Annotated in this window: 61 protein-coding genes and 2 pseudogenes (1 of these 63 running past the window's edge); 15 read left to right on the forward strand and 48 right to left on the reverse strand. The window is 38.5% G+C overall.

The window, feature by feature from the left end; all coding sequences use genetic code 11:
- Positions 1 to 474 precede the first annotated feature (474 nt).
- The 3 genes from H0185_RS14110 to H0185_RS14120 are packed head-to-tail and all read right to left on the reverse strand — an operon-like array spanning position 475 to position 5,462.
- Complete coding sequence (locus H0185_RS14110; protein WP_221874154.1) at positions 475 to 978, reverse strand: acetone carboxylase subunit gamma; 504 nt, start codon at positions 976 to 978, stop codon at positions 475 to 477.
- Between the two features lie 26 nt (positions 979 to 1,004).
- Complete coding sequence (locus H0185_RS14115; RefSeq protein WP_221874155.1) at positions 1,005 to 3,296, reverse strand: hydantoinase B/oxoprolinase family protein; 2,292 nt, start codon at positions 3,294 to 3,296, stop codon at positions 1,005 to 1,007.
- Positions 3,297 to 3,326: 30 nt separating this feature from the next.
- The gene (locus tag H0185_RS14120) at positions 3,327 to 5,462 is read right to left on the reverse strand and encodes a hydantoinase/oxoprolinase family protein (protein ID WP_221874156.1); all 2,136 of its coding nucleotides are present in this window, start codon (positions 5,460 to 5,462) and stop codon (positions 3,327 to 3,329) included.
- 384 nt (positions 5,463 to 5,846) lie between these two features.
- Here H0185_RS14120 and H0185_RS14125 point away from each other — a divergent pair, with 384 nt between their 5' ends.
- Together H0185_RS14125 and H0185_RS14130 are read left to right on the forward strand one after the other, a co-directional pair.
- Positions 5,847 to 7,799, forward strand: a complete 1,953-nt coding sequence (locus H0185_RS14125; RefSeq protein WP_221874157.1) for a sigma-54-dependent Fis family transcriptional regulator — start codon at positions 5,847 to 5,849, stop codon at positions 7,797 to 7,799.
- Between the two features lie 445 nt (positions 7,800 to 8,244).
- A complete protein-coding gene (locus H0185_RS14130; RefSeq protein WP_221874158.1) occupies positions 8,245 to 9,267 on the forward strand; it encodes an NADH:flavin oxidoreductase/NADH oxidase in 1,023 nt (340 codons plus the stop codon).
- Between the two features lie 155 nt (positions 9,268 to 9,422).
- Here the strand turns inward: H0185_RS14130 and H0185_RS14135 are convergent, their stop codons facing one another.
- The 7 genes from H0185_RS14135 to H0185_RS14160 form a co-directional block, all read right to left on the reverse strand.
- Positions 9,423 to 9,821, reverse strand: coding sequence for a cytidine deaminase (locus H0185_RS14135; RefSeq protein ID WP_221874159.1), 399 nt, complete (start codon positions 9,819 to 9,821; stop codon positions 9,423 to 9,425).
- Positions 9,822 to 9,995: 174 nt separating this feature from the next.
- Positions 9,996 to 10,526, reverse strand: coding sequence for a GNAT family N-acetyltransferase (locus H0185_RS14140; protein WP_221874216.1), 531 nt, complete (start codon positions 10,524 to 10,526; stop codon positions 9,996 to 9,998).
- Positions 10,527 to 10,569: 43 nt separating this feature from the next.
- Positions 10,570 to 10,770, reverse strand: a complete 201-nt coding sequence (locus H0185_RS24485) for a DUF6199 family natural product biosynthesis protein (protein WP_343223151.1) — start codon at positions 10,768 to 10,770, stop codon at positions 10,570 to 10,572.
- A 128-nt stretch (positions 10,771 to 10,898) separates the two neighbouring features.
- Entirely contained in the window at positions 10,899 to 11,438 is a 540-nt protein-coding gene (locus tag H0185_RS14145) for a histidine phosphatase family protein (RefSeq protein WP_221874160.1), read from the reverse strand.
- Positions 11,439 to 11,486: 48 nt separating this feature from the next.
- Positions 11,487 to 11,828, reverse strand: coding sequence for an HIT family protein (locus tag H0185_RS14150; protein WP_221874161.1), 342 nt, complete (start codon positions 11,826 to 11,828; stop codon positions 11,487 to 11,489).
- 34 nt (positions 11,829 to 11,862) lie between these two features.
- Positions 11,863 to 12,297, reverse strand: a complete 435-nt coding sequence (gene fosM, locus H0185_RS14155) for a FosM family fosfomycin resistance protein (RefSeq protein ID WP_221874162.1) — start codon at positions 12,295 to 12,297, stop codon at positions 11,863 to 11,865.
- A 91-nt stretch (positions 12,298 to 12,388) separates the two neighbouring features.
- Positions 12,389 to 12,895, reverse strand: a complete 507-nt coding sequence (locus H0185_RS14160) for a GNAT family N-acetyltransferase (protein WP_246629200.1) — start codon at positions 12,893 to 12,895, stop codon at positions 12,389 to 12,391.
- Between the two features lie 109 nt (positions 12,896 to 13,004).
- Here H0185_RS14160 and H0185_RS14165 point away from each other — a divergent pair, with 109 nt between their 5' ends.
- Entirely contained in the window at positions 13,005 to 13,238 is a 234-nt protein-coding gene (locus tag H0185_RS14165) for a hypothetical protein (protein ID WP_221874163.1), read from the forward strand.
- A 74-nt stretch (positions 13,239 to 13,312) separates the two neighbouring features.
- On the opposite strand, the gene H0185_RS14170 is transcribed toward H0185_RS14165, so the two are convergent.
- Both H0185_RS14170 and H0185_RS14175 read right to left on the reverse strand, forming a co-directional pair.
- Positions 13,313 to 13,516, reverse strand: a complete 204-nt coding sequence (locus H0185_RS14170; RefSeq protein ID WP_221874164.1) for a helix-turn-helix transcriptional regulator — start codon at positions 13,514 to 13,516, stop codon at positions 13,313 to 13,315.
- A 3-nt stretch (positions 13,517 to 13,519) separates the two neighbouring features.
- Positions 13,520 to 13,828, reverse strand: a complete 309-nt coding sequence (locus H0185_RS14175; RefSeq protein ID WP_221874165.1) for a hypothetical protein — start codon at positions 13,826 to 13,828, stop codon at positions 13,520 to 13,522.
- 357 nt (positions 13,829 to 14,185) lie between these two features.
- Between H0185_RS14175 and H0185_RS14180 the strand changes: the two genes are divergently transcribed.
- Positions 14,186 to 14,647 (forward strand): GNAT family N-acetyltransferase, encoded by a 462-nt coding sequence (locus H0185_RS14180; protein ID WP_221874166.1) that lies wholly within the window; start codon positions 14,186 to 14,188, stop codon positions 14,645 to 14,647.
- Between the two features lie 164 nt (positions 14,648 to 14,811).
- Here the strand turns inward: H0185_RS14180 and H0185_RS14185 are convergent, their stop codons facing one another.
- Together H0185_RS14185 and H0185_RS14190 are read right to left on the reverse strand one after the other, a co-directional pair.
- Positions 14,812 to 15,477 (reverse strand): hypothetical protein, encoded by a 666-nt coding sequence (locus H0185_RS14185; RefSeq protein WP_221874167.1) that lies wholly within the window; start codon positions 15,475 to 15,477, stop codon positions 14,812 to 14,814.
- Positions 15,478 to 15,560: 83 nt separating this feature from the next.
- Positions 15,561 to 15,926: a nuclear transport factor 2 family protein gene (locus tag H0185_RS14190; protein ID WP_221874168.1), complete on the reverse strand. Its 366-nt coding sequence runs from the start codon at positions 15,924 to 15,926 to the stop codon at positions 15,561 to 15,563.
- Between the two features lie 595 nt (positions 15,927 to 16,521).
- Between H0185_RS14190 and H0185_RS14195 the strand changes: the two genes are divergently transcribed.
- Positions 16,522 to 16,962, forward strand: a complete 441-nt coding sequence (locus H0185_RS14195) for a YfmQ family protein (protein ID WP_221874169.1) — start codon at positions 16,522 to 16,524, stop codon at positions 16,960 to 16,962.
- 66 nt (positions 16,963 to 17,028) lie between these two features.
- Positions 17,029 to 18,255 carry a benzoate/H(+) symporter BenE family transporter gene (locus H0185_RS14200; RefSeq protein WP_221874170.1) on the forward strand — a complete coding sequence of 409 codons (1,227 nt, stop codon included), beginning with the start codon at positions 17,029 to 17,031 and terminating at the stop codon, positions 18,253 to 18,255.
- A 198-nt stretch (positions 18,256 to 18,453) separates the two neighbouring features.
- Here the strand turns inward: H0185_RS14200 and pdxR are convergent, their stop codons facing one another.
- Both pdxR and H0185_RS14210 read right to left on the reverse strand, forming a co-directional pair.
- Positions 18,454 to 19,884, reverse strand: a complete 1,431-nt coding sequence (gene pdxR, locus H0185_RS14205; RefSeq protein WP_221874171.1) for a MocR-like pyridoxine biosynthesis transcription factor PdxR — start codon at positions 19,882 to 19,884, stop codon at positions 18,454 to 18,456.
- A 642-nt stretch (positions 19,885 to 20,526) separates the two neighbouring features.
- Positions 20,527 to 20,976 carry a DUF1569 domain-containing protein gene (locus H0185_RS14210; RefSeq protein WP_221874172.1) on the reverse strand — a complete coding sequence of 150 codons (450 nt, stop codon included), beginning with the start codon at positions 20,974 to 20,976 and terminating at the stop codon, positions 20,527 to 20,529.
- Between the two features lie 222 nt (positions 20,977 to 21,198).
- Here H0185_RS14210 and H0185_RS14215 point away from each other — a divergent pair, with 222 nt between their 5' ends.
- Entirely contained in the window at positions 21,199 to 21,438 is a 240-nt protein-coding gene (locus H0185_RS14215) for an Imm74 family immunity protein (RefSeq protein WP_221874173.1), read from the forward strand.
- Between the two features lie 4 nt (positions 21,439 to 21,442).
- Here the strand turns inward: H0185_RS14215 and H0185_RS14220 are convergent, their stop codons facing one another.
- The gene (locus H0185_RS14220; RefSeq protein ID WP_246629201.1) at positions 21,443 to 22,543 is read right to left on the reverse strand and encodes an SH3 domain-containing protein; all 1,101 of its coding nucleotides are present in this window, start codon (positions 22,541 to 22,543) and stop codon (positions 21,443 to 21,445) included.
- A 216-nt stretch (positions 22,544 to 22,759) separates the two neighbouring features.
- Between H0185_RS14220 and H0185_RS14225 the strand changes: the two genes are divergently transcribed.
- Positions 22,760 to 23,386, forward strand: coding sequence for a cupin domain-containing protein (locus H0185_RS14225; protein WP_221874174.1), 627 nt, complete (start codon positions 22,760 to 22,762; stop codon positions 23,384 to 23,386).
- A gap of 132 nt (positions 23,387 to 23,518) precedes the next feature.
- Here H0185_RS14225 and H0185_RS14230 read toward each other — a convergent pair whose 3' ends face one another.
- Entirely contained in the window at positions 23,519 to 23,923 is a 405-nt protein-coding gene (locus tag H0185_RS14230; protein WP_425515830.1) for a GNAT family N-acetyltransferase, read from the reverse strand.
- 429 nt (positions 23,924 to 24,352) lie between these two features.
- On the opposite strand from H0185_RS14230, the gene H0185_RS14235 reads away from it, so the two are divergent.
- Positions 24,353 to 25,069 (forward strand): hypothetical protein, encoded by a 717-nt coding sequence (locus tag H0185_RS14235; RefSeq protein ID WP_221874176.1) that lies wholly within the window; start codon positions 24,353 to 24,355, stop codon positions 25,067 to 25,069.
- Positions 25,070 to 25,311: 242 nt separating this feature from the next.
- Here H0185_RS14235 and H0185_RS24310 read toward each other — a convergent pair whose 3' ends face one another.
- From H0185_RS24310 to H0185_RS14275, 8 genes are all read right to left on the reverse strand, one after another.
- Positions 25,312 to 27,042, reverse strand: coding sequence for a glycine betaine ABC transporter substrate-binding protein (locus tag H0185_RS24310; protein ID WP_221874177.1), 1,731 nt, complete (start codon positions 27,040 to 27,042; stop codon positions 25,312 to 25,314).
- Between the two features lie 3 nt (positions 27,043 to 27,045).
- Positions 27,046 to 28,251: a quaternary amine ABC transporter ATP-binding protein gene (locus tag H0185_RS14245; protein WP_221874219.1), complete on the reverse strand. Its 1,206-nt coding sequence runs from the start codon at positions 28,249 to 28,251 to the stop codon at positions 27,046 to 27,048.
- A 463-nt stretch (positions 28,252 to 28,714) separates the two neighbouring features.
- Complete coding sequence (locus H0185_RS14250) at positions 28,715 to 29,275, reverse strand: sugar O-acetyltransferase (protein WP_221874178.1); 561 nt, start codon at positions 29,273 to 29,275, stop codon at positions 28,715 to 28,717.
- Positions 29,276 to 29,640: 365 nt separating this feature from the next.
- Positions 29,641 to 30,228: an ATP-dependent Clp endopeptidase proteolytic subunit ClpP gene (gene clpP / locus H0185_RS14255; protein WP_221874179.1), complete on the reverse strand. Its 588-nt coding sequence runs from the start codon at positions 30,226 to 30,228 to the stop codon at positions 29,641 to 29,643.
- Between the two features lie 15 nt (positions 30,229 to 30,243).
- On the reverse strand, positions 30,244 to 30,942 hold the full coding sequence (locus H0185_RS14260; RefSeq protein WP_221874180.1) for a sigma-70 family RNA polymerase sigma factor: 699 nt from the start codon (positions 30,940 to 30,942) through the stop codon (positions 30,244 to 30,246).
- A gap of 271 nt (positions 30,943 to 31,213) precedes the next feature.
- Positions 31,214 to 31,678 carry a hypothetical protein gene (locus H0185_RS14265; RefSeq protein WP_221874181.1) on the reverse strand — a complete coding sequence of 155 codons (465 nt, stop codon included), beginning with the start codon at positions 31,676 to 31,678 and terminating at the stop codon, positions 31,214 to 31,216.
- 180 nt (positions 31,679 to 31,858) lie between these two features.
- Positions 31,859 to 32,344 carry a GNAT family N-acetyltransferase gene (locus H0185_RS14270; protein ID WP_221874182.1) on the reverse strand — a complete coding sequence of 162 codons (486 nt, stop codon included), beginning with the start codon at positions 32,342 to 32,344 and terminating at the stop codon, positions 31,859 to 31,861.
- A 101-nt stretch (positions 32,345 to 32,445) separates the two neighbouring features.
- The gene (locus H0185_RS14275) at positions 32,446 to 33,390 is read right to left on the reverse strand and encodes a DMT family transporter (protein WP_221874183.1); all 945 of its coding nucleotides are present in this window, start codon (positions 33,388 to 33,390) and stop codon (positions 32,446 to 32,448) included.
- Positions 33,391 to 33,734: 344 nt separating this feature from the next.
- Between H0185_RS14275 and H0185_RS14280 the strand changes: the two genes are divergently transcribed.
- Complete coding sequence (locus H0185_RS14280; protein ID WP_221874184.1) at positions 33,735 to 34,511, forward strand: zeta toxin family protein; 777 nt, start codon at positions 33,735 to 33,737, stop codon at positions 34,509 to 34,511.
- Here the strand turns inward: H0185_RS14280 and H0185_RS14285 are convergent.
- The 8 genes from H0185_RS14285 to H0185_RS14320 form a co-directional block, all read right to left on the reverse strand.
- The gene (locus tag H0185_RS14285) at positions 34,508 to 35,314 is read right to left on the reverse strand and encodes a DUF3990 domain-containing protein (protein ID WP_221874185.1); all 807 of its coding nucleotides are present in this window, start codon (positions 35,312 to 35,314) and stop codon (positions 34,508 to 34,510) included. The two genes, H0185_RS14280 and H0185_RS14285, sit on opposite strands and share 4 nt — an antisense overlap.
- A 314-nt stretch (positions 35,315 to 35,628) precedes the next feature.
- Positions 35,629 to 36,267: a diguanylate cyclase gene (locus H0185_RS14290; protein WP_221874186.1), complete on the reverse strand. Its 639-nt coding sequence runs from the start codon at positions 36,265 to 36,267 to the stop codon at positions 35,629 to 35,631.
- A 31-nt stretch (positions 36,268 to 36,298) separates the two neighbouring features.
- Positions 36,299 to 37,279: an HD-GYP domain-containing protein gene (locus tag H0185_RS14295; RefSeq protein ID WP_343223152.1), complete on the reverse strand. Its 981-nt coding sequence runs from the start codon at positions 37,277 to 37,279 to the stop codon at positions 36,299 to 36,301.
- A gap of 323 nt (positions 37,280 to 37,602) precedes the next feature.
- Positions 37,603 to 38,253, reverse strand: coding sequence for a YkyA family protein (locus H0185_RS14300; protein ID WP_221874187.1), 651 nt, complete (start codon positions 38,251 to 38,253; stop codon positions 37,603 to 37,605).
- Between the two features lie 24 nt (positions 38,254 to 38,277).
- Positions 38,278 to 39,195 carry a polysaccharide deacetylase family protein gene (locus tag H0185_RS14305; RefSeq protein WP_343223153.1) on the reverse strand — a complete coding sequence of 306 codons (918 nt, stop codon included), beginning with the start codon at positions 39,193 to 39,195 and terminating at the stop codon, positions 38,278 to 38,280.
- Between the two features lie 450 nt (positions 39,196 to 39,645).
- Positions 39,646 to 39,882: a YczI family protein gene (locus tag H0185_RS14310; RefSeq protein ID WP_246629202.1), complete on the reverse strand. Its 237-nt coding sequence runs from the start codon at positions 39,880 to 39,882 to the stop codon at positions 39,646 to 39,648.
- Positions 39,883 to 40,332: 450 nt separating this feature from the next.
- Positions 40,333 to 40,839: a CLPTM1 family protein gene (locus tag H0185_RS14315; RefSeq protein WP_221874188.1), complete on the reverse strand. Its 507-nt coding sequence runs from the start codon at positions 40,837 to 40,839 to the stop codon at positions 40,333 to 40,335.
- Positions 40,840 to 40,904: 65 nt separating this feature from the next.
- Positions 40,905 to 42,101: a D-alanyl-D-alanine carboxypeptidase family protein gene (locus H0185_RS14320; protein WP_246629203.1), complete on the reverse strand. Its 1,197-nt coding sequence runs from the start codon at positions 42,099 to 42,101 to the stop codon at positions 40,905 to 40,907.
- A 416-nt stretch (positions 42,102 to 42,517) separates the two neighbouring features.
- On the opposite strand from H0185_RS14320, the gene H0185_RS14325 reads away from it, so the two are divergent.
- Entirely contained in the window at positions 42,518 to 42,769 is a 252-nt protein-coding gene (locus tag H0185_RS14325; RefSeq protein ID WP_221874189.1) for a hypothetical protein, read from the forward strand.
- Positions 42,770 to 42,878: 109 nt separating this feature from the next.
- On the opposite strand, the gene H0185_RS14330 is transcribed toward H0185_RS14325, so the two are convergent.
- Both H0185_RS14330 and H0185_RS14335 read right to left on the reverse strand, forming a co-directional pair.
- Positions 42,879 to 43,364, reverse strand: a complete 486-nt coding sequence (locus H0185_RS14330) for a hypothetical protein (protein ID WP_221874190.1) — start codon at positions 43,362 to 43,364, stop codon at positions 42,879 to 42,881.
- A gap of 222 nt (positions 43,365 to 43,586) precedes the next feature.
- Positions 43,587 to 43,883, reverse strand: a complete 297-nt coding sequence (locus H0185_RS14335) for a hypothetical protein (protein ID WP_221874191.1) — start codon at positions 43,881 to 43,883, stop codon at positions 43,587 to 43,589.
- Between the two features lie 397 nt (positions 43,884 to 44,280).
- On the opposite strand from H0185_RS14335, the gene H0185_RS14340 reads away from it, so the two are divergent.
- Entirely contained in the window at positions 44,281 to 45,876 is a 1,596-nt protein-coding gene (locus H0185_RS14340; protein WP_221874224.1) for a multicopper oxidase family protein, read from the forward strand.
- A 137-nt stretch (positions 45,877 to 46,013) separates the two neighbouring features.
- Here H0185_RS14340 and phoU read toward each other — a convergent pair whose 3' ends face one another.
- From phoU to H0185_RS14380, 8 genes are all read right to left on the reverse strand, one after another.
- Positions 46,014 to 46,673, reverse strand: a complete 660-nt coding sequence (gene phoU / locus H0185_RS14345) for a phosphate signaling complex protein PhoU (RefSeq protein ID WP_221874192.1) — start codon at positions 46,671 to 46,673, stop codon at positions 46,014 to 46,016.
- Positions 46,674 to 46,687: 14 nt separating this feature from the next.
- Complete coding sequence (pstB, locus tag H0185_RS14350) at positions 46,688 to 47,515, reverse strand: phosphate ABC transporter ATP-binding protein PstB (protein ID WP_221874193.1); 828 nt, start codon at positions 47,513 to 47,515, stop codon at positions 46,688 to 46,690.
- Positions 47,516 to 47,535: 20 nt separating this feature from the next.
- Positions 47,536 to 48,360 carry a phosphate ABC transporter permease PstA gene (pstA, locus tag H0185_RS14355; RefSeq protein ID WP_221874194.1) on the reverse strand — a complete coding sequence of 275 codons (825 nt, stop codon included), beginning with the start codon at positions 48,358 to 48,360 and terminating at the stop codon, positions 47,536 to 47,538.
- A 2-nt stretch (positions 48,361 to 48,362) separates the two neighbouring features.
- A complete protein-coding gene (pstC, locus tag H0185_RS14360) occupies positions 48,363 to 49,271 on the reverse strand; it encodes a phosphate ABC transporter permease subunit PstC (RefSeq protein WP_221874195.1) in 909 nt (302 codons plus the stop codon).
- A 56-nt stretch (positions 49,272 to 49,327) separates the two neighbouring features.
- Entirely contained in the window at positions 49,328 to 50,158 is an 831-nt protein-coding gene (locus H0185_RS14365) for a phosphate ABC transporter substrate-binding protein (protein WP_246629204.1), read from the reverse strand.
- A gap of 507 nt (positions 50,159 to 50,665) precedes the next feature.
- Positions 50,666 to 51,340 carry a DUF1129 family protein gene (locus H0185_RS14370; RefSeq protein WP_221874196.1) on the reverse strand — a complete coding sequence of 225 codons (675 nt, stop codon included), beginning with the start codon at positions 51,338 to 51,340 and terminating at the stop codon, positions 50,666 to 50,668.
- The gene (locus tag H0185_RS14375) at positions 51,337 to 51,669 is read right to left on the reverse strand and encodes a PadR family transcriptional regulator (RefSeq protein ID WP_221874226.1); all 333 of its coding nucleotides are present in this window, start codon (positions 51,667 to 51,669) and stop codon (positions 51,337 to 51,339) included. Before H0185_RS14375 ends, H0185_RS14370 begins: the two co-directional genes overlap by 4 nt.
- Positions 51,670 to 52,152: 483 nt before the next feature.
- Entirely contained in the window at positions 52,153 to 52,551 is a 399-nt protein-coding gene (locus H0185_RS14380) for a nuclear transport factor 2 family protein (protein ID WP_246629205.1), read from the reverse strand.
- A 165-nt stretch (positions 52,552 to 52,716) separates the two neighbouring features.
- Here H0185_RS14380 and H0185_RS24060 point away from each other — a divergent pair.
- Positions 52,717 to 52,995: pseudogene (locus H0185_RS24060) on the forward strand (TerC family protein); the annotation flags it as partial.
- On the opposite strand, the pseudogene H0185_RS14390 reads toward H0185_RS24060, so the two are convergent.
- Positions 52,990 to 53,151, reverse strand: a pseudogene (locus H0185_RS14390) (alanine:cation symporter family protein); the annotation flags it as partial. The pseudogenes H0185_RS24060 and H0185_RS14390 overlap by 6 nt on opposite strands.
- Positions 53,152 to 53,541: 390 nt before the next feature.
- On the opposite strand from H0185_RS14390, the gene H0185_RS14395 reads away from it, so the two are divergent.
- Positions 53,542 to 53,700 (forward strand): hypothetical protein, encoded by a 159-nt coding sequence (locus H0185_RS14395; protein ID WP_221874198.1) that lies wholly within the window; start codon positions 53,542 to 53,544, stop codon positions 53,698 to 53,700.
- A gap of 180 nt (positions 53,701 to 53,880) precedes the next feature.
- Here H0185_RS14395 and H0185_RS14400 read toward each other — a convergent pair whose 3' ends face one another.
- Genes H0185_RS14400 through H0185_RS14410 form a run of 3 tightly spaced genes read right to left on the reverse strand, consistent with a single transcriptional unit; the run spans position 53,881 to position 57,035 of the window.
- Positions 53,881 to 54,504 carry a class I SAM-dependent methyltransferase gene (locus H0185_RS14400; protein WP_221874199.1) on the reverse strand — a complete coding sequence of 208 codons (624 nt, stop codon included), beginning with the start codon at positions 54,502 to 54,504 and terminating at the stop codon, positions 53,881 to 53,883.
- Positions 54,505 to 54,550: 46 nt separating this feature from the next.
- Positions 54,551 to 56,674, reverse strand: coding sequence for a heavy metal translocating P-type ATPase (locus H0185_RS14405; protein ID WP_221874200.1), 2,124 nt, complete (start codon positions 56,672 to 56,674; stop codon positions 54,551 to 54,553).
- Positions 56,667 to 57,035: an ArsR/SmtB family transcription factor gene (locus H0185_RS14410; RefSeq protein ID WP_221874201.1), complete on the reverse strand. Its 369-nt coding sequence runs from the start codon at positions 57,033 to 57,035 to the stop codon at positions 56,667 to 56,669. The genes H0185_RS14405 and H0185_RS14410 overlap by 8 nt, the downstream gene beginning before the upstream one ends.
- A 231-nt stretch (positions 57,036 to 57,266) precedes the next feature.
- Here H0185_RS14410 and H0185_RS14415 point away from each other — a divergent pair, with 231 nt between their 5' ends.
- Positions 57,267 to 57,428: the 5' portion of a hypothetical protein gene (locus H0185_RS14415; protein ID WP_221874202.1), read on the forward strand. The gene runs 531 nt beyond the window's last position; only the first 162 of its 693 coding nucleotides appear in the window; it begins with the start codon at positions 57,267 to 57,269; its stop codon lies beyond the right edge, outside the window.

The following is a 57,428-nucleotide window of genomic DNA, read 5'->3' on the forward strand; positions in this document are numbered from 1 at the left end:
AACTCTCCAATAAAATGTAGAGTGATTAGCTCATAAAATAAAACGTTGGCTCATGTATTTCTATGATTAATAGAAGAAACATGAATAATTTATTATTTGTTGACGCTTGTTTGTTTAGTTTTCAAAGAACAATGTTTTCACCGTCACTCAGAAGCGACGTTTATTAATATCTCATATCCAACTCAATAAATCAAGTAAAATATTATTTCAAAATAACTTATTTCAATGAGTAGTTGCTGTATTTAACAGCGAAAACTAACTATATAACAGAATAATTAACTCGTCAACACTTTATTAAAAAAGTATTGATGAAGTGTTTTTTTGTTAGGCTGTCTGAAGCAGCTAAATAAGAATACCACCCCTCCTACCATCAAGCAATAGAAATATTTTACATTTAGAGGTTTCCTTCTTGTAGATCAAATAGTGTTTTCATAAAAAAAACGATGACCCCGAAGGATCATCGCTTAGGTTCATTTAAGCTTTTACCGTTGGCAGTGGTTTCTTCAACCATTCATTGTAGAAGGTATCAATATCTGGTTCGAAATCAAGCACAATTGGGTACCATGGTGGGACAGCTTCTACGTCTAACTGAGAGGCGCATCCTGGGCAATAGTATTCACGAATCACCTGCCACTCTGGATCTGGTGACATGAGTTTCGGATATATTTCGTTCATTTTCTCCTCGGTATCGCGAACATAAATTCTTGCGTGTAGCTTCCAATTGTCTTTATAACCACAGAACTCATGACCGCAGTCGCATTTGACGATCCGATCGCCGTTTGCTTTTTGAACAATATATAGATGCAATCCATATGGAAGCAAGATTGGATCATCCCAGCTTACACGATCTTGCAATACTTCGCGATACACTTCAAAACGTTCAGGGTCTTTATGGCTCGTCATCATATCTTTTAATTGATAGAATTCTAATGTCCCGTCAATTAATTCGTTTATCCTTCTTTTATCGTATTTGGCCAACGCCTTTCACCTCTTTGTCTAATTTTTTAGTTGGAGATTTTTTTTGATTGCTTAAAACGATTAATATGCGCCCCTAATGTTGGAACTCCCAAATCATCTTCATAAATCATCCATTCTTCAGGAATGTCCCAGAAGCCCTTGAACTCATCAGTGAACTTTTCACTTAAAGCAAAGCTTTGTGCGTACATATGTCTGACTTGCAATGCCGCATCTTCGTTTAGAATCTTGGTACGTTCACCTTTCATCCACTCTTTTGTTGGCACACTACGCTCCAAACGCTGCTTACGAATTTCCTTGCGTTTTTCTTGTGTCCCTTTTACATCCAATGTGTATACGCCTTTTTCTTCTGTAAAGACACAGCCAAAGACTTGCTCTGCATAGCGAAGCAGAATATATTTTTCATTCAAGTCGTTCTCAACAAGTTTCGGATCTCTTTCAAGTGGGTCTCCAAAGCCTGGGCCACCACGGAGATAGTTCATTATGACATCATAGTCACCGAACTGCTCTTGTGTTGACACCGCCTGTCTGTCACGGTGGATGACTTCTGCTTCCATATTGTCTTCAAAAGTTGGGTTATCTGGATCAACATCGCCACCTAATGGAATTGGCAAGCCTTTCTCAATTCGCTCTTTAATGTTTGTTTTGTTCGCTTGGAATCGGTAACCGGCTGCTGCCGGATATCCACCCATTAAACCGCCATCTGTTGCCATGACACCCGAGCCTGCAACGAACATCGTCCATTCTTGTGCACCCCAGCCCAAACGGAGAGATTGCCAGCCGTTTCCACCGCGATACTTCCCTGCTCCACCTGATCCAGGTAAAATTTGTCTGCCCAAGAAGATGAGTGGCTCAAGTAGCTCCCAAATTTCCATGTCTCCCATGTCACCTTCTGGATTCCAGAGCGCCGCTGAGTGACTGATACCATCTTGAACCGCACTTGCGCCGACTCCACAGGAGGAGGTTTCAAAGCTATTCATCGCCGATAATTGACCATATTGGTCGTATCCGCCACCCATCAGCCAGTTTGAGGTATGGGCATTCCCTGCGTTGACTTCCTCTAAATAGCCACGACTAAAATACGATCGACTCAAGCCACGCCATAATGGCGACCATGCAGCCACGAGCGCATGCCATGTATTAGAATGGGCTGAGCGAATATCATCTGGATTAAACCACGAACCATATGGAATGCCAAATTTACTCGCATAATAAGCACCATCATTAATCCGGTCATTTGGAACGAGGGTTTGTGACAGCATGACCCAAATACCACTCGTAATTGATACTGGTGTCGCATTAAACGGATGCCAGCCCCAACGGTTGGCGCCTTCAAAGTCAATTTCAAGCTGAGCATCTTTATGAACGGTAATCTCTGATGGTGTATGAATAATTGAATTTAGCTTTGCAAACGATGGCAAATCTAAGTCCTTAAATGGAACATCAACGAAACTAGATTGACGGTATTTTCCAGGAACTAACATCGTTTTTACCTGATTCACAAAACCACGGCGACCATCTTCGATAATTTCACGCATAAATTGTTTATACGCGTCCACGCCTTCTTCTTTGATTAAATCTAAAACCAAGTCACGAATCATATGACAACCGGCAATCCTTGTTTTTTCATCAAGTGTCCAATATTTAACCGCACGAACCGATCTTGTACTTTCTAAAATCCAGTCTTTCGAAAGCGTATCGTTTTGACCAATCTTTCGGCAGGTTACCTGGTAGCCGTCATCATATCTTTGAACAGGACCCATTGGCATACTTCCTGGTGCAGAGGCACCTGTATCGATAACATGTGTTACCCCGCCTGCCCAGCCAACGACTTCTCCTTCCCAGAAAATTGGAACAAGGGTATGAACATCACATGTATGAACATTTCCTACATGGTTGTCGTTATTACAGAAAATATCTTTATCCGCAATCCCTGGATTGTCTTCATAATCATTTTCAATCATAAATTTAATTGCGGCACCCATGGTTCCTACGTGGATTATGATGCCTGTCGAAGTAACAATGGAATCCGCTTCAGGTGTGTACAAACTAAAGCATAATTCACCTTCTTGCTCAACGATTGGCGATGCTGCTACTTTCTTGGCGGTTTCGCGTGCATGAACGACTCCACCACGTAGCTTTGAATATATTTTTTCAAAACGAATTGGATCAGTTTCCTTAAACGGAAGCGTCTTTAAGCCTGCATAGTGACCAGTTTCTCTACTAACTTCGTCCATTTCTTTACGCATTTGCTTTAACGTTTTTCCGTCCCAGCCAATCGGCTGTTTCGTTTGTTGAACGTCTGATAGAGTTTTAGCCAAATTCAATTCCTCCCTTAAAATAGATTAAGATTATTTTACTTCCTTTAAGTGGAAAATCCGGTGCTCATCTAGATAAGCTTCAAAGCCATTTGGAACAACCAAAGTCGTTGCGGTTGATTCTAAAATTGAAAACGCCGGGATTTTGTTACCAGGCATTAATTTTTCCATTTCGAAAATATTGGCTTGAAGATGCTCTCCATCCCAATAAATATTGCGGTGTCCAAGAAACGCATCTGCTGGAGGGGTCTCCCCATAGATTGGCTCCTCTGGAATTTGTGGTTTTGCTACATCGACGACGCCACGAACAATCGCACCCGTAATCGAGTAGCCAAGCTCCGGCGATAATGCAGCCTTTGCATAAACCCTTGCATAGGTTTCTTCAAAAGTCTCAATCAACGTTTGCCAATCATCCACAGAGGTAAAAGCAGAAATCGGCGCTTCAATTTCCAAATCGTTTAATTGCCCTTGATACTGCATACGGAAAAGAAGTTTAAAATCGACTTCTTCTGATGCATAATCATTTTTCTTAAATTCCTCTGTTACTTTTTCCTTTAGTTCATCCCATGCTGCTTGTAGTTCTCTACCAGCAAATAACACATCACTGTCTTCTGCATGTTCAGCAACATTGAGATCCAATGTTTTATCATAACGATATTCAAAGTCCGCAGCTCCACATCCAAACGCAGAGAATCCAGCCGCCCACGCAGGAATCAGAACATCTTCAAATCCTAGACCCTTCGTGTAACCAGCGGTATGCAACGGACCGCCGCCACCATAGGAGAAGCACACATACTGTGATGGGGAATAACCTTTTCCAAGAATCATCGATTCTAGATAGTTGCGTAACTGCGATTCTAGTAATTCGATGACCCCATATGCAGCATCTTCCACACTTAAACCAAGTGGGTCAGCAATTTGTTCTTTGACAGCTTGATAGGCTTTTTCTCTTGAAAGCTTAATAACACCGCCAATGAAGTTATCAGGGTTAATCAGCCCAAGCACAACGTGACAATCAGATACCGTGACAGTATCTAGACCACCCTGTGGATTACATACACCAACACGAGAACCGGCACTGTCTGGTCCAAGGGTAATGTTTCCATAGTTCGGATCAATCCGAACAAAACTTCCTGTTCCTGCCCCCGTTGTATCCATTGAAACAAGTGGCAATGACAAAACAAGACGTGCCATATCTGGGCTTGTATTAATCGACAACTCTCCTTGAGTAATCAGTCCGATATCAAAACTGGTTCCGCCAATATCTGAGCAGGCAACATTTTTCAAACCTAGTTTTTCAGCTAAATATTTAGCCCCAACCATTCCACCAATAGGTCCGGACACACATGTTCTCGCTAACTCGTTCGCTTTAATACTGATCGTTCCACCATGACTGGCCATAATCCGCAAGTCAAACTCGGTTCCTGCTTCTCTAAGGGCAGTATCAATGTTGGCTAAGGTTTGACGAGAAGGCTCGGCAGCATACGCTTCGACAATCGTTGTATTGGTCCGGTGTGATTCTTTTCGAACTGGATAATAATCAACCGTTGCAAAGACTTTAATGTCTTTATTGGATCTTTTAACCACTTGTTCAGCCATATCTCTTACTTTTCTTTCATGTGCTGGATATTTATATGAATGAAGCAAGCTAATCACGATTGCCTCAACATCTTCTTCGATTAATTTTTGTACCGCTGCTTCTACTTCATGCTCGTAAAGCGGAATGACAACGTTTCCAAAAAGGTCCACCCTCTCTGTTACCCCAACGGTCCATTTTCTTGGAACGAGCGGCGGGTCAAAATGGTGGGTATTAATATGAATTCGGTCAGAATAAGAGTAACCGAGGAAAGATTGAAGTCCACGGCCCATCCGGTGGTTATCTTCCATCCCTTTATTGACCACTAGACCGACACGACGTCCTACGCGAGAAACAAGACGATTGAGCATCGCGGTCCCAGAATAAACACCTGCTAGTAGATTCGGAAATTCTACTTCTGGTTTTGTCTCCCATTGGTCCAAGGCATCTCTCGCAGAGTTTAATAGTCCAATATGTTCGTCCATTGGAGTCGTTTGTGCCTTCCCTACAACAAAATCCCCTTTTTCATCAATAATGAATGTGTCTGTCATTGTTCCACCTGCATCAATGGCAAGAATTTGTGATTTGGCCAAATAAAACTCTCTCCCTTCGAATAAAAAGTCATTCTATTTTTACAGCAATACAATCTAGGCAGCTTATGTAGGCTATCGTTTTTGCTGTTACTTTTATAAATGCAAGTAGCGTGCCAACTTTAAAAAACTGCTAAATCTACTATTTATTAGAGGCTGAAAAATGATATTCCAATCAAACTGTAGTGTTTCGCTACACCTGTAGCGCTACAAGTGTTTTTGAATACAACAAAATACCCATTGATTTAACTGATGAGTTCCTGTAATATTTTAAATAGACTGAATATTCTACATAAAGTAATTACCCCACTCCTTAGAAGTTTGTCTTCACTCCTCTTAGACATGTTTTTGTAAAACTTTCGAATACATACCAGGAGGTTTTAGATAGTGGAAAACCCTTTTCTCTCCATCTTTTCCACTCAAGATTTGTTCAATAAAGCTGGAGAAATCAAATCGAAGTGGGAAAATTTTATCACTGATCCTGAAAAACGTGAAAGTCTGCAGCCCTTCATTCGGAATGATATACTCGATTCATGGAGCCGTTGCCAAACCATTGGTCTTAATCCAGAACAAAAACATGCTAGAACAGCTCTTACCTCCCATGAACTAAACAACCTCCTCACAGAATCGGCGCTTTATCGTGCCGCCAAACCGATCATCGATTATATTTACCATACATTAGTAGGAACAGGTTATTTGATTACTTTAAATGATGAAACAGGCAGAATGATATATTTAAAAGGTGAATCAGAGATGATGAGAAAAGTAGAAAAGGTGAATTTTTCACCCGGAATGGACTGGAGTGAAAGTGCCGCTGGAACCAATGCCATTGGGACAAGCATTGTTGCCCAAAAGCCTATTCAGGTTTTTTCTGCTGAACATTTTTGTGAAGGCTTTCATTCTATGACCTGTTCATCGGCACCGGTTTTTCACCCCTTTTCAAAACAAGTCATGGGTGCTATTGACTTTACTGGACTTTGGCCAAGCACCCAACCACACACGCTTGGTTTAGCTGTCTCCCTTGCGCAAATGATTGAACAACAACTCCTTGTGATGTACAAACAAAAATATACCCAACTAGAAGAGTACTATCGTGTTTGTACAGCAAAATGGAAGAATCAACCGATTCTTGTTTTTAGTAACGATTATGTACTGATTAATGGAAACCACCAATTACTTCATGCGTTAAACTTAACAGAACAAAGAACAAACGAATCTCATGTAAAAATAAAGAAGTTGCTCGAACATCCAGAAAAGTCGTTGAATAAAGTAGATGACTATCAATTCATTCAAATAAAGCCAATTATCATCAATCATGAAGAAATTGGATATGTCGTGATTTTCAATCACAAAAAAGGTCATTCACTTAGCTCTCTCTCTCCTAGCAAAACTCACCAGTTAATTGGGGAGTCAGCTGAAATAAAGCTGATTTTACAAAAAGGTCAGCAGCTTGCATCAATCGACACACCGATTCTGGTCACCGGTGAAACAGGAACAGGCAAAGAGCTCGTGGCCAGGTACCTTCATGAAGTGAGCTCAAGAAAGGATAAACCTTTCATTGCCATCAATTGTGGTGCCATTCAAAAGGATTTACTTGCTAGTGAACTATTTGGGTATGAAAGCGGAACCTTTACTGGCGGCAAAAAAGAAGGAAAACGCGGAAAGTTTGAAGAAGCAAATGGCGGCACCATCTTTTTGGACGAAATTGGCGAAATGCCATTGGACTCACAGGTGCATTTACTCCGGGTGTTACAGGAAAAAGAAATCACAAGATTAGGTTCTTCTAAAAATATTAAAATTGATGTAAAAATCATTGGTGCAACAAATCGAAACTTAGAAGAAATGATTGAGGAAGGAAAGTTTCGAAAAGATTTATATTTCCGCCTGAACGTGATTTCGTTTAAGGTTCCTTCGTTACGGGAAAGAAAAGAAGATATCCTCCCAATTTGTGAATACTATCTTTCTCTTTTTACAAAAAAGTACGATAAGACCTCTTATGTTCACTTGTCCGAGAAAACAAAAAGGTTCTTCTTAAGTTATTCATGGCCAGGGAATATCAGAGAGTTAAGAAATGCGATTGAACATGCGGTGATCTTCAGTGATTCCGTGGAAATTGACAGAAGCTACCTTCCAGATTATTTAGCTGATCTAAAGTCAAAAAATTCTCTTGATACCCAAACGCACTCAAACTTAAATGTTGTCGAAAATACGGAGAGGCAACAAATTCAAAATCTCCTTATTGAAACAGACTGGAATATTTCAGCAGTATCAAGAGAGTTAAACGTGGCCAGAACCACCTTATATCGGAAAATGAGAAAATATAAAATTAGGGAAAAATAGACTTGATTCCAAACAATCAATGAAAGCAATAAACAACAACTTAATACATTCATTATTAAATGAAATAGCAACTGCATGGTTCAGTTGCTATTTTTGTTCAATATATTTTGTCTTTAAAACACCAGACTTTCAATTTGTATTTCTAAATGCCATCCTTTAAGAAAAAAGCGATTGTTCTATTCTCCGGTAATCCCTTTCATTTTGAAGAAGAAATTCAATATTTTTCAGCATACCTGCACCTTTTAAGTGTGGAGATGCTACCATCCATACATTGAAACCCCAATCCCTAATTGATAATCATTCCTTACGTAAGCCAGAAAATTGAATTCTAAAAGTAAACGACCTATACTGTTACATTGTAAGAAACCTTAGGTTAGGCGACTTATAAACGAAAGTTGACTGTATGGGAAATACATATAAATTTATTTGCATAGGAGTTTTTAGAATGAATGATTTATTTAGTCCGTTTCAATTAAAAGGGCTGGAAGTGAAAAACCGTATAGTGATGCCTCCAATGTGTCAATATTCTGTTGAAAAGAAAGATGGCATTGCGAATGATTGGCATTATTTACACTATGTAAACCGCGCTATAGGTGGAGCTGGTTTTATTATCATTGAAATGACCGATGTCGAGCCGGATGGACGCATTACCGACTATGACTTGGGATTATGGTCAGACGAACAAATTCCTGCTTTAGCAAGAATCGTTGAAGCCTGCCATCAATACGGAGCAAAAGTTGGCATTCAAATCGCCCACGCTGGACGTAAAGCAGAAGATGCCGCTGTGCCAGTTGCACCTTCTGCGATTCCTTTTGATGAAAATTCAAAAACACCAAGAGCTCTTTCTACAGATGAAGTAAAGGAAATGGTAGAAAAATATCGTAAGGCTGTTAAGCGTGCTATTCAAGCAGGGGTAGACGCAATCGAAATTCATGGTGCTCATGGCTATTTAATTCATCAATTCCACTCCCCTTTAACAAACAAACGAGATGATGAATATGGCAAAGATTTAACGAAGTTTGGAAGAGAAATTATTCAAGCTGCTAAAAGCGAAATGCCAGAAGAGATGCCATTAATTATGCGTATTTCTGCTGCAGAGTATGTTGAAGGTGGATACGGAATTAAAGAGAGTATACTGTTTGCGAAAGAGTATCAACAAGCTGGTATTGATATGTTTCACATTTCTTCAGGCGGTGAAGGCCCTATTGGTGCGGCGGGCAAACCGGGTACCCATGCTGGGTATCAAGTTCCACTTGCTAGGGATATAAAAGAAGCACTTGATATTCCTGTGATTGCAGTTGGAAGATTAGACGACGCGATTTTAGCGAACTCTGTGATTGGAAATGAAGATGCGGATCTTGTGGCTGTTGGAAGGGGCATGTTACGAAATCCTCATTGGGCATTAGAAGCTGCAACTATCCTCAAAAAGAAAACAAATGTACCAAAACAATATGTCACTGGATTTTAACAGCTAGTAGAATCCATTCTATTTGAACATAATCACTTATTGGCAATCCTTAACTCCTTGGGATTGCCTTTTGTTTTGCCCAAAAGGTTTTAATGAATAAAAAAAGCTTGGATGGTCTCCAAGCTTTTTTGACTATTTGATTAAAGAATGTACAATTACATTTCTAATTCTGTAAAAGCATATGGCAATAATTCTCTTAACGTCAGTTCTAGTATTTCTTTTTTTCCATTCGTTAAATAAACAGGCATTTCTGGCGAACAGAATTCAGCTAAAACTTGTCTGCAAATACTACAAGGTGGTAGATAATCTTCTGTATCACCTGCTACCGCGATTGCCTGAAAATCACCTTTTTTGTAGCCGTTTGCGATTGCAGTAAAAATAGCTGTTCGTTCTGCACAATTCGTTGCGCCAAACGAAACATTTTCTACGTTTACACCATTAATTACAGTTCCATCTTTTAGCAATAAAGCGGCTCCAACTGGAAATTCGGAATAAGGCGCATAGGCGTTTTCTAGGGTTTTACGTGCTTGCTCCATTAATTGTTCTTTATTCATCTAATCCATCCCTTTCAAAGAAGAATGAACTTTTGACAGTCCCCTTAGCCAACTTAAAGTTGGCAGGACTTTCATTTTATAATTATCCAAAATCTATGTCAATCTCAAAAACAATTACTTTCCTATTATTTTCCCCATATCCACACTATTTCACAAATCTTTCACTTAACAGAGCTATTTGTTTCGAAAATATTCATCACGAAGCATTCCCATCAGGATTTCATCAGAATAGGTATTCTTCATAAAAAGGGATTGCCTCAATATACCTTCAATTTTAAAGCCTGCTTTTTCATAGGCCGTAATCCCTCGAATATTGTGTGAAAACACCTCTAACTCTAAACGATTAAGGTTCAGTTCTTCAAAAGTATATTTTTGTGCTAGTTTCGTTGCTTCTGTTCCGTATCCTTTATTAGTCATATTTTTATCATGAAGTGAGATTCTAAAACCTGCTTTTTGATTGTCATGGTCGATATCTAGTATCGCTAAATCACCTATGACTCGATGATTATGTATGAAACAAATAGCAAAATCGGAACGTGTTGGGTCTTCACGAAACTGATTATAACTGTTAATAATGCTATCCAAGGTAAATGAATTACGCGTTCCTGTCATATAGAGAAACTCTTCATCCTGACAGGATTGATAGATACTTTCCATATCTTCTTCTTTAATAGGTCTTATATATACTGAACGCCCCATCATCATCATTGGGATCACTCCTTTCCTAAGTTGAAGGTGTTGCTATTTCTCATCCAAAAAGATCGGCGAACCCAATAATCCCTAATAGTATAGAAAATCCTCCTAGAATTCTTGATGTAAGAATATAAAAGTTTGACGGTTCCCTAGCGTCCTTTGACTTCCAACTCTCTGTCAAATCCCAAAGCACCGCCGGAATTGTGATCATAAAGAACCCAATAAAAATCGACAAAACGCTAAATACAAACATCATATCCTCCTCTCACTTCCTATATCACATACGTTTTATCAATGATCACTTTTTATCTTTTAGCAACATCGTTTCTTTTCTTTCTACAAAGCTGCAATAACGACATCTTCAATTTTCAACAATCCACAATCTCATTCCCATATCCGCGCAAATCCCATTTTATTTTCTTCATATTTTATGAGATACACATCAGGGTTACGAAGGTTTTTCCACTCCTCGAAGCCAAAGTCAGCGTTAATATGCTTTAACAATAAGGACATGAGGTTTCCGTGGGTAACGATTATGGTGTTTTCATCACGGCTATGAAGGATTCCTTCTACTACTTCAACAATTCGGTTCATTGCTTCTAGGCTAGATTCTCCTCCCTCAAATTTAAGGTCCAAATCTTCAAAGGTATTTCTTAGTTTTTCAAACCAATCGGGCATAGGATGATCACTAAGGATACGTTCTGTTAATCGAGCATCAGCCTCTACTCTGACCCCTATGTTTTTGGCAAGAGGCTGAATGGAATCCATTGCTCGTTTATATGGACTTGAGATGATTCTATCTACCTCTATAGTAGAAAAAAATTCAGCTAACTCTAATGCCTGCTTCATCCCTTTAGCGGTTAGTGGTGCTTCAGGTGGTTGTCCTTCTGCCTCACAATGTCGAATGACATAAATTTGTTTCAAAAGTATCCACTCCATTTCCCCTTATGTATGATTCTATCTCGTCACTTTTTAATCTCTCAATCGCTTTCCATAGTGCACATGCCAGTGCATATGTTTCGTAGTTTGATATTCACCAATGTTAGTAGACACCTTACAGGCACCGAACTCTCGATTCATATCTTTCGCAACTTTTTGGATTACTTCAAAAATCTCCATCATTATATCCATCTCGTCATGTTGAACCGTAATAATCGATGGGATGTGCTTTTTCGGGATGACGACAATATGCTCTTCATAAAAAGGACGAGTATGATGAAAAGCCAGTACATGCTTTGTTTCCATCACCGTTTCGACAGGTGTTTTTCCATTAAGAACCTCATCACAGTAAAAGTCTTCTATGTTGGTAATCATTATGAATAAATCTTCCTCTCTTGTTGATTCTCTTTTAATCTTTTTGATGATAAAACTTCATATGTGGTTTTTCCTCTTTATAATAATCCAACCGATCTTGTAATGTCCCTGTGTGAAATTCAAACTTATGACCATCTGGGTCCAAGAAGTAAATCGATTTTTTATCCTTTTCATCTCTAGGTCGACCAGAAAGAATGGTTACATTCAATTCCTTGAGTTTGTTATACATAGAATCGAATTCTGCCTCTTCTATTGTGAAAGCAATATGCGTATAGGAATGGTTGATTTCATTCCGGGGAACATCTTTTTCTTCATTAAGAGCGAGCCATATTCCATTTAAATCGAAATAGGCGGTCGTCCTTCCTTTCACCAATAATATGGCATCGAACACATTTTGATAAAAGGAGACTGCTCTCTCTAAATCCGATACAGAAAATAAAAAATGATTAATTCCTTTAATAGTAGACATCCACTCACCTCTCGTTTTTGTATCAGGCTTGGCCGAGAACCTTCGTGACTTAAGTCATTAGATGTTTTCTTTGGGGAATCCCGTTCTCCCTTTATTTTAAAACCTTGCCCATAATGACATATGGAGTACCCTCGTTGCTTGGAAAAAATGGCTCTTTCACGTCAGCCCAGCCCAAACCTTGATACAACCTACGCGCAGAATGATTGCTGACTTGCGTAGTTAGGACCGTCGTTTTGTTTTGTACATCCTTTAACAATTCGGTAACTAGCCCTTTTGCGTAACCTTGGTTTCGATAAGATGGATGTACGACTAATTCAACCAACTCAAAGCAATCTTTTAGCCATAGTTCATACGCAGTTGAATCAAGTTCCTTAACAAGGATATCGTGATAATATTGTCCTGGTAAGGAGGAATACCCATAAGTGAACCCTAGAATATCTTCATTATCAGACAAACATACAAAGCCCCTAAAACCAGGATAGCTAGAGTGTTTGATTAACCGTTCTTTAATAGAATAATCCCAAACTTTTCTATATAGATTATCCATGGCATCAAGTCTATTTTGGTCTGTTATCTCTATTTTTACGATGCTTCCCATACAGTTCCCCCCTTGTTGAACAAATGGTTGTAGCTTTTATCTATTCGATAGAAGAAGGAGTTTTTCCTTTCTAATGCAAATTTCTTCTTAGGTAAAAATGATCGTTTTCTTGCTACGCCAAGAAGTGTTTGACCAATTTGATGATGGCGAAAAATATGTCATATTAAAAGGTTTATATAAATTACATTCTTTCATCATTTGGGGTCTGGTCCTTTTAGCATCTGCCCTCATGTTTTACTCTGCTTTCACAGGTCATTCTCAGGTCATCAGTATTATCGGAATTGGCATTTTGTTGCTGCTCATCCAAGTAATCTTTACAACTAGTTTAAAACCAACTAAATAGAAGTCATAACCTAACAAAGCAACTGGGACTCACACAGTTGCTTTGTTTAATTTGATTTGTATGGATCTTCTCCATTATTTAAGATCCGATTCGTTAATAAAAAGTTCATCCACTGTAGTGTTCAAGACAGCGGCAATGTTAAAAGCTAGCTGTAAAGTAGGGTCATACTTATTGTTTTCAATTGCGTTGATGGTCTGCCTTGACACGTGGCAAAGTTTCGCCAATTCGACTTGAGATAATTTTTCAGCTTTTCTTTTTTCTCTAATATGATTCTTCATCCTTTACCCACCATATTTCCGTTTAAAAAAGAGCAATGTAAACAAATACATAAGAGAAGTGGTAACAAGAAATGTAAATGGATTCATTCCCTCATAAGAACCTTCCGTCCACCCATTTATATATATCATTTCAACCATCTGAATGAAAACCGAACCGATAACAAAGGCAAAGGCGTAAGACTGTGCTTTCATTTTAATCAGATTTTTTCTCTCATCCCCCAATTGAGGCAATGAGGCAAGAGTCATAACGATGAGCAGTACACTTAAAGCTAAAGCACCAAAAAATATCGTGATAATCATCCAATCTTCCATTCTTCTAATCCCCCACCATTTACAAATGTAAAATTCTTTTGACACTTATGATTTTATCTGTTTCATTTAAAATGTCAAATTCTTTTTACATTTTTATCACAAGGTCTTGCCTTAAATAAATCTTGATTCAAAGAAATCCTCATGACTATCGTCACGGGTGTTCTGCTTTAATATCACCCTATTTATTGTTTAAAAATGGTATAATGTGGGCAAGGACGAGTAGTTTTTATTTTCATAACATCCGTTCTTAAAGGGGGCGTTCATGATGACAAACAAAATTAATGTTATTCGGAGCGAATTCAAGGGGATAACGACTAAATAATCTTAGCGTTTCCCCTAATTTGAAAGGGGAATATCATGGATACAGAGAATGTGAAAATCGTAGAATTAAATGAAGACAACTGGTATGAGTGTTGTCTATTAGAAGTTTCATCAGAACAAACGAAATACATTGAATCCAATGCGATTTCAATTGCTCAGTCCAAGTTTGAGCCTTCTTTAAAGCCCTACGCAATTTATGCTGGAGAAAAAGTAGTTGGCTTTTTGATGTACAATTCTGTTCAAGAAGAACTGGACGGTTATTGGATCTATCGAATCATGGTCGATAAGTCCTTTCAAGGCAAGGGGATTGCGAAAGCTGCAACAACGATAATGTTGGCAGAGATGGCTAAATTACCGCAGGCTGAAAAAATTATTGTGGGGTACCACCCTGATAATAAGGCAGCACATCATTTATACGCAAGTTTAGGGTTTATTGATAAAGGAGATCGATTCGGTAAGGAAATGGCTGTAATTAAAAAAATGACTAATCACTCATAAGTTGTTTCCTATAGAAAAGGACCATTCTTGGTCCTTTTTTCATGTTTAGATACTTTGGCAAAAAAAAGAAACCCCATTTTTCAGGTTTCTTCTTCCTACTATCCACCATAAAGCAGGTTAAATCAAACTAGATTTAAAAAAGATTGAATTCGAATTTCCTTGATTTATCTATTCTCTTCTTTATCATGTACCGTAATCCTTTTAATTAATGAGATGACGTCCTCATCCTCACTTGGTTCAATGCTAACCAACTTCGTCTGGTCAATCATTTCTTGATAAAATTCTTCGCCAGCTGGGTAAATCCCATCCCATCGTAACGGAACGTTGTAAACGTTAATACTCCCATCCCCATTTCCACTATAGGTAACAGATCCATCGATTAACCGAGAACCCGCTAGCTGGATAACATCCTCTGGATAGTTCAAACTTGTTTCATCATCAGGGTTAAGTGGTGTCCCAGCTGGAATCAAACGAACATACAATCCGTCGATTTCTTTATTCGGCCCAAGTTGTAGCCAAACCCTCGCATATTCTATTTCTTCACTAGAATATTGTGCTAAAGGGGTATCCTCTTTATTGCTATCATTTCCTTCACTATGTTCACTGATGTTATCATCGGTTTCTGAAGAGATCTCTGTTGCGTCATCAGTGTCTGATTGTTCTCCCCAATTGGATGAATCATTTTTATCTGTTGCTGCATCTACGGGAGTTTCCAAACCAGTGCTGTTTTCTGTAGAATCCGTTGTGGTTTCTTCGTTTGAATTGCCAGCACATCCTGCTAGCAACAATAAAGAAAAAGTAAAAGAAAAAATTATTAACCGCATTTTCATTTCTCAAACCATTCCTTTCAATAGTGGAAAAACAGTTGACGTTTTGCTTAAGGCATTCACTCTCTCCTGCCCTTTCGTTCATTTTATATCGAAGGATCCGTTTTGGTCCCTTGATGAAAAACCATCTTCCATACACCCTCATTCCGTTTCCATATTGAACTTCGCAACGAATGTTGATTATTCAGTTCATTAAAAATTCGGTAAGTAGCTAATACAAGATTTTCCGATAAAGTGTTAAGCTCGAAATCACTCAATTTCATTTTAACTACTCCTATTCCAGCTTCAGCAATCTCTTCATCCTTATACAAAACCTTACCAGAACTTCCGATTTCAAAGAAATCATCCGCCAATAATTTCTCTAATTCGCTTTTTGATGAACGTACTTCTGGGGTTAATAACTTCTCTTCTAACTGTCTAATATGATTTTTTAGTTCATCATTTGTTTTCATTATAGGTCTCCTTTACAACGGTTAATTAATATGAACAACTAATTTCACCATTTGTGTGTGGCCGAAACAAAATGGTCATGATGTAAGAGTGGCACAGTTTCAAAGAAAAATTAACCGACTACTATCCCTGAGGTCCGCTATAACCCTTATTGACGTAACCCACTTCCACTTACCCAAATGATTTCAGTGATTTTTTTCTTCTACACAAACTCTTTTTTGCTAATTCAAACACAATAAGTCTATTATATCGCACACGTTTAGTACAGGCAGCTTTCAACAATCATCTTTAGGCGTTGTCGCCATTAAGTTGTCCGTTAATGCCATTCGTAATAACTTGCTCTCGCTCTTTACTTTTTTATAATGCACACCAAACCCTTACTACGTACATATCTTAGCTGAATATGTTTCTAAGAGAATCTATGGAACTGTAGAATATAATGTGGTTGGTCAAAAATCTAGTGAAGTGGATGGTTCGTCCAAAGTAGCTATTAGCTTATAATATATTGTATGAATCATGACCTGCAAATTAATGCCTAAGCAAGTACCTACAGGTAGATTATAAATAAGTGATGATTGCTAAAGGAGTTGACTTGATATGACATGGACAGTTGCTATTACAATAGCTATTGGGGTTATTCTTAAAATGATTATGAGTCCACCAAGTTTGGTTGTAGACTGGCTTACTAGTAAATTTTCACTGCACCCAAAACTTAATTCAAAAGATGTGACGGTAACATTTAACGGAAATCTATTAGAAGAGAAAGCTAGCATGAGGATTACTGACTATTTTAATGAGGCTACCTTTCTAAAAAAGTATTACATATATCCAGGCAATGAAAATTTATTTTTACATCCTGGCACTAATGTTACCCCCATTGTCATCCACTCAAAAAATGGTAACAAAGATGTTAATTTCTTTGTTTTTAGTTACGATGATCATGTTGATGTGGTCAAGCAGCGCGGAAAAAAAGTGGTTGCTTATCGTCTTAGATCGGACCATCTACAAAATTACGCCACATCAGAGAAGGTAGTATAACTAGAATGAAGTATTAGAGTTTATGAGATAGACAGATCATTTCTTACTGATAAGGATGGGCGGAGTATGATGAATAAAAAAACATGGAATCTACATTTTCTAAAGGATTTAAATCATAGGAATAGTACATCAGGGCTGGTGGCTGCTATATTCGTTATATCAGGGCCATGCGCCCTCATATTAGAAGCGTCTTCAAATGGAAATTTCACTTTAACACAGACCATTATGTGGGTATTTTCAGTCTATGTTATTGGAGGTTTATTTGGTATTATACTTCCTCTTTATTACCGGATTCCCATCGTTGGCGGGCATACTCTTACCGGAGTTGCCTTCCTAGCTACAATGACAGCCCAATTCACTTTTAATGAATTAATTGGTTCCTATATTGTGTCAGGTATATTCGTATTGCTTATTGGATCATTGGGGGTATTCTCCCGTTTAATAAAATTGGTTCCAAAAGAAATTATTTCTGCCATGCTCTCTGGAATGATTACTCATTATATGATGAATTTCATATTATCAGTAACCGAACTATTGGTGGTTGGTACCATTTCATTACTTATGTATCTAATACTTACTAAGCGGAAAACAAAAATCCCCCCTGTTCTTGCAGCAATTTTAACAGGGTTTATTGTATTACTATTAATGGGGTTAGTAAATTCAAGTGATGCGTTGGTGTCACCCTTTTTCATGCCTGAAATGCAACTACCTGAAATCAATTTATTGAGCATCCTATCTGTCTCAATTCCTCTGGCAATTCTTATTTTAAGCAATGACATTGCCGTTGCGGTTAGTGCATTAGAACAAAATAAGTACCCTACACCTATAGGTCGAATATTGACCTCTAGCGGGTTATTTTCTATCATAACGAGCTTCTTTGGAGGACAATCAGCCAACATTGCCGGAATGGCAACCGTTATTTGTTCTGGTGAGGAAGCTGGACCAAAGGAAAAAAGGTATATGGGAGCAGTTGTTACAGGTGTTTTGCTTCTCATTTTCGGTTTGTTTTCTTGGAAGCTTATTCCTTTTATACAAGCTTTACCCTCTGAGTTTATTTCGATCATTGTTGGGTTCTCCCTTATAGGTGTATTTGGGAATAGCTTGTATCAGGGTTTTTCAAATCCATCGATGAAGATTAGTGCATCATTTGCCTTTATGATTGCCCTATCCAACATTTCCATTTTAAATATAAGTGCTCCTGTTTGGGCCTTATTAGTTGGTACGGTCATTGCTAATTATGTCGAAAATGACTCAAACAGAACATTAATGAAAGGTGAAAAGGAAACAGCCTAGTTTGATAGGATACGATATAACCTGGGGTTTTTGAAGAATTCAACCTAGAGCCCTTTCCTTATCCTACGGTCAATCGTGTCCCAATTTATAAAAAGGCTGCAAACATGTAAATAATCACAAATACAAAGCAAAAAGAAATCACACAAATTTCTTGGATGCTTTCTTTTTGCTTTATTAAGTCAATGATCCTTCACTGTATTAGATTGCATTAAATGCTTCGCTGAAAAGCAAAATCCCCTCATTTATATTTTCTTCATTTTCTCTTGAAAAGGTAAATCGTACATACCCCTCCTTGGAACCGAGAGTTGAACCTGGAACGTATATGACCCCTCTTTTTAAAGATTCTTCTAATAACTGCGCTTCATTATATTTCTTAAGTAGTCTACACCATAAGTGTATGCCTCCTTCAGGTACGTTAAATTCTACCTTTCCATTTAAATGAGAATGTAAACTTTTGACTATTTGGTCCCTTCTCTGTTCAAGACGTATGACCAAATTTTTAATATGAGCATCAAAATAGTTATGATCCAAGAAATCATTCGCTACCCATTGTGTAAAACTTGCATGTCCAAAATCCACTTGTTGCTTGGCATCGGATAGTCTTTCTATGACTGGCTTTGGACCGATAATCCACCCAATCCGTAATCCAGAGGCGACGATTTTGGATAATGAACTAATATATAAGACATTCCCGTGATGATCGATAGATTTTAGAGGAGAAGCATTTTCCCCCTTAAAAGAAGTTAAACTGTATGGATCATCCTCGACAACTGGAATCCCATGCTCCGATGAAATCTCCAATATTTTTTTTCGACGTTCTTTATGAAGAAATGCTCCAGTTGGATTCTGATAAGCAGGATTTAGAAAGATCATCTTTATTCGATGTTTTTTATGCAATGAAAGTAAATCATCTGGATTTATTCCATTTTTATCTATAGGAAGGAAATATGGCCTTATCCCAGCAGATTTGAACACCGGGAGACTATAATGGTAGGAAGGTTCTTCTAATGCAATCGAATCCCCGGGTTTTAAAAGACATTGAACGACAAGATGCAGAGCTTGTTGTGCACCGGAAGTAATCAGAATCGAAGATGGACTTGTCTCAATCCCTCGATACTTTCTAACATGCTCTGTGATTGTTTTCCTTAAAATCTCATTCCCCTGTGGATGGTCATACCCCAGGCTCCCTGTAAAGGATCTCGTTGATGTAATCTCTGAAAATGAATGCAATGGAAATAAATCCTCAGACAGTTCTCCGCTAGCCAAATTAATTAGTTTATGAGATTCCGTTTCTTTTCGAATTCTTTGCATGACCGGTAAATTTGGCAAGAAGGACCCCGCTTCAATATACCGATTCCAACTAGGAACACGCTTTCTAGTTATCCCCCATATATCCTTGCTAATAGTTGTTCCACTTCCTCTTTTTCTTTCGATAAGTCCATTTGATTCGAGTTCGTCATATGCCGCAACAACTGTACTCCGATTTATATTAAACTCATTTGCTAATTGCCTTTCAGAGGGCAATGGTTTATCTGGAGGAAATGTCCCATCCGCTATCCCGTTTTCTATGTATTCGGCAAGTTGCTTATAAATGGCTTTTTTGACTTTCCTTTCTGGTTTCCAATCCATGAAACTGCACCCTTTAATTTTTTATTTTGAGATATACTTCAAGTATAATCCATTTTAATTGATGAATATCTTTTTTAACGAAAATAACCTATCATCACAAATGACGATAGGTATATAGGATTAAGCAAACAATCTAATATATATTCCAACCGCAATAAGTGACAGGGTGATTACGATGAGATAAATGTAAGAGAGGTTCGTAACGTTTCGTTTTGTAGATTTACTATATCCGTCATCACCTTTACCCGATAGTAAAAGAGTAAATATAAATGCTATTACAATAATGATTAGAACTAAAATAATTGCTAGACTCATATGGGCACCTCTTGCTCTTTATATAGATAAACTTATTCATATCATTTGAGTGAAAACCTTTTTAACACATTTATTATATTATATAAGTCAGCTTCTTTACCCATCCACTTAACTCATTAAAAGACCATCCATTTTTTTATAATGCTTAAATAAATCAAAAAAAACTAGGCACGTGGAAAATACACTCTTTTTCCACATGCCTTGTTTAAGGCATATTCTAGAGATTTTCTAGTGATCCCCTTTCATCTAGTCATCATAAAAAATCATATTGCATTTAATACTTAAGTGTTTAAACGTTCTATTCAAGAATGATTTAAGGTGCGTTAACTAAACTCCAAACTGTTTTAGATGGTGGTCTAGATGCTTGTAGATTCCTTTCCCCCACTGTTCGGGGGTGAGTTTTCCGAAAAAAGGGTGTGGATGAACTGTACAAGAATCCGCTCCGTTTTTTTGAAAGGTTTTGATTTTTTTCTTCAGTTTTTCTCTTTCAATTTCAAAATCTCGTTTATCTGTTATTAAAATAGTTGGGATGGTGGACATATTATGTGCTAATGGCTTTTCATTAAAAAAAATGGATTTGGCAAATCTACCTACTAATATCCCTAACAAACTTCTACGGGGTGAAGAATATCCCATAGCAATATCTTGGAAAGATGAGCAATGAGCTAACATTTGACCGACACTCATTTTGCCCCATTTTGGTTGTGAATTTTCGGTTAAGTTTTCGATGCGTTTCAATATTTCCTCAGTATACATAATCTCAAAAATGTTATTCATTAGAATAACTCCCTCTTTTTTGATTTAGATCCACTAAATTACTTAGTTATTTACTATAATTCCACTGGACATTCAATTATCCTTTTTAGCTACGTTGAAACCGTCACTTATAACTAATCTGGAAAGGGAAATTTATGAAGGAAGGATTTTATTATCTAGAGGAAATTTCAATGGTAGACTACAGGAATACAGTAAAGGAAGCACTGAAAGTAGGATGAATCCATGAAAATAACTAAATTTGAAGGTACATCTAGTTACATAAAAGTTACTATTAATGATAATAGAATAGTAAAAATTCAAGGGGAATTTCTTGTGGGTGGTTTTTGCGCTTACAGGGATACAATCAACCATTGGGAACCACCTTATGATGATGTAGTAATGGATGACAAGATTAAGGATGAACAGAAAAACCCACACAAAAAGCCAACAGTTTTAGCACTGTTGACTCCTTATGATAGGTGAAAAATTAGTATTTACTTAATTCCTTCATTGGTGTTTGGATGATGACTGGGTTCTTCTTAGGATCAAGCCATCTCATTATTTTGAGAACATTCGCTTCGGATGTTCCTGTACATCCCAGCGTGTAACTACTAGAGATATGGAAGAAGATTGCACTTCCTTTACCTGGAACTCGTTTTGTGTTGTAGTTAATCACAAAGCCATATTTATATGCAGGAACATTCATGTTCTCCGCACTCTTCCATTGCCGTGCTGTTTTCCTTCTAGACTGCCAAGTGTTGTACAGCTTAGATGTTGAATCATCTACCCAAACATCATCACTGGTAATTTTTCGGTAGCTTAGTTTTGTACCAGGATTTGTTTTTGTTCCAAACGCTTGGCCAATGGAATATTTCCCTTGAGGTGACTTTTTGCCGCCTTCACTCATGTTCGAAGTAAGTCCGTACTTGCCTATATAACCTGGTACGGATAGAACAAGCTTCCACTTTCCTTTAGAATCTTTCTCATACGTTTGAATGGTTGCATTGCTTGTGCTTGTACCATTCGTTGTTACAAGAATTAGTTGTTTGTTATTTCCTACTGTTTTTAAGCCTTCTGCATAGTTTTTAGGAGCAGCAGGTTTGGTAGAAGTTAAATACTTACTAGAAACATAACCCGTCTTACTCCCATATTTCACTTTGTACCACGAATCTGATTTCGACACATACGTGACGGCTTTGCCTTTAGGAATCGTGGTTATGACTTTATGGTTCGCAGAGGCACCAGCCCTCATGTTCAACGCACTCGTTGTATAGTAAGTGGTAACCGAAGTAGCTTGCACTTTCTTCAAATATTTTGAACTAGCATAACCCGTTTTGCTACCATACTTTACTTTGTACCATGAACCAGACTTGGAAACATACGTAACGGTCTTCCCTTTAGGAATTGTAGTAATCGCTTTATGCTTTGTAGAAGCACCGGTCCTCAAGTTCAAAGTAGCACTTGTTTTGTATTGCGTGGTTGCTGCCTCAGCTTTTGGATCAGCGACTATTTCTTGACTCATACCAAGTGAAGCAATTAGGATTAAACACATTAAAACCTTTATAACTAGACTTTTTCCAATCTTCATTTTCTACCCTCACCCTGTTAAGTCATCGTGACCTAACTTATATATGTATATTTTTCCCATTATTCTATTAAAATTTTATACTACTATTTCCAATAGTCAACCGTTATTTGGAAATTGCGAATACATCTGCAAATTTTTTTCATGCTCACCAAACTCATTCTAGTTACATATTATGTGCCTAGAAGTTTAGTTTTTCACAATACGAGGTGAGCAAAAATGGTTTCGTACATGGATTATACATCTCCATCAACTCAATTCACGTTTGACTTGAATACCAGCACATTGTTCAAAAAAGACCAACAAAATTATATTAATGTACTAGGGATTAAACAATTGAATACACTTGAAAATGTGTCTTTGCTGGACATTTTTCTCAGTAGAAATAATGTGGTTGAACCGCATTATCACCAAAACGCTGCTGAACTTGTTTATTGTATTTCAGGTTCTGCTACCGTATCGATCCTAAATCCTTTTACAAAACAAATCCTGAATTACACAATTACCCCTGGGCAAGTGGCCAATGTTCCACAAGGTTGGTGGCATTATGAACTTGCTTTGGTCGACAACACTCATCTTTTGGCCATTTTTGATGCGCCAACTCCGCAAGTGATTTTAGGTTCTGATATTTTGAGATTCACCCCTACAAATATCATGGCACATACCTATTGTCTTGACGAAAATCAATGGAAGCAAGCTATAGCACCTGTTAAACCATCAACCTATATAGGTCCATACAAAGATTGTAACAAAACAAAGGAAAAGGCCACTTACCAACAACCGCTTAATGCCCCACACTCCTACCCCACTCCATACATTCATCGTTATCAGCATTATTGGGGCTAGAGATGAACAAACAATATTTCAAGACATGGTGAACCATGTCTGTTTTAATTTCATCGATTGACTATTATTCTCCTATTCCCCTACAAAATCTGTGCCTCTACCGAAGGGTTCCCGGTCACTGGAATAATTACACTAATAAAGGGTCATTTTTAGTCCCTCATGTGTCGCTTTAAAACCCAGACGCTCATAAAATCGCAAAGCATCTTTTCGTTTTTTATCTGTTGTAAGTTGAATTAAGTGACAACCACGCTTCTTTGCACGTTGGATTCCCCATTGTATTAGATCAGTTCCTACCCCTTTCCCACGTTCAGAGGATCTTGTTCTCACTCCTTCAATCGTAGCTCGCCAACCTCCTTGATATGTAAGATAAGGTGTATAAGTTATTTGTTGTACCCCAACAATGTCGTTTCCCTTGCAAGCCACGATTAACTCATTATTTGGGTCAGCAGTAATAGCCTGGAATGCTTTTCGATAGCTTACTGGTAGAGGTTGTTCGTATTTCTCTCTTTTACTACCTAAAGGATCATCAGCAATCATGGCTACAATCTTATCAAGATCTTGTTCTGTAGCGAGTCTAAAATTTAATTCTCTATCCAAAAAATCCCCCTCCTTGAAAACCGTAACTCAATTTATCACTTTTCTATTATAGTTCAAAAAATTTCATAAGTTGATTACCGATATATTATGAAAAAACATAAGTATTTCTTATAATTTACTATTTATGCCCTTTCGTCCACTATCCTGCATTGTTCTCCTAAGTATAGAACTGCAAGTTAAACACACGGGATACCGAACCTATATAGTAAATAATTTAGGGGATTAAAAGTGGTTTAGAAGCCGCTCTCCTACCTCCGAAAGACCGCAATTTTTCCATTTTTCCTCCTTTGATTTGTACCTTTTATTTCCACAAATCATATTATGGGTTGAAAACACAAAGATATTGAATTCTCCTGAGGAGGTAAGGGTATGTATTATTATGGCGAGCCCCATTATTACGCTAATCCGTATTATCAAGTAAATCCGTATCAACCAACAGAAATGTATGATCCCAATCTACAAAATTATTTTGATGCGCCCCTTGATTACAATATGCGTCAAGTTGACCTAGGGACACGTTGGGAAGTTGAAGAAGGTGGCTACAGAGGAGTTTGGACCCGGAGAGGAAACAGTAATGTCTTTGATGGGAGATGGACTCGGCAAGGAGCAACTCCGATTACGGCTGTGTTGAGAATGACCGTACAGGATAACTTTGTTTGTATTTCACGGCGCAACAGCAGTGACGGAAACAATTGTCAATATGTAGGTCGAGTTGTCGGGAATCGTGTAACAGGAACGAATGTTTGTGACCGTGGAGGCGGCCCTTGGAGTGCAACCATCCAAAGAGGGCCACAAGCTCCTGACTTAGGCAGACGTTGGGATGTTCAAGAAGGTGCTTGGCGCGGAGTCTGGACCCGAAGAGGAAACAGCAATACGTTTGACGGTAGGTGGACTAGACAAGGAGCTACTCCTATTACAGCTGTCTTAACGATGGAACAGAATGGAAATAATGTACGAATTCTCCGCAGAAACAGTAGCGACGGAAACAATTGTCAGTATACTGGAAGAATTCAAGGGAGAAATGCAAGCGGATCATTTACCTGTGATCAAGGTGGAGGGCAATGGTCAGCAAACATCCGTGGTTAACGAGCAAATTTACCATATGATTTAGCGAATGGACCTGTTTGGATGCTGAATTTGTCTCTAGGTGAAATAAACTTCATCCAATCGCTCATTTTCCAATTGTCCAACTAAAATTTGTAAAGCATGGTAAGACGCAAAATTTTCTATAACCCCAAAAGGCCTATCAAATTATTTACAATTTGATAGGCCTTTTTTTGTTGTGATCTTTATGGCTTATATGTTCATTCAAAATGAAACTTCTCTTTTCACTTCAAGTCTTCAATGGATTCAATCTCAACATACTTCGGTACAACCAATCCATTCTTCGTACCATGAAGGTTGCTTCCAAGGTCAACGACATCGGCCTTATAGGTATTAAAGTATTCCAAATGCGTCGTTGGAAGCCATGCGCCAACCATACCATCTGCACTCCCATTGGCTACACCAGCAAACATCGGCCCAACCTCAACTTGACTCAATGTCACTTTATATCCATTTTGCTCAAGCACCTTGCCAATAACATATGTGCTTGCAATTTCTGAATCCCATGCAACAAAAACAAGTTTAACTGCTTCGCCATTACCTGCTTGGGCCCCTTTTGTCCATTCTGAAACTAGATCTGAATTGGCGTTAATCCACTTTTCAGCCGCCTCTTCTGGATCCATTCCATTTGTGACATCGACCATCACGGCTTCCATATCACTTGGTTCCCAAGTAAACTGATCAAGGATGGTATAAGCGCCAGGTAGATCCTGTTCCAACCCTTTTCGTACGATCGTATGGATATCCTCAGCGCCGCCAAATGATTCTTTCGGGTCTTCGAGGTATTTCAAATCGTATTGGGAGAACATCCAATGTGGTGTCCAGCCTGTAATGATAATGGGTTCTTGATTTGTATAGGCTTTCTGCAGTTCTGCAACCATTGCAGCAGACGACCCCTCAAGTAATGTCCAATCATCTAATTCGTAATCCTCTATGGCTGTTTTTGTTAACTCCATCAATCCGGCTCCAGGTTCAATCCCAACGATTTCATAATCTGTTTGGGCACCGATTTCGTTCGCATTCCCACTTTTCGGAGCATCGTCTCCCGGAAATGCTGTAACAATGGCTGTTCCCACTACAAGCAAAGCTAAAATCGAAAAAGCGATTTTAGGCTTGATAATATTTCCATATGCTGGGTTACGTAAATTTTGAGTGATGCGATCTAGAATAATGGCGATAAAGACAATGGATAAGCCGGCTTCAAAACCTTGCCCAACATCAATTTGGCTGACCGCTCGGTAAACGTCTGCTCCAAGCCCGGGGGCTCCAACTAAGGAAGCTGTAACAACCATAGAAAGTGCCAGCATAATACTTTGATTTACCCCTGCCATAATCGTTGGCGTTGCCAAAGGCAATTGTACTTTGAACAGCTTTTGACTGGTCGTAGAACCAAACGCATTGGCTGCTTCAACCAAATCTTCCGGCACTCTTTGAATTCCTAAATTCGTCATCCGAATTGTTGGGGCAATTGCAAAAATAAAGGAAGCGATAATTCCTGGTACAACGCCAATCCCAAAGAATAAAATTGCTGGAATCAAATAGACAAAGGCAGGCATCGTTTGCATAAAGTCTAAGATAGGTGTCACAATGCGTTGAACGGTTTTTCGTTGTGCACACCATATTCCTACAGGGATTCCAATGACGATGGTTAGTAAACCAGATAATAAAACAATGGCTAGTGTTTGAATGCTTGAATCCCAATAACCAAGATTATCAATCAAAAGCAAACTTAATAAGGTGAAAATACCTAATGGCCATCTGCTTGTATACGTCACCAACAGAGCTAAAATGAGTATGACGACGATTGGAGGGCCTACACTCAAAACATTCACGATAATATCCAATAGGCCATCAATTACATTGGTGATAAAAGTAAAAAATCCAGCCCAGGCAATGGTGAGCCAAGCGACGAACGAATCCACCCATTCTCCTAACGGAATTTTAGGAATCCCCATACATTAATCACTCTCCAATTCATTCAAAGAATCTTTATTTCCTGATAAGGCACCAATGACCGCCCCGCGAATGACAATTCCCTTGAATCGCTGCTCGTCATCTATTACAGATATCGGCAAATTCGATGTTGCAATTTCATCCATTAAATCAGCAAGTAAGGTATCCTCTGAAACCGTTGGGATATCGGTTGTCATCGATTCGGCAATGGTTTGATTTTGTTCAATAGCCTGACGAGCCTGTTCAGCCGTTATCGCACCCAACAACTTATTTTTTCGGTCGACGATAAAGATGCTAGAATATCCTTGTTTCCTCATAATTTCCAATGCGACCCGTGGACCACGGTCGACGGTAATTTTTTCTCCTCGCTTCATCACATGTGAAGCTGTTAGGACTTTCGATAGATCAACATCTTCAACAAACTTCTCGACAAATTCATTTGCCGGATTAATCATGATTTCTTCTGGTGTACCGAGTTGAATCACACTGCCATCTTTCATCAATGCAATCCGATCGCCAATACGCAATGCTTCATCTAGATCATGGGTGATAAAGATGATCGTTTTCTTGTATTTTTCTTGGATCTCAATTAATTCATCCTGCATATCTTTTCGTATTAACGGATCCAATGCGCTGAACGCTTCGTCCATTAAGATAATATCGGTGTCACTTGCAAGTGCCCTAGCAAGCCCTACCCTTTGTTGCATCCCACCGCTCAATTGTGATGGAAGTTGATGTTCATACCCTTTTAACCCGACCGCTTCTAAAGCGTGTATCGCTTTGTCGCGCCGTTCATTTGCAGGGACGTTTTTGATTTCAAGACCAAATTCAGCGTTTTCTAGAATCGTTTTATGTGGAAAAAGGGCAAAGTTTTGAAATACCATACTGATTCTTTTTTGTCTGGTTTCCCGTAATCTTGCAGCATTCATCTTGACGATGTCTTCATTTTTAATAAGGATTTCACCAATGGTCGGGTCAATCAACCTGTTAAACATCCGAATTAACGTGGATTTTCCGCTTCCCGATAAACCCATAATGACAAAGATTTCACTTGGATATATTTTAAAACTCACATTATTAACTCCAACCGTGAGCCCTGTTTCTTTTAAAATTTCTTTCTTTGATTTTCCTTGTTTTAATAAATCAATGGCAGGCTTAGGGGATTTGCCAAATATCTTCGAGACGTTCCTGACTTCTACGTATGGTTCCATCATTTCCTCACCTCAATATTTATAGTTCCTTTTTCCTAGTTAGTGTTCCCCTATTTTTGTTTTCGATATGAAGATCATAAAAAGACCACACATAACAGACAATGTGTGGTCTTTCATTCTTTCTTATTCTGTTAGCCATGTTTCAAATCCCAGATCTCATTCGGACTCAATTTTCCTTTATCAACCTAGGACTGTCCGAACTCAACCTTCTTTCGGACTAAGATTCTGTTTTTCGACCTGGGAGTGTCCGAACTCAACCTTCATTCGGACTCAGTTTCCGTTTTTTGAATTGGAACTGTCCGTACAAAATATTCATCAGAATTGTTCTTCCTGCAGCATCATGTATATCCTTTTCTACCAGATTAAGCATATTAGAAATCTTGCTTTCACTAAACTGGCGATAATTGGCTATAATCCCATCAAAGTCATCCGCTCGCTTTCACTTTATCTTTTACGAAAAGCTCTATAGTTCAATTTGCTTAAGAATCTTTGCTGGGTTTCCACCTACAACTACATTGTTAGGAACATCCTTCGTTACAACTGCACCTGAGGCAATGACCACGTTGTTCCCTACTGTTACACCTGGATTGATGATAGCACTACCGCCGATCCAAACATTGTCGCCGAATGTAATTGGCTTGGCATATTCTTTCCCTGAATTCCGTTCAGTTGGATGAAGAGGATGCGTGGCTGTATAGATTTGTACCCCAGGGGCCAGCAAGCAATTATCCCCAAACCTTACTTCACAAACATCTAAAATCGTACAATCAAAGTTGGCATAAAAATTCTCTCCAACATGTGTGTTATACCCATAATCAAAACGGATATTGGGCTCCATATAGAGATGTTCGCCAGTAGACCCTAGTAATTCTTTTAATAATTCAGTTCGCTTTTCACCTTCAGATTCTAGCGTTTGATTATAAATCCTTACCTTTCGTCTCGCTTCTTCACGTTCTTTTAGTAAAACAGGGTCAGCAGGATCGTACATTTCTCCCGCTAACATCTTCTCTTTTTCCGTTTTCATTTTAATGACCAACCTTTTCTTATGTAATTGGACAAAAGGACATGCCCATTGTCTCACCTTAAAATAACAATTTCAGAGCTACCACACAGATTCCATTCAAACAAATAGTAACATTCTTCACTTAATCACAAAATACGGATACTTAACTCTATTCTAAAATTGTCCATCATTCATTGTAACATTAATTCATGGACCATTGACCGCAATTAATAAAACGCTGGGATTCCCTAAGGGAAAAGGCGTGTGCTAATTCACACACGCCATTCCTACTCCTGTAACTCGACTTCTCAACCAGGTTTCACCTTGTCTACCCAGCACCTATGAAACAGATATACCGGTTCCTTCCATAAAGTACACAACAGAACTCATTTTTCCATTCGACCAATGACCTTATCAATAATCCGATATTCTAAGGCTTCCTCGGCACTCATGAAGTAATCGCGCTCAGTGTCGGTAGCAATTTTTTCAATTGGTTGGCCCGTGCGTTCAGCAATAATTCCGTTTATGTGCTCTTTAAGCTTCAGGATCCTCCGAGCGGATATTTCAATTTCTGTCGCCTGCCCCCTCACTCCACCAAGAGGCTGATGAATCATAATCTCACTGTTCGGAAGTGCAAATCGTTTGCCTTTTGTTCCTGCAAGGAGCAACATCGCTCCAAATGAAGCCGCCATCCCGATACAAATGGTATTTACATCTGGTTTAATATGTTGCATCGTATCAAAGATTGCAAACCCGGCGGTCGTTGAGCCTCCTGGACTATTGATGTAAATTGAAATGTCCTTATCCGGATGATCGGCTTCAAGAAATAATAACTGAGCAATTACGCTGTTTGCCACTTGATCATTGATTTCATCGCCAATCATCACAATTCGGTCTTTTAAAAGCCGAGAATAAATATCGTATGAGCGCTCGCCCCGATTGGATTGATCGATAACATATGGAATGGTCGCCATGTTTTTTCCTCCCTTTTATGCTGCCATAGAATAGAAATTGAGAGGGGTTTGAGTTGGTGTTGGTTTTTTCTGAACAGGAACCTCTAATAGTGAAGGGATATCCTTTAGATTGTCGATAAGTACCTGCGGGTCGTCGGTTTGCAGAGAACGATAAATCAATTCATACAGCAGGATTTGTTCGTTTTCTTCAGAAATTGGTTTTACTGGCTGCATCTTGCTTTCCCTCGCTAAAGTTTGCCTAGCTCGAAACAAAGTGGACTTAATTGCCATTTCACTACTATCAAGCAAATCAGCAATTTCCTTTAGTTGAAAGCGAAATCCTTCTTTTAGGGTAAAGATAACCGCCTGTTTTGCTGTCAATTGATTGATCAAGGAGTTTACCGAATCCATTAATCCCTCAACGGCCGTTTCTGTCTCCATGCTGGCGATTTCTTGTTCAATCCCGATAACTTCCCGTTTTCGTTTTCGTATCAAATCAATCCACTTATGATAGGCAATCTTGTTAAGCAAGGATGGCGTTATTTCTGTATTTGAATAGTGCTTAATAGCTTTCGTCATCGCTTCTTGAACAAGGTCATCACCATCCCATTGATTTTGAGCAAGAAAATGGCAATACCTTCTTAACCCTCGGTACAACTGTTCAAGCTCGGAAGTAGTCGTTGCATCCATAACTTGAACGATTTTTTCGTTCACAGTCCCTTCATTTGTTGACATTCTGTTCACTCCTTTACCACCTCTCTGCTCTTATAACGGATGGGAGGTGGCAGAAAGATACGGGTAATAAAAATTTTTTCTTTTATCTTATTCATTCGCCAATGGAGAATTCCTTCCTAGTTTTATTCTATTTTCATAAAATCAATTAAAAAACGTTAAACGAACGATCTAAACAAAACGGAAAAGAGACAGGAACGGATGCTCCTGTCTCTTTTTATGCATTTATTATGTAGGTCATGGGAGGCTTTGAACGATTCAAAGGGCCTCTACTTTATCCGACAAAAAGTTTTTTCTTTTCAACGATGTATTGCACAGCGTATAAGAGTGGTGCTTTGAAATACAAGTAAACAAAAAACATAGGATAACTCATATTCAACTTAATCACTTTGATTCTTTTAAGGATTTTTATGATCACAAAAGCAAAGGTTCCGTCTGAAATGGCATTTGCTAGCATAAATTTCTTGAAATCTCCAAAGTAAAATTTTAGAAGCCACATCGATAACGGCATATAGGCACCAATACTGAAAGGAAGTTCATTGGTGAAAAACGATTTCTTCTTTCCATAAAAAGTCCACCAGTTCCGTTTGTACCCGATGATATGATTTATAATTTCAAAAGCAACAATTACAAAACCAGCAAATGAATAACGTTTAATATCCTGTTTCCGCATGAACAGCAATGTTGACCAAGGAATCAGTATTTGAGCAACATTATACAACAACTGCGTTTTGGTCATCTTTTTTCTTCTCAACAATCTCACCCAACCCTTTTTTGACAGTTCCTCTTTTTTAGGATGTCCAGATTGGCGGGGTTACAAACTGTTTATTACATATTTTAGGAAGAGACAGAGGGACAGGCCCTATGTCCCGCCGTTATAAACTAGCAAGACAACGAGCCTGTCCACAGTGTCCCATCTTTAAATCTTTAGCACCATTCGTATTGTTTTTAATAGATGACCATCGAAGTCATCATCAAACTCACTGACAACCTCGAACCCTTTGGCTTCATAAAAGGTCTTTCCAATTTCATTCTCCTTTTCGACATTGATATAGATCTCGGTTACACCTTCTAAATCTTGGATCCCCTTTTGTAGTAACGCTGAGCCGATGCCTTTCCCTTGATGTTCTGGATAAAGATAAATGGCACCTAACTCCACTTTTCCACCTTCTCTTACTGGAGAGAAATTGGCGAACCCCACAACTCTTCCTTCAATCTCCGCTACATAAAGAGTCGAGCGTTCCAAACGTTGTTGCATGGTAGCTTCATTGTAAGCAGCATTCAAGAAATTTTCTTGTACCTCTAACGGAATTATTCCTTCGTAAGTAGCATTCCAAGTGATTTTTGCCACGTTTTGTACTTGGTTAATATCTTCATGAACCATTTTTCGAATAGTGAATTGCATCCTTATCAGCCTTTCTTATTGTTAATCATCGTTGATTTTTGAGACACCAAGAAGGCACATTGTCTTGCGAAAAAATATTTGCTGTGACAAGTGACCTATGTTTAACTAATTTTAACGGGTTCTTCCTCGGTAGAAATCTTGGTTTCCTTCGAAGCAGGCTTTTTACTCCATGCCATCAATACGATTAAACCAATGATACAAGCTGTACCTACCCATTGGAACATTCCGAAAGGATCTTTTAACCAGAAGACCGTTGTTAATACAGCAGCAAGAGGCTCTATGCTTCCTAAGAGACTAGATTCATTAGGTGGCAGACTTTCAAGACTTTTTATGTAAAACCAAAAGGCAATCATTGTCCCAAAAATGATGACAAAGATTAAGTACATAGAAGTTTCAAGGGTTAAGCTGTTAACATCAATTTGCCAAACTGGATGGATAAAGCTTAAGGTTAAACCACCGATCACCATCGCCCAGCCCACGATGACGAGTGAATCGAATTGTTTTAATAAAGGTATTGCATATAAGGTGTAGAATGCTAATGATAATCCAGACAAAACGCCCCAAACGATAGCAAGTGTCGGCACAGATAATTGTGAGAAGGAGCCGTTTGTTAACAACAAAAAACAACCAATTAAAGCTAACGCAACCGTTAGCATATCTCTTCTAGTTAACACCGTTTGCCTGCGGAGTAATAGATATACGATAATCATCACAGGTGCTAAATATTGTAACAAGGTTGCAACCGCTGCATTGCCATGCTTAATGGAAGCCATATAGGTGTATTGCACCGCAAGCATGCCGAGTAACCCGAAGACAATCAATTGAATCGCAATCGTTCTAGTTTTCCAAACTTCTAGAATCTGAGAACGTTCTTTTCCAAAAGATTGAAGAGTCAAGAGTAATAAACCCGCAATCAGTAATCGCGTTGTTACCAGCCAATCGACATCAATTCCTAATTGAAAAAGCTTTTTTGACACAGTGCCGCCAATACCCCAAAACAATGCCCCTGTAATGACTAAAGCGATTCCCTTTTTTCTATTTATCATCATGCACCACCTTTGAAGTCAAACATTTTATCTAAGTAAATAATAACTGGAAAATTCTTAAAATACTATCAAAAATTCAGCCAAAAGAAAAAGCCACCTAAAAGGCAGCTAAATCTAATTCTACAATCCTAAAATCCTTGATACATCCATGTTCAAAAGATCTTCCGTTTTAGGGTCGGGGACTTAGTGTCTCGACCTTTGTCTCAAGTAGATAATCGATTACTGCGAGTCACTTTTCGAATTTCATTGTGTTCAGTAGCACGCAAACTATTATATGGACTCTGCCTCCACAAACATACATACTCTTTTGGTTAATACATAAATTTTAATGGAGGTGAAGCCCAATGAGGTTTATAAAAAAACTTCAGAACCGGTTGGTAAGAAAGAACTTACGGAACCCAGGAAGGATAATCCTTAAAGATACGAAGAGGCTTTATTCTACTAAAAATGGAATTTATAAACCTGAGCGAAAAAAATTACATCAAACCATTCTTCATCAATTACAAAAAAATGCCGTAAAGGGGTCAAATCCCCCACATGCATTTTTCTTTGGAGGAGGAAGCGGGTCTGGAAAAACAACGTTAAAAATAAACATGTTGAAGGAACACCCACTCTTAAAATCTATAAACGCCGTACATGTTGATCCGGATGAAATTAAGCAATACTTACCTGAATTTGAGCAATATAAAAAAGTAGACCCTGAGTACGCTGCCCTTCTCGTTCATAAGGAATCTTGTGATATTCGTGATCGTTTGGTTGATGACTTAATTACGAACCAAAAAAACTTTATCTATGAAAGTACCATGGCAAAGCCCCAAAAATACAAGAAATTATTTACTAGGCTTCATCATGAGGGATATAAAGTCCATTTATATATTACGGATATACCTGTCTCTTTAGCCATTCAGCGAATTGCCAGCCGGGCTAAACAGGATGGTCGAATTGTTCCGATAAAAGCAATCGAGAGTACCCATAAACTTATCCCGAAAACGTTCTTAAATGTCCGCGATTTAACTGATAGCTATCATATTTATAACAGTCAAGAAGGAATGGAACTTGTTACTTCCAGCACTGTAAGGAATAGGACCCACTATCATGAATTTATTAAAAAAGAATCTTAAATTGAAGGAATACCATTTTTCCTATACCAATTTTCATACTCATCATGCCAAAGTGCCTCTCTCCCCTTTAATAAGCAAAATGCCCAATAATAAGGAGATTCAGTGATTAATATACTCGGATGGAGAGTGCGAACCCAAGATATTGCTAGCATGTTATCTGCCTGGTTCTTCTGAATACCCATCATCTTCACTAGCGCATCCTTAATTTCCTGATGAAATAAAGCAGCCCGATGATATTCCCGTACTATTTCCTTTCCTCCCAGGATTATTCGTAAATGATAGAGACACGAAATTGCAGGATAACTATTTAGCGACAACTGGTCTTTTGTCCTTGATACTTGTATTTTTTCCACATATTTAAAATGACCTCCGGCAATTGGACCAAAGACAAAATCATAGCTATGGGGCATACCCTTCCGGCACTTCAAAACAAAATTTTCCCAAGAATTCTTATATCCTGCCCAATAGGATTGCGAAGGCAGTGGAAAAATCTTTCCTCGTAACCTAAGAAGCTGATCTACATCGAGCTTCCACTCTAAAACGGCAGGAATTCGCGCGGTAGGATGCATTAGATATTCTGTCGAATCAATATGTAATTTCTTTAGTAACTTGGTTGACACTTGAAGGTTATTTGCACGAACGTTCGCCCATCTCATGGCTTGTTCCCAATTAAAGGTGACATAGAAGCCCTTGCCAAAATCAGTAAATAACCTTTGTGCTTCTAAACTTACTCCATATTGTTCAATTAAATTTGCGGAAAACAAATTTGTTCCATGGTAAACAGTATAGAGTCCACTTGTCACATTCTTGCCCTCCCACTCAATCCAAGTCAACCTATATTATGTAACGAGCACCAAGTGTATAACTTATATTAGGAATTAATCAGGAAGCAATATGGATGGAACAAAGGCACCTTGTACGATAAAAGGAAAGGCATATTGTCTCAGCGTAAATCTCCTAAGAACAAGGAAAAATCGTTTTATTTTGTATCCTACCGCTAAAGAAAAGAGATGAATCCGCTAGTTTGAAATGGTCCACAACGGAAGGTGTATCTCTATTAAATCCAGCTCTTTTTTAAGAAACTCCTCATTCCAGAAGAAGACCCTAATGTCCCTCCTCAACTCATGATTCTATTTTTTTGTGCTTTGACTTTATACATCTTTTGATCCGCTGCTTTTAAAATTTCGTCAAAGTTCTTTCCCTCAGTTGGATAGATGGCCGTACCAATGGAAACACCAATTTCCAGTCCTTTTGGAGAGATGTCTATAAGTCTTTGATGTATCTCTTCTATCCTTTTTTCCAAGTCTTTTCTTTTCGGGGGATTAGGAAAAAGGATGATAAATTCATCGCCACCCCAACGTGCCACTTTCTCCTTTCTCCCTGCCGCTTCCAACAGTTGGCTCGCAATCATTTTTAAAAAATGATCCCCTGCTTTGTGTCCGTATCGATCATTAATGATTTTAAAGTCATTGACATCCAAAAGGAGAATGGCAAATTCTCCATCATTTTTCTCAACTTTAGAGATGTATTGATTCATATACCTTCTATTATAAAGCTTTGTTAGCGTGTCCATTTCAGAATAATATTTTACGACATCATATTGTTTTCCACACCACCAAGCAAGCGCAATCATAATAGGAAAACCAATAAACTCGATTTCAGCAATGAAACCGTCACGCAGATAATAATGAAACATATACAACACATTTAATGTACCAACAATCAATATGGCTGTCATTCTTCCCTTTGATCCCACGACTTCATCATCCTTTTACTAACCCGTCCTATTAGCCCAAGTTTTGTAATAATGGTTGTTCCTCTTCTTGCGGACTCTCTACTAGTGAAGTGCATTCTCTGGTGAATAAATTATGGTGATTTTTCTCATATAAACGAACAAAGGCATCTACAATTTCAGGATCAAACTGTGTTCCTTTATTTTTTTTAATTTCAAATAAAGCATCTTCAATCGACATTTTTTGACTGTATACCCGTTTTGATGTCATTGCGTCAAAGGAATCAGCCACACCCATGATTCGAGCAACTATTGGGATTGCGTCTCCTTTTAGACCATTAGGATAGCCTTTTCCGTCATAACGTTCATGGTGGTACTTCACAATATCTAAAATCCCATTGTCTTGGAATTCCTTTACATGCTTAATCATTTCATATCCTATCACAGGATGTTTTTTAATCGTGTTAAATTCATCCTCGCTCAATTTCCCTGGTTTTAAGAGGATTGATTCAGGGACCCCTATTTTTCCAATATCGTGCAGCAATCCTCCAATTCGAATGGTATCAATCATGTCATCAGACAATTTCATCTCCAAAGCAATGTTTGTCGCGTAATAGGAAACATTGTTTGAATGTCCAGATGTATAGGTATCCCTGGAATCTAGGGCATTCGAGAGAGTAGAAATGAGTACTAGGTGATCCTCCTTGACCTTTTGATGCTTTTTCATAAACCCAGCAGAGATAAATGTAATAATCAAATAAGAAATTTCCAGAAGGATTAGTTTAAGAAAAGAGGTAGACTCCAGTTCTTGCATGAATCGAATGTAAACCACTGCAGTTGTGACTAAGATTAAAAACCACGTAGGTCGGCTAAAAAAACCGATTCCTAAGCTAACCGTTGTAAGGATATAGAGAATATAGATATGTTGTTCACCCAAATCATAGAAAAGCAAAGTCGTGCTAATTAGTAAAAGAATAATAAAACAATAGCGAAAAAAAACAGGTTTATTTAACAGATTGTCTATCGTAAGCCTCACTTTGTACTCCCCCATCATCTTGAGCGAAACTCTTGTTTGTTCAATGGTTTGTTTAAAATAATTTTACTATAGAAATAGGTTCAATAAACCAAGAATCAGCATTTGTTCAAAAAATTGACATTTTTTTCGCATTCTCGACACTAGGATATATGGATTGCACCTTGTCCCCACAATGTGTAAGGTGCCAGTCCTTGTTACCTACAAAAATAGACTTCTCGCTAGGAGAAGTCTATTTTATCGTATAGTAACAGGATAACCTCGCTTGTATTCTATCCTGAATAACCCTTGTTTCTCAATTGCAGGAGACCGTATTCCAATTTCGTTTATACTTCCGCCATTTTATAGAAGTCATTCTCAACCTTTTTGGATTGTTTGCTATACTCATTGAATTGTTGGATGATCTCTGCCATCTCTTTGCTGTAAACATTGATGTCAGAAATCATTTCATCGAGTTTACCGAAATCAAAGTTTCCATCAATCATTTGCTGATACAGGGAAGTCTGTAAAGTTAGCTGTTCCTGATAGTCATCAAAAAATGGATCCAAAACTTTTTTTCGTTCGTTTATCAAGTTTACTAGTTTCGTTGCTTGATTTTTTTGATCTTCATCTTTTAATTCCTTGACATGTTCTTTGATGGATGTTGCTTCATTGTAGGACTTAAGAAAGCTTTCTTCCGCCTCTTTCAATAACTTGTCTTTTATCCTGATATATTCATTAACGTCTTCTAGCTTTTGGATAATAAGATCTTTATCCTTGACTTCAAGGTGAATGACTTCACTATAAACAGCGTGTGATTTTTGTCTATATTGATCCAATTCTTTTTGGTTTTCGATAAATTCCCGCTCAAAGGAAGACGACTTTTCCATTATTTCTTGGATTTTAGTTGCCTGGTTATCATTTGACTGATATTGAATGAAAATAACCCCTAGAATGACAATCACTATTAGAATGATAAGTAGCTTCAGTTGTTTCAATCTTTCTCACCCCCGCTCCCGATGTTATTTGATAGAAACACAGCGACCGTTGCAAGGGAAAGTGATGGGGGCCATCTCATTGGTCAACACTTTGGTTTTATAGCCTTGTTTCTTGATGTAAGAGAGTAACTTCGGCAAATGTTTAACGGTCTGTGGTTTATCATGTAAGAGGACTATTGGTGTTTCCCCTTTTTGTTTTAGTTTTTGAATCTCTTGAATACTGTGTTGAACATATCGTTGATTTTGAAATTCCCAATCTAGTGTGTCTACATTCCAATCCCAGACGGTAAAATCATGTTGAGTTAATACATACCGCATTTCCTCTGTTAAATAGGGAAAACTTCCATAAGGTAAACGAACAACCTGGGTAGAAACGCCTGTCACGTCTTCCACCAATTCCATCGTCTTGGTCATTTCTTTTAACGGAGCAGATGAACTGCCGTAAATTTTCTTGACATTATGAGTCATGCCGTGCAAAGCAAGTCCGTGTCCATCCTCGTTCATCTTTTTAACTGCTTCAGGATATTTTTGGATGTTTGGGCCAATCATGAAATGAGTTGCTTTCATATCGTAATCATCTAGGATGTCCAATAACTGATGAGAAACCTGTGAGGGTCCATCGTCAAATGTTAAATAAATCACATTCTCCCGCTGATCTTGTTCATTTTGCTTCGCAAAAGCTTCTAATCTAGCAAGTTCATGTTCTTCTAAATTTTTTTCAATAATGGATTGACTTAAAGTCGAGTCAGCTAACGCTGCCATAGGTTCTGAGTAAAAAGACAAAGTTTCTAGTGATTCCTGGATTTTAGTCTTATTTTCTTTCGCTGCTTCCTTTACATTGTTGCCAAGTATTCCAGACAAAAGAACAATCATACTGATTCCAATAATGGAAACAACTATCTTCCCCTTTGTGTTTAATCGCTTGCGCTTGCGCTCCCGCACGTTCTCTCCTCCTAAAGTGATATTTGTACAAATTGATGCATATCATGACAAATTTCGCACAAAGGGCATCATTCAATTCTATAGATTTATAAGCTGCAAGATTAAGAGAGCCAGTCTAAAATCCCCCGCCCCTTGCAGTGAACAATTCGACAAATTTCCCTGCATTACCAAATTTTATCCTATCATAAGACTCATTTTTATTTAAGGGGGTTTGCACTTTTTTTATGAAAATTAAGGAATTTATGAGACTATCAGCATCTAAAACTCAAAAATAGAAGAGGTTAACGAACAAACAGTAGGTCGAAAGCATGATTTTTCCTTTTTTAGACTTGGTAAAGTACACTGCAAAGTTGCAATTATAAACTAACTTATTCCCAGTTAATTGGGCTTAGGTGTTGGAAAACCTATTAACTGATGTTTCCCCAATACTTAATATAATGATTGCAATCTTTAATTTAATAAGAACCCTTCAATTGATACATATAATGAAAATAAACATACAACAAGTAGAAACCCACCCATGACTTTCCGTTCTTTCTTAAATTCTTCTAACCCCAAAACCAACATCGTAAGACCTAAGAATAAAATCATACTATCCCCAAACTTAAAATCTCTCGTAATGACTCCATAAGAAGCAAATAAAAGAGTTATTAGTGATAATACATAACGAAGAATTTTTAACATCATTATCCCACCTTTGTTCTAAATATACTTGTTCCGTTAGTATTTAGCGAGCAAAAACAGAGGAGAAACGTTTAACCATAGCGTTTACCCCCTTGATGACTCGTTCTCTTTGGGTGAGTGGAAATGTATCGATATGCTTTAACAAGTTGCTAAACACTTGGCTCACCTTGATAAACTACAGAACATTTGTTCTTATCCTGATTTTGAAAGGGATCAAATCCAAACAATGACTTACAACAAAGACAAAATAAAGATACCCTATAAGAACAAAATGGTTAGATTCCCTTTTAAAATTTAAGGGAATCTAACCATTCTCCTATGAAAATCGTAGTAACGTTAGCCTAGTTGGATTGACTAGCTCACGCCTTTTTAATTGGTTTTCAAAGTATAGATTTGCAGCTATCGCAAACAAGACAATCGCTAATAAAATGAAGAGACTATTCACATACTTTTTTAGAGTAGCATACTGAGTAGCAATCCAACAGAACTCATTAAAAAACAAACGATAGAAAAACGCTTAATTAAAGGATAGCCTAATCGATACCCAATGATTGCACCTATTCCAGTTGTGATAAAAACAAACCAAAACATGACCAAATTGCTTGCTTCCAATTGCATAATCACATTAAATACGACTGACCACCATGATATGCTTACTGCTTCTCGGTTATCCCGATAGAATGGAATCAGCATACATCCTAACAACACACTAAAGAAAATCGTTATGATAGGTGGTTGAAGCAAATAGAAAATGGAGTTCACATTTAATAACATAAAGATGGTCAGAAAGACAAATCCCCATCCATTAGGTCGATAGCGTTTCAAGGCTAGGATTGACCAAGCGTATACACCAAGCGTCAGCACAGCAAAAATCCATTCTTTCCCTTCCCAATTATCAGACCAATAATACAAGAATGTGCTTACCACAACCGCTAGAACATACACGAGAAATTGCTTCATTTATCATCATCCTTATTTATTAAGAAGCACAGATTGACTTGTTTAGGAAAAAGAAGACGGATTGTTTAAAGAGATCTGGATCTCTTCATTCGTTTTTTTCTCACATTCATCATCATAATAAAAATGGCGATAAGAGTAAGGATTAGTCCAATAGAAAGATAAATGGGTGTAAAAACAGATTCTTCTTCTTTTTCTTCATTAGTCTGGCTTTGAGCTACTTTTTCTGGTGGTGGACTTTGAACAATTTCCTCTGATTCATTCACTAAAGGAATCGTAGCCATAAAATTTTGGTTATCAATTGAAAGTTCAAGATTTCCTTCTGCAGTAATTCTCTCGTTGATTACTTCCCCATCTGTAACAGGAATGGAATAGTTTTCTTGAGTTATGTATGTAAGATCATTTTGTTTATACTCTTTTCCTACTGGAATCTCAACGAGTTTAAACTCTCCAAAGGCATAGTCAAGCAACTTGACTGTATCCATATAAGCTGTATTTGATGAAGGCCCTTTTAAAACCACAACAATGACAGACAGATCGCCTCTTTTAGCTGTTGTAATTAACGTGTTTCCGGATTCGTCCACGTAGCCTGTTTTACCGCCTGTCACTCCTTCATACGGTCTTTCACGCATTAATTTGTGATGGGTAAAAATGGTGGTATTCCAAGATTCACCTTCCCACTTTAATTCCCTCATAGCAAAAATAGAACGAAATTCAGGATTCTTCATGGCATACTGAGTAACTTTCGCTAAATCTTTTGCTGTTGTTACATGATCAGGATCAAATAACCCATGGGGATTTTTAAAGTGAGTATGCTCCAGGCCAATGTCTTTCAAATAGAGATTCAGATGATTGGCATATTCTTCAACTGACCCATGTAGATGTTCTGCAATCGCAATTCCAGCATCGTTCCCAGAGTTTACTAGCAATCCTTGAACAAGTTTTCTTAGAGGAACTTGCTCTCCCTCTTCTAAATAAACCCTTGTACCATCAGCGTTTCGAGCACGTTCACTTACGGTAGCAATTTCATCAAGTTTCCCAGATTCAATTGCGTATATTGCCGTGGCGACTTTCGTTAAACTTGCCGGGTACGCCGGAACATCCGCGTTCTTTTCGTACAGAACCCTCCCGCTGTTTTCCTCCATGATAATATAAGCTTCACATTCAATCCCTAATTTCTCTTCCTCTTCCTCTGCGAATGCATTTGTAGAAACAAACAACATCAACATGAAAGGGATTACAAGACCCATCACCATTTTCTTCATCAAGCGCCTCCTCTCTCTATCTGGGAAAAGACACGCGGGACACTGGGACAGGTACATTGTCCCACAACAAAATGCAATTCGGGACAAGGAACCTGTCCCTGCGTCCCAGACTATTCCCATTAGGTGTCTTATTTGTAATATTTTTCATTCGCTTGATAATTTTAATAATAGACTCACTTACTCTATTTTTCTAGACTTTTTTTCAGAATCATAGGTATTTTGTCCCGCATTAAACAAATTTTTTTGATGAAATACCTTGTCATAAAAGTTATTAGAAGTCTAATTATCCACACTTTATAAGTTTTATCCCACTGTGAATAACCTACGTGTAATATTGGACCACTCCCCTATGGGTGTTGTGGTACCATTAATAAAAATAGTTTCACGGGACCGAGCTTATGGAGGGAGAGATTTAAATGCCAAAACAAACGAAGGTACTATGTATAATAACCTCTTTTAATTTAGATGACAGCAAAAAGATCGACTACAAAGAAGGAAAAGAATATCGAGCCGAAATCATCGGGGATGATGTTCTAGTGGAAGATGAATCAGGGCACATGTACTTAGCTGGTCACAGCGCAATCGAAGCAGTTCGATTAGGGATTCAAGAAAAGGAAAATGGACGGTGGGATGACTGGTTTAATGAGCATTTCAGATTTCTAGATTAATAAATTCATTCGCCATCCTATGAAGATGGCGAGTTTTGTGAACCATGGGGACTGGTTATTTTTAGCCTTGTCGATAACAGCGTACCATGCAGCTTTCCTTGACTCCTGCTTAAAAATCCGTCAATGCACTTCCAATGGCCATTAAGATCAAAAAGCCATAAACGAAAGTCACTCCTATTCCATATAAAAAAACTTGATCTGTTTTTACTAGCCTAATTTTTTCTAAGATTACGATGACAAACCTCGTAACCACGAGTAAAAAAAAGAGCAACATGCATGCCATCGCACCAATGAATGGAATCTCTGTCAACATCCTCATCCCATCAGGCAAATCATTGGTTAATATCCCAATGGTCATGCCAAAATAAATCCATAAAAAAGCTCTTAACGCAATCGAAAAGAAAAAAGTCGAATAGCGATGAACATAAGGAGCATAAGAATAATCCAGTCTCATGATCCAGCTGAATATATATTTGATACAAAGCCGACACGAAATGATGGGATGCTTCCAAGCAAATGAAAAATTACTCATTTGATTCCGAACATAAGAGGTCTTACCAAACTTCATCTTTATAGTGTCCTTCATTAGCCTCATCTAAAACCACCTACTTAGTCAACGTTACGTTCAAAGAGTCATAAATTACCACAAGCTACATTTCTATCTATATCTTGAGTTGCCTTACATCTCTTCCATCAATAAAGGACTAGCAGTGATCCGCTAGTCCTTCCTGATACAGGTTGATTTTCCTTATGATTAAGTACTCTAGTCTATGAAACACGAAGGATTCCTATGCTTCAAAAAGAGAATGATAAAGGTTTAGAGAATATAGAAAATCAACAACAATATAATGTTAATCGGTAAGCTAATTAACATAAACAACCCTGTATACTCTTTAGGTTCGTTGCCCTTTTTAGCAATCGAAAAATACTCAACACATAAATTATTCATGGTAATCAGTCCTACAAAAACGAAGTAAAGAAGCACGTTCTCTTTGTACATAGATGTAAATGCAGGTGAAAAAAGGATTAAAAAGGTAAAGATCCGAAAACTACCTCTCGAAAACCAATCGTATTTTCCACCTACAAACTGTTTGAGATTGTATTCTCTATCCATCTTCTACTCACTCCTAAAATCTGATCCTAAATAACTAGCAGCAAGCTTACTTTTTGAAAAAATAAGCTATAATTTATAGGCCTTCAACCTCTAAACCTTCTTAAACTATATCAATATAACTCTCCTTTTTCTACCAATTGACAGGGTAACTCATTAAAATAAGCATTTCTTCCTAATCGTAGTAAACAGTAACAATCCATTTAAATCCTAATATAGCAATTAAGGCCTAATACGAAACGAGCAAACCTGAATTCCGAACGAAACTAGATCTCCGTCCCTGTGTCCCATTTTCAGGATATCAGAAAAACCATTATATACGCCCTTCCTAAATCTGTGTATTTGCCATCTCTTATAGTAATGAATGGAAAAAGAGGTGGTACATTTGCATGAGAAACACATGGGTTCAAAACCCGCCAGTACGAAACTTACGAAATTTGTTGATCCATTGCCGATACTCAAGACGTTAAAACCAAAAAGGATGACCAAGGATGGACCTTACTATGAGGTGATAATGGAGGAATTTGAACAAAAGCTTCATAGAGATCTACCTCCCACAAAGGTATGGGGATATAATCGTCAAGTACCAGGACCGCTGATTGAGGCAAATAAAGGAGAGCCGATTCAAGTGAAATGGATGAATAACCTGCCGACTAAACATTTCCTTCCTGTGGATACATCTTTTCATGCTCATGAAATGCCTGAAGTCCGAACGGTTACCCATTTACACGGAAGCGAAACTCCTCAACCAAGCGACGGCTATCCAGAGGCCTGGTTTACGAAAGACTTTGAAGAAGTAGGTCCGTTTTTTGAAAGAGAAGTGTACGAATATCCGAATCACCAGCGAGCGACCATGCTTTGGTATCATGACCATGCGATGGGCTTAACGAGACTGAATAACTATGCCGGCCTAGCAGGAGCCTATATAATCCGTGATAAATGGGAGGAATCCTTAAATCTTCCAAAGAAAGAGTATGAAATCCCCTTAATCATCCAGGATCGTTCTTTCAATCCTGATGGGTCTTTATTCTATCCTCAGCAGCCTGACGATGCAGCCGACAACCTCCCTAACCCATCGATTGTGCCTGCGTTTACTGGCGACACTCTTTTAGTAAATGGAAAAGTATGGCCCTATTTAGAGGTCGAGCCAAGAAAATATCGGTTTCGGATATTAAACGCCTCGAATACACGGAGCTACCAATTGCAATTAGGAGCAGGTCTTTCCTTTTACCAGATTGGGACCGATGGAGGTCTAATGCGAAGACCGGTAAAATTAGAAACAATCCCGATGCAACCTGCTGAGCGTATTGATGTCATCATTGATTTTAGTAACATGAAAGGAAAAGAACTAATCTTAATGAATAATCTTGGAGAAAATGCTAGTCCAGAAGACGAAACAAATGAAGTCATGAAATTTAAGGTGACAAGACCCTTATCTGGAGAAGACAGAAGTGTGATTCCGAAGATATTATCGGATTTTCGTTCTTTAAAGCATAACAAAATCACATCGAACCGAATCGTAAAGTTAGTTGGTTCTGCAGATGAGTTCGGTAGACCCCTTTTATTGCTCAATAATAAAAAATGGCATGACCCAATCGAGATTACACCAGAACTAGGCTCAACTGAAATCTGGTCATTTATGAACACAACAAACTTCACCCATCCAATGCATATTCATTTGATTCAATTTCAAATTTTGGAACGCCAGCCTTTTGATTTGGAGCGTTATAATGAAGATGGTCAAATCATTTTCACAGGACCGCCTAAACCACCCGAACCCCACGAACGAGGGTGGAAAGATACCGTCGCTGCGCCTGCTGGACAGATGACACGGGTCATTGGAAAATACGCTCCTTATGCAGGGCATTATGTTTACCACTGTCATATCTTAGAGCACGAAGACTATGATATGATGCGACCGTTTAGAGTGGTTGACCGGCACGGGGGGACTGGTTCATCATTTACAAATAGGAACCATCACCCACAGGATCATTGAAATGAGTTTAAGTCATCTCGATAAAATAAAAGAATTTTTTATAGCTAATTTTATTTTCTAGTTGCCAATCACACCCTCTGTCTTTCCCTATTTTCAGTAGCAAAAAAGCGATTCCCATCAGGAAATCGCTTTTTCATTTAAGGATTTAAGTCATAGATTCTGCCTTTAATTAAATAGGCTGCACTCTCTGCAATATTTGTGATATGATCGCCCACTCTTTCTAGGTGACGATTGACAAATAGTAATTGGACCACATGGTTCGTTTCTTCAGGATGCTCACTTAAATAGCTTGTTAGTTCTCGGTACACGAGATCACTTAATTCGTCCACCTTGTCATCCATGTCACCCACTTCTTTTGCAAGGGACATCTCTCCTTCAAAAAAGGCTTTAAGCGACTTTTGCAGCATGCTGAGACAGATGCCCAAGATTTCTTCAAGTTTTGCGGTATTTGCTTTGCTGTCTGATTTTCCAATTTGGAGGGTCGCCTTTGCAATATTGACGGCAAAATCGGCAATCCGTTCCACCTCAGATGAAATTTTAATGGCACCGATAATCATTCGTAAATCTCTCGCTACCGGCTGTTCTTTTACCATAAGCCAAAGGGCTAAGCGATTAATTTCTTCCTCTAGATCATCGACCTCGTCATCTTCTTCTAACACCCTTAATGCACCTTCAATATCTTGTGTCTTAAGTGAGCTAAAAGCTTTTTCTAGCATGACAATGGTCTGTCTTTCCATTTCGACTATTTTCTCTTCCAGTTCCTTTAAACTGCTTTCAAAACTTTCACGAACAACCATACTTCATCCTCCACTCATCCGAATCGACCAGTTACATAGTCTTCCGTTCTTTGATCACTTGGCATTGAAAAGATCTTACTCGTCTCATCAAATTCGATAATTTCTCCGTTCAAGAAAAACGCTGTTTTATCTGAAACACGGGCCGCTTGTTGCATATTGTGAGTTACAATGACAATCGTATATTCATTTTTCATTTGCGCAATCAGTTCCTCTACCTTTAACGTAGATATGGGGTCCAGGGCAGATGTAGGCTCATCCATTAAAATAACATCCGGCTTCATCGCAATCGCCCTTGCAATACAAACTCGTTGCTGTTGCCCGCCTGAAAGTCCAAGTGCAGAGGTTTTGAGACGGTCTTTCACTTCGTCCCAAATCGCTGCCCCACGAAGGCTTTCTTCCACAATTTTATTTAATTCACCTTTGTTTTTAATCCCTTGCATTCGTGGACCGTACGCCACATTATCATAAATGCTCATTGGAAACAGATTCGGCTTTTGAAACACCATTCCCACTTTAGTGCGCAATTTAATGACATCATTCGATTGATAAATATCTTCTTGGTCAATCTTGATTTGACCATTGATCCGAACGCCATCGATTAAATCGTTCATTCTGTTTAATGTACGAAGGAACGTAGACTTTCCACATCCTGATGGACCAATGAGTGCCGTGACTTCTTTTTCATTAATATCAATTGAAACCTCATAGAGAGCTTGTTTCTCTCCATAAAATAAATTAAGGTTGTTTACACTGATTTTTGTCTGAGTATCAGACTGTGAACTACTTTTACTTGTCACTGATTTCTTCTCCGTACGGTTTCGCTCGAGTGTTGTTGTATTCATCCTTCACTCTCCCTCTTCGTTTAATAGTTCGCTTTATCGAATTTTTTGGAAATATAGGTTGCAGAAAGATTTAAAACTAAAATAATCACAATAAGGACAATCCCTATCGCGGCGGCAAGTTCAATATCACCTGCTTCTTGGGTAACTAAATAAGAATGAACGGTCAGTGTCCGTGCAGATGAGAATATACTTGCAGGCATGGCCGCTACCGTTCCTGCTGTTAAAAAGATAGCCGCCGATTCTCCGATTATTCTTCCCATTGAGAGAATAATTCCTGACAAGATTCCTGGCATCGCACTTGGCAAGATTACCTTATAAAGTGTTTGCAACTTCGTGGTTCCTAACGCTAATGAACCTTCACGATAAGCATGAGGAACGGTTTTTAATGATTCTTCGGTTGTTCGAATCACGACCGGCAATGTAATGATGGTCAATGTCAGGGATGCAGAAATAATCGACATTCCTAACTTTAGACTTGTGACAAAGAATACCGCACCGAACAATCCATAGATAATCGATGGAATTCCTGTTAAACTTTCCGTTGCAAATCGAATGATTCTTACTAATTTTCCTTGTTTCGCATACTCTTGTAAGTAAACAGCGGCCATTATCCCAATGGGAGTGGCAATGACTAAGGAAATGACGATGGTATAAAGAGTGGTTACAATCATCGGCCAAATTCCGCCCCCACCCGTTGGCGAATAATCACCAAAGATAAAATGAAAGCTTATCAAGCCCATTCCCTTATAAAAGATGTACCCTACAATCGTGACTAAGAACGCGACGGTTAAGAACGCCGCAAACCAAAGCAGGAACAGGTAGAATTGATCTTTTATTTTCCTCAAGGTTAATGCATTCCTTTCGCGCTAATTTTAGCTAAGACAAAATTCAGGATTAAGATGAACGAAAATAAAATAATCCCTGTTGCAAATAGCATGTTTTGATGCGTCCCAAACGCATAACCCATTTCTAAGGCAATGTTCGTCGTTAACGGACGCAAACTATCTGTTAAGCTAGTTGGGATCAGTAAACTATTCCCTGCAACCAAGATAACGGCCATGGTCTCCCCAATCGCTCGTCCCATCCCCAAGACGATTGCCGTCATGATTCCTGATTTTGCTGCTGGAACCACTACTTTAAAAATAGTGCCAATTGGGGAAGCTCCTAATGCTAAGGATCCTTCTCGGTACGTTTTTGGTACCGCACGAATGGCTGTTTCCGCTACAGTTACAACCGTTGGGAGCATCATGATAGCTAATACGAGGATAACCGCAATTAAGCTTTGTCCTTTGGCTAATCCAAATTTGTCTTGTAAAAAAGGTACGATGATTGCTAGTCCAAAAACACCATAAAGGACAGAAGGAATACCTGCTAACAGCTGAACAGCCGGTGAAAGAATTCTGGCAACTGGTTTAGGGGCAATCTCAGCTAAAAAGATGGCCGTAAATAATCCAATCGGAACTCCAATAATAAGTGCTCCAATCGTCGCGTAAATGGATGCAATGATCATCGGGAGGATTCCGTATTGGTCTTCACTGGGAACCCAGTCTGATCCAAGGATAAAGTCCATAAAGCTATACCCTTCTGCGACAAACGGGTGGGCTCCTTTATAGAAAACAAATCCAATGATTAAAGCTAAACTGATGACAGAAAGAAGCGCACAAAACAAAAAGATTCTTCCTGAAAGGGATTCTAACATGTATTTTCTTTTATTTGACTTTCCCTGATGTTCATTTTTCATAGGTAGGCTAGACATCCATACATTCCTCCGTTATTAACTCCCAAACATGCTACATGATGTTGAGCATAAAATTATTGTACAGGTATGGCTCCAGATTCTTTTGCAATGTCTTGTCCTTCTGCACTCAGAATATAATCGATGAACTTTTGTCCTTCTTGTGTTAAGTTCTCATCCTTATGAACAAATAAAAACGGTCGGGACAAACGGTAACTTCCTTCTAACACATTTTCTGCCGTCGCACTAACACCATTAATGTCGACAGCTTCAACACTTTCATCTACATATTCAAATGAAATGAATCCCACAGCATGCTTATTCGTCGCCACCGTTGTTTTAATATTTCCATTCCCACTAGCAACAATGGCACTTTTGACTAATTCCCCAGATGAGTATTCGACAATTTCTTGAAACGCATCACGGGAACCAGAACCATCTTCACGGGATACAACAACGATTTCCAAGTCTTCCCCGCCAAGCTCTTTCCAATTGGTGATTTCCCCGGTGAAAATACCTTTTACTTGCTCCAACGTTAAATCTTTTACTTTATTGGTTGGATGAACAACGACAACGATTCCGTCATAGGCAATCACTGTTTCCTTTAATCCACTTTCTTTTTCCTCAGGTTTTAAATCACGGGAGGACATCCCAATTTCAGACACTCCATTCAGTGCATTCGTAATCCCAGCCGAAGAACCAATTTGATTAATTTCTATTTTCACTTGCTCTTTCTCTCCATACTTTTCAGCCAATTTCTCAGCTAGTGGTCCAACAGATGTCGATCCCGATATCGGAATGGTAGGACCATTGCCAGCATTACCAGTAGCATCATCGTTATTTCCACAAGCAGTTAGGAATAAGATGAGCAGAATCGGGAAAAAGATTCTAGTTCGTTTATTGATCATTTTATAACCTCCATGAGGCATTAAAGCCCGGTTGCAGTTTCATTTATTTCTTGATGTGAAAAATATACCGATTTGTTGTTAATCTTTCGTTAATCTATTGTTAAGATATTGTAAATTGTATTGACAGAATATTAAATTATCATCCATCGCTTCAGCAATGGTTAATCTAATGAAGAATAAAAAATTTCAATATTTCTTAGGATGAGCGTTAACCGGAAATGAATGCATAAATACAAAAAAAGGTACGTAATCATTTGATTTACGTACCTTTTTGTGCGATTTATAGTGTAATGTAAAATGCGAAAAACTCTAAAACGCAGATTATCCATACTTGTTATCACTTATGAAACTCCAAGACATCTTGACTCATTGAAAACAAACTCTGTCGGGAAAAAGGAAAATGAAAACAATAGATTAATTTCAGAAGTAAGGCTTCACTCTCACGAAATGGAGAAAAGGACATTCAATTCCTTCCTTTTTGTTTAGAGCAGCACCTTTCACCTAACTTTACATGGAGTTGAATTTTTTACTCCCATATCTAATGAGTAAAACAACACCTCCACCAAGGATGGATGCCCACCAGGAAAAGTCAAAGGCCGGGCCTATTTCTGGCATAAACTTTGCTACTAATAAAACTACGGCCATCCCTAAGGCAGCAACCACTCCTGCTAGGATAGAGCTTTTTGTAGTATTGTCCTTTTCTTTAAACAACGATCTTTTAATTAATTTTAAGATTAGCACAATGGTACAAATAACAAACCCAGCAATTACAAGTGCTATACAGATCGAAGATAATGGATAAACCATTGTCTTTACTTCGGTAAATGGCGAAAGTAGCAGAAAAAGAAAGCCTCTAATGATTAAAAACCAGCCGATAATCGTTCCAATAATGCCTCCAAAGTATGGGATTAGCTGTCTCTTTTCTTCTTTTGGAAGCTGTTCAATCAGCTCATCTGCAAACCCCTTTGGATTATCACCAAATATGTCTACAGCTGTTTGCCCAGCCTTTTGTCCGTCCAGTAAATGATCTAGTAATTCCATCAACACTTCCTCAGATTGCTGTTCAGAAAGAGAAAATTGAAGACGAATATAAAGAAGTAAATTACTATAATAAGCTTCATTTTCAGGCGTTAATCTTTCTCTTTTCAGATTGTTCTCTTCAATTAACTTTTTTGCGTTCATCCTTCTCTCCTCCCAATCAGTAGTTCGTTCACAGGCTTAGAAAGTTGCTTCCATTCAGCGATAATCGTCTCTAGTGCCTCATGCCCCGTTTCTGTCAAAAAATAATATTTCCGATTTGGTCCAGATTCTGACGGGCGCATTTCTCCTCGTATCAGTCCATTCTTTTGGAGCCTTAAAAGAATGGGATAAATCGTGCCTTCACTCACTTCAGCTAAACCAATACTCAGCAACTTTTGTGAAAGTTCATATCCATAAACAGGCTCCTTTTCAATCACAGCCAACACACACCCGTCTAAAATTCCTTTTAACAATTGGCTTCTTATCGACATATTCATGACCCTTTCTCCACTAATATGTTATACAAGGTAGTGCGCAGTAAAAAAATAATGAAATGCACGGTATTTGGTAAAACAAGATAGCTCATTAAAAAACAACTACTTTGTTATACATAGTAGTTGTTAAAATTGTAAATTTTTTTCTGTTTATTGTCAATAGTTCATCGTCTTGATAGCCTAGACCAATCTTCCGCTATTGAAGACCAATCTTCATCCATGCTTTACTGCTATACACATCTTTATTGCAAAGATATTCTTCACTAGTATTAAATAACTTTCTCCGTTCTCCTCCCTTACCTACCAGATACGAGCTGAAGACACCGCATTCCCGCAAAATATTAGACGAGGAAAAAGGCAATAAACTATGTGTATTTAGCACATAGTGTAATAAGATAGATTTCAAGATAAAAAAAAGCGTCAATCCTTTTGTGGTCAACGCTTTAACGCATCATGATAGTAGGTCCTATTTCAAAGGTTCTAAAAAATCCCGTACTCATTAGGGGAATTCTCTGGAACAGGATGTCCTAAATCCCACATTTCCACAATTATATGATTTTCAAATCTCATGATATGAACAACAGCTACTCCAAGGTCCTCTGGTTTTTGTTTTACATGTGAATGTACGGCAACAAGGTTTCCCTCTGCAATTACACGCTTAACCTCAAAACTCTTATCAGGATTTTTTGATGCATTTTCTTCCATTGCTATCATCAGTGAATTTGCATCTCCACGAAAATATGGGTTATGATGGCAAAAGTCCGGACTTATGTATGTGTTATAGGCTTCTCGAACTCTTCCTGAAGCAACTAGTTGCAGAAAAGAAACCGCTATTTCTTTATTTAACCTTGCATGATCCTTTTGCTGGTCATGATTCATATCCATCATCCTTTCCTTTGTATTGTTGGCAACTCAATCATACATGATTTTCATATAAATGGTAAAAAAGCGTCTTGTGCCTACAGCAAAACAAAGGAAATTCTGAATCTGATTTTTCACTACAAGTTACGTTTCTTTCGGTACCATAAATTCACCCTGGAAGCAAAAGAGAAGAAAAAATCAGGGTTTTGGGGAACGGTTCTTAAAGTGGAGTTAGCCGACATCGCCTTTGCATTTGATTCGACTCTTGCTGCAGTAGCTTTAGCCATGACACTTCCAAACACAAATCTTCCGCAGATTGGTGGAATGGATGGAGGGAAATTCCTTGTCATCTTTGTAGGTGGAATGATTGGTCTAATCATCATGCGTTTCGCTGCTAATTTGTTCGTAACCTTACTAAGATCGCGACCAGGATTAGAAATAGCGGCCTTTGCCATCGTAGGCAGGCCCACCACGGAATAATCCCGTATCTGGATCCTTTATTTTATATACTTGTGCAAGTGTACTTTCAATGAGAGCCGTTGCTCCACCGATTAAGGCAATCATCCACATCCAGAAGACAGCACCAGGTCCTCCAAGTGCAATGGCCGTTGCAACCCCTTCCTAATTTTTCCCGTATTTACAATAAGTACTATAATAAATTTAGACATGTGGATAGGTCACAATCCATGTTTCTAGGACAGGGAATGGTCCCTCCATCTCAATATTTGTTTTGGCGAAATATCTTTATCACTTTTCACAGGTCCTCAAAGGCACTTCCCCTCGTTTCTTGGTACGAAATAGATGAGGCAGCATTGAAGGAATAGGTAGGAATTGACCTTAGTATGAAATCTTTAAAATAAAAACATTAGCGTGGTCCTTTTTTCTAAGTTGCTGAACGATTTACATCTGAACAATACCTCCATGCACCTTAAATGAAATAAAAGATGATATCCTAAGTCTGCCTTGTAAATAATAAGGTTGTTCCGTGGAAAAAGAGGAGGTAGGAATATGAAACAGCATCGTCAAACTAAAGGGGTTTCGAATTCAATCATGAAACCAGAATTTTCTGGTACGGACCCACAACAGGTGAAACAAGAAATTCAAAGAGACGTGCAGGCAGGCCAAGGTGCGATGACTTCACGAGAAGCTGGAGCCATGCGAGATTAATCATCTTTTTCTAATTATTTAGGAATCCTAGCGTTCAAATCGTTGGGATAAAAAGGGAAAGCTTAGCTAGATTAATGAACATCTAGTCCCATATGAACTGTGTTAGACATAACCAATAGCAAACACCATAGAAAATGCTTGGAGCACATGACTCCAAGCAGATTTTTCATATTATCGAAATCATCCTGTTCTCTTTGTTAGGATGATTTTTCTATACATCTCCCTAAGCATTAAGGCGATATCTTCATTGATTTCTACAAGGTTCATGTACCTCGAAATCAATTGTTCAAAGTTAATTCCAATATCTGTTCCGAACTTTGCAATAATCGGTCTCAAACTTTTCTTTAACACCGACACTTTTCCGTCCTTTGGTGCAAACTTGTCAAACAGGATGATGTTCCCGTTTGGTTTAACCACTCGTATCATTTCCTCAACAGCTTTATTTGGATTAGGAACCACCGAAAGGATCAGACTTCCAACGACAACATCAAAAGACTCATCATTAAAGTTTAACTGTAGAGCATCCATTTGGATAAAGGTAATTGATGAATCCTTAAATTTCGCTTTGGCTTTGTTTAACATGTCAGGTGAGTAATCTATTGCCGTAACATCTAGCTTAGAATGGTCAATCCATTCTAGCTCTGCGCCTGTTCCAACCCCAACAACTAATACTTTTTGACCTTCCTTGAAGGGAGACATTTCGAATGCTTTTTTTCGCGCCTGAAGGAAGATGCCTGTATTAAAAAATACATCATAAACCGGCGACCATAATGTATAAATGATTTTGTTCCATTTATTATTCATCCTTTTATCTCCTTAAAAGAAGCTTCCCATTGCTGGGAAGCTCTCGTTAATGATCTTTCACTCGGAGAAGTCTTAAGCTGTTTAAGGTAACGAGTAAGGTAGCGCCCATATCCGCAAAGATGGCAATCCAAAGAGTCAGCCAACCAGGAATAACGAGCAACAATGCCACAAGCTTAATCCCTATGGAGAAAGTGATATTTTGCTTAATGATGGCTAAGGCTTTTCTACTTAGTTTCACTGTAAAAGGGAGTTTCCCTAAATCATCAGCCATGAGGGCGATATCCGCTGTTTCAAGTGCTGTATCTGTCCCAGCACCTCCCATAGCCACTCCAACAGTTGAAGCAGCGAGCGCAGGCGCATCGTTTACACCATCCCCAACCATGGAAACGGAGTTGAATTCGTTTTTAAGGTCTTTAATATAGTTCAGTTTATCTTGAGGTAATAGCTCTGCTTTGATATCCGTAACAGCAACTTGCTTGCCAATGGCCTGTGCAGTTCTAGAGTTGTCACCCGTTAACATGATTGTTTTCTCAATCCCTAGGGAATGGAGGGTTTCGATCACTTTTTGACTGTTCTCTCTGACTTCATCGGCCACTGCGACTAACGCCAATATATCCTTTGAGGTTCCAGCAACCATTACGGTTTTCCCTTGGTTCTGTAGGGTTTCAATTTCTTCTTTTCCTTCAGTGCTTATCCCGTTCGGTAGGATTTCTTCAAATAAGTTCGGGCTTCCAACATAATAGGTCTCGCCTTTGATCTTTCCTTTTATGCCCTTCCCCGTAATCGAAGCAAAGTCACTGATATCAACATTAAGAAAATCTAAGTTTTTTTCCTTTGCTTTTTTCAGAATGGCAGAAGCCAGCGGGTGTTGTGAACCATTTTCTAACGCCGCTATCATTTTAAAAAGATCGTCTGAAGCTCCATTTTGCGGAAGATAATCGGTGACAACCGGAAATCCTTTTGTTAAGGTTCCTGTTTTATCAAAAGCAATGGCGTTGATTGAGCCCATTTCTTCGAGATAAATCCCACCCTTGATGAGGACACCGTTCTTTGCCGCATTCCCAATGGCCGTCACGATGGATACTGGTGTTGAGACAACAAGCGCACAAGGACATCCCACCACCAAAACCGCTAAACCTTGATAAATCCACGTATTCCAATCTGCGCCAAATAACGGAGGTACCACGGCCACTCCAAAGGCAATGAGCATAATGACCGGCGTATAATACTTCGCAAATGTATCCACAAAGGCTTGAGATGGGGCTCGTTCTGCTTGAGCTTCCTCAACCAAGTGGATAATTTTCGCAATCGTCGTGTCACCCACAAGTTTGGTTACTTTGACCTCAAGAAGCCCTTCTTCGTTCAAAGTGCCAGCGAACACTTCATCATGGGTTGCTTTCGCGATTGGCACAGATTCTCCAGTAATGGCTGCCTGGTTTACGGCTGAATTTCCTTTTACAACGATTCCATCCATGGCAATTTTTTGTCCAGGTTTGACAATCATAATGTCCCCGACCACAACTTCATCCACTTGAATCATCATTTCTTGATTTCCTCTGCGAATCAGGGCTTCTTTCGGTGCAATGTCCATTAATGACCGGATGGACTGTCGAGCTTTATCCATGGAATACGTTTCAAGCGCTTCACTGATGGCAAATAAAATCACGACAGTCGCTCCCTCTCCCCACTCTCCAATGAAAGCAGCACCAATCACGGCAATCGTCATCAATGTTTTCATATCGAATTGGAAGTGGAAGAGGTTTTTTAAACCTGTAGCAAAGAGCCTGTACCCTCCTATTAAAATTGAAGCTGCATAGGCTAATACGGAAGTTAGAGTTCCTTCTCCATATACATATCCGGATAACCATCCAATTAATAAAAAAACAAATGATAACAGAAGTGTTAAGTGTTTCTTATAGAAAGGTTCTTTGCCTTCTTCAAATCGTTCTTTTTCAGGAATGATTTTTAAGTTTTCAAATGCGCCCGCCTTCTCAAGATCCTTAATGGTAGTATCCCCATAAACCGTGAGCTTGGAAGCACCAAAGTTGATGCTTGCATCTGAAACACCATCCAGGTGTTTTACGTTCTTTTCGAACTTAGAAGCACAGCTTGCTCATGAGAGACCTTGTACTCGGTAAACATTTTTTACTTGCTCTAGTGCTTTATCCACGAGATTCCACCTCCTTGTGATGAGCAAAAGCAATGTGGATCAGTTGCTTTACATGTTCATCATCAAGAGAATAAAAAACCAATTTTCCCTCTTTGCGATATTTAGCTAATCCCATATTTCGTAGAAGCCTTAAATGATGGGAAGCTGTAGCGGTTGTACACCCAACGATATTGGCAACGTCACATACACATAATTCCTCTTCAAGACTTAACGAAAAGGCAATCTTAATTCTAGTATCATCCGATAACGCTTTAAAAATTTTCGAAACTTCTGCAGGATTCTGTTCTGAAATCTCCTGCTTCAGTCGATTTACTTTTGGTTCATCAAAACAGGTGGTTTCACAAACATCATGGCTCTTCATTGCATCCCGCCTCATTCAAATACTCGTTTGAGTATTAGTATATGAAAAAATGCTCAAACAGTCAAAGAATCATTTGAATATTTTTATTATTTCTTTTTAGTTTGGATCTTTTCGGAAACCTTGTTGCTCTTAGATACGATATAGGTGCCTATTGCCTATAACGGGCGAAATAGCTTAGCTTGCCTTGCTTAAGGACAAAATTTCGGCGAAACCTTCGAAAATGTCCATGAGATGGCCTCTCAAGGACAAAAGTTCGGCGAAAACTCTAAAAATGTCCATGAGGCGGGCTCTCAAGGACAAAAATTCGGTGAAACCTTCGAAAATGTCCATGACAACCGCTCTCAAGGACAAAATTTCGCCGAAACCTCCGAAAATGTCCTTGACGACCGCTCT

The organism is Mesobacillus maritimus, assembly GCF_019749255.1.
Taxonomy (GTDB): domain Bacteria; phylum Bacillota; class Bacilli; order Bacillales; family Cytobacillaceae; genus Mesobacillus_B; species Mesobacillus_B maritimus_A.

What these genes read in the sequence shown, in the direction of transcription:
- H0185_RS14375 (WP_221874226.1), bottom strand. Translation starts at nt 51,669, where the DNA reads ATGTCGATAAGAAGCCAATTGTTAAAAGGAATTTTAGACGGGTGTGTG.
- H0185_RS14140 (WP_221874216.1), bottom strand. Translation starts at nt 10,526, where the DNA reads ATGATGATGGGGCGTTCAGTATATATAAGACCTATTAAAGAAGAAGAT.
- H0185_RS14225 (WP_221874174.1), top strand. Translation starts at nt 22,760, where the DNA reads ATGGTTTCGTACATGGATTATACATCTCCATCAACTCAATTCACGTTT.
- H0185_RS14400 (WP_221874199.1), bottom strand. Translation starts at nt 54,504, where the DNA reads ATGAATAATAAATGGAACAAAATCATTTATACATTATGGTCGCCGGTT.
- H0185_RS14200 (WP_221874170.1), top strand. Translation starts at nt 17,029, where the DNA reads ATGATGAATAAAAAAACATGGAATCTACATTTTCTAAAGGATTTAAAT.
- fosM (WP_221874162.1), bottom strand. Translation starts at nt 12,297, where the DNA reads ATGTCTACTATTAAAGGAATTAATCATTTTTTATTTTCTGTATCGGAT.
- pstB (WP_221874193.1), bottom strand. Translation starts at nt 47,515, where the DNA reads ATGAATACAACAACACTCGAGCGAAACCGTACGGAGAAGAAATCAGTG.
- H0185_RS14410 (WP_221874201.1), bottom strand. Translation starts at nt 57,035, where the DNA reads ATGAAGAGCCATGATGTTTGTGAAACCACCTGTTTTGATGAACCAAAA.
- H0185_RS14135 (WP_221874159.1), bottom strand. Translation starts at nt 9,821, where the DNA reads ATGAATAAAGAACAATTAATGGAGCAAGCACGTAAAACCCTAGAAAAC.
- H0185_RS14260 (WP_221874180.1), bottom strand. Translation starts at nt 30,942, where the DNA reads ATGTCAACAAATGAAGGGACTGTGAACGAAAAAATCGTTCAAGTTATG.
- H0185_RS14195 (WP_221874169.1), top strand. Translation starts at nt 16,522, where the DNA reads ATGACATGGACAGTTGCTATTACAATAGCTATTGGGGTTATTCTTAAA.
- H0185_RS14150 (WP_221874161.1), bottom strand. Translation starts at nt 11,828, where the DNA reads ATGATTACCAACATAGAAGACTTTTACTGTGATGAGGTTCTTAATGGA.
- H0185_RS14320 (WP_246629203.1), bottom strand. Translation starts at nt 42,101, where the DNA reads ATGAAGAAAATGGTGATGGGTCTTGTAATCCCTTTCATGTTGATGTTG.
- H0185_RS14380 (WP_246629205.1), bottom strand. Translation starts at nt 52,551, where the DNA reads ATGAATCATGACCAGCAAAAGGATCATGCAAGGTTAAATAAAGAAATA.
- clpP (WP_221874179.1), bottom strand. Translation starts at nt 30,228, where the DNA reads ATGGCGACCATTCCATATGTTATCGATCAATCCAATCGGGGCGAGCGC.
- H0185_RS14275 (WP_221874183.1), bottom strand. Translation starts at nt 33,390, where the DNA reads ATGATAAATAGAAAAAAGGGAATCGCTTTAGTCATTACAGGGGCATTG.
- pstC (WP_221874195.1), bottom strand. Translation starts at nt 49,271, where the DNA reads ATGTCTAGCCTACCTATGAAAAATGAACATCAGGGAAAGTCAAATAAA.
- pdxR (WP_221874171.1), bottom strand. Translation starts at nt 19,884, where the DNA reads ATGGATTGGAAACCAGAAAGGAAAGTCAAAAAAGCCATTTATAAGCAA.
- H0185_RS14185 (WP_221874167.1), bottom strand. Translation starts at nt 15,477, where the DNA reads ATGAAAATGCGGTTAATAATTTTTTCTTTTACTTTTTCTTTATTGTTG.
- H0185_RS14280 (WP_221874184.1), top strand. Translation starts at nt 33,735, where the DNA reads ATGAGGTTTATAAAAAAACTTCAGAACCGGTTGGTAAGAAAGAACTTA.
- H0185_RS24310 (WP_221874177.1), bottom strand. Translation starts at nt 27,042, where the DNA reads ATGGGGATTCCTAAAATTCCGTTAGGAGAATGGGTGGATTCGTTCGTC.
- H0185_RS14210 (WP_221874172.1), bottom strand. Translation starts at nt 20,976, where the DNA reads ATGAATAACATTTTTGAGATTATGTATACTGAGGAAATATTGAAACGC.
- H0185_RS14130 (WP_221874158.1), top strand. Translation starts at nt 8,245, where the DNA reads ATGAATGATTTATTTAGTCCGTTTCAATTAAAAGGGCTGGAAGTGAAA.
- H0185_RS14215 (WP_221874173.1), top strand. Translation starts at nt 21,199, where the DNA reads ATGAAAATAACTAAATTTGAAGGTACATCTAGTTACATAAAAGTTACT.
- H0185_RS14270 (WP_221874182.1), bottom strand. Translation starts at nt 32,344, where the DNA reads ATGCAATTCACTATTCGAAAAATGGTTCATGAAGATATTAACCAAGTA.
- H0185_RS14365 (WP_246629204.1), bottom strand. Translation starts at nt 50,158, where the DNA reads ATGATCAATAAACGAACTAGAATCTTTTTCCCGATTCTGCTCATCTTA.
- H0185_RS14370 (WP_221874196.1), bottom strand. Translation starts at nt 51,340, where the DNA reads ATGAACGCAAAAAAGTTAATTGAAGAGAACAATCTGAAAAGAGAAAGA.
- H0185_RS14170 (WP_221874164.1), bottom strand. Translation starts at nt 13,516, where the DNA reads ATGAAGAATCATATTAGAGAAAAAAGAAAAGCTGAAAAATTATCTCAA.
- H0185_RS14160 (WP_246629200.1), bottom strand. Translation starts at nt 12,895, where the DNA reads ATGGGAAGCATCGTAAAAATAGAGATAACAGACCAAAATAGACTTGAT.
- H0185_RS14395 (WP_221874198.1), top strand. Translation starts at nt 53,542, where the DNA reads ATGAAACAGCATCGTCAAACTAAAGGGGTTTCGAATTCAATCATGAAA.
- H0185_RS14175 (WP_221874165.1), bottom strand. Translation starts at nt 13,828, where the DNA reads ATGGAAGATTGGATGATTATCACGATATTTTTTGGTGCTTTAGCTTTA.
- H0185_RS14315 (WP_221874188.1), bottom strand. Translation starts at nt 40,839, where the DNA reads ATGAAGCAATTTCTCGTGTATGTTCTAGCGGTTGTGGTAAGCACATTC.
- H0185_RS14340 (WP_221874224.1), top strand. Translation starts at nt 44,281, where the DNA reads ATGGGTTCAAAACCCGCCAGTACGAAACTTACGAAATTTGTTGATCCA.
- H0185_RS14325 (WP_221874189.1), top strand. Translation starts at nt 42,518, where the DNA reads ATGCCAAAACAAACGAAGGTACTATGTATAATAACCTCTTTTAATTTA.
- H0185_RS14310 (WP_246629202.1), bottom strand. Translation starts at nt 39,882, where the DNA reads ATGATGTTAAAAATTCTTCGTTATGTATTATCACTAATAACTCTTTTA.
- phoU (WP_221874192.1), bottom strand. Translation starts at nt 46,673, where the DNA reads ATGGTTGTTCGTGAAAGTTTTGAAAGCAGTTTAAAGGAACTGGAAGAG.
- H0185_RS14335 (WP_221874191.1), bottom strand. Translation starts at nt 43,883, where the DNA reads ATGGATAGAGAATACAATCTCAAACAGTTTGTAGGTGGAAAATACGAT.
- H0185_RS14230 (WP_425515830.1), bottom strand. Translation starts at nt 23,923, where the DNA reads ATGATTGCTGATGATCCTTTAGGTAGTAAAAGAGAGAAATACGAACAA.
- H0185_RS14330 (WP_221874190.1), bottom strand. Translation starts at nt 43,364, where the DNA reads ATGAGGCTAATGAAGGACACTATAAAGATGAAGTTTGGTAAGACCTCT.
- H0185_RS14180 (WP_221874166.1), top strand. Translation starts at nt 14,186, where the DNA reads ATGGATACAGAGAATGTGAAAATCGTAGAATTAAATGAAGACAACTGG.
- H0185_RS14265 (WP_221874181.1), bottom strand. Translation starts at nt 31,678, where the DNA reads ATGACCAAAACGCAGTTGTTGTATAATGTTGCTCAAATACTGATTCCT.
- H0185_RS14245 (WP_221874219.1), bottom strand. Translation starts at nt 28,251, where the DNA reads ATGGAACCATACGTAGAAGTCAGGAACGTCTCGAAGATATTTGGCAAA.
- H0185_RS24485 (WP_343223151.1), bottom strand. Translation starts at nt 10,770, where the DNA reads ATGATGTTTGTATTTAGCGTTTTGTCGATTTTTATTGGGTTCTTTATG.
- H0185_RS14190 (WP_221874168.1), bottom strand. Translation starts at nt 15,926, where the DNA reads ATGAAAACAAATGATGAACTAAAAAATCATATTAGACAGTTAGAAGAG.
- H0185_RS14235 (WP_221874176.1), top strand. Translation starts at nt 24,353, where the DNA reads ATGTATTATTATGGCGAGCCCCATTATTACGCTAATCCGTATTATCAA.
- H0185_RS14220 (WP_246629201.1), bottom strand. Translation starts at nt 22,543, where the DNA reads ATGAAGATTGGAAAAAGTCTAGTTATAAAGGTTTTAATGTGTTTAATC.
- H0185_RS14250 (WP_221874178.1), bottom strand. Translation starts at nt 29,275, where the DNA reads ATGAAAACGGAAAAAGAGAAGATGTTAGCGGGAGAAATGTACGATCCT.